Raw genomic sequence first — 57,671 nt, forward strand, 5'->3', positions numbered from 1 at the left:
AATAAACTATAATTTTGTTTTAAATACTCACCAAAGGCTCTTTGTACACAATAAAGCTTTTAGTCTTTTTGGGTGATAAGGAGCGTAAGCACACCTGCTATAATCCCCCAAAAAGCAGACCCCACTGATAGCAATGTTAAGTTAGATGCAGTTACTAAAAAAGTAACAATTGCGGCCTCCGTATATTTAGTGCTACTAAGGGCTTGCTGCAAACTATTAGCAATGGTGCCAAATAGCGCAATGCCCGCCAAAGCTAAAATAAGTGCCTGCGGTAAACTTGCTACCAAGCCAACTAATGTAGCTGCGCACAGCGCCATTAAAATATAAAATGCGCCCGCCGCTATACTCGCCCAATAACGTTTATCATGATTTTCATCCGCTTCATCACTCATACAAATAGCAGCGGTAATAGCGGCTAAATTAATAGAATAAGCTCCAAACGGGGCACTAAGCATATTTACAAAACCAGTCACATTAAGAGACGCAGATATAGGCGCTTTATATTTGTGCGCTTTTAAAACAGCAATGCCCGGTAAATTTTGCGAGGTCATGGTAACTATATAAAGTGGTAAACCTATGCTAATGCATGCTTGCAAGTGAAAAACGGGGTCAATATAAGCAAATTCGCTCATTTTCCAGTGCAGTGCGCTGGTATCAATATGGCCCATTTGCCAAGCGAGTAGTACACCTATAATAAGCACACTTAACATAGCAAAGCGGGCAAAAAAGCGTTTACCAATAAAGTACATAACAACCATTAAGCCAATCACTAAAGGCATGTCGTTCATAAAATTAAAAACATCAATACCAAAGGTAACAAGTACGCCGGCCAACATGGCGCACGCAAGCTCACTTGGAATACGGTTCATTATTTTTTCAAACCAGCCCGTCACCCCCGACAAAAAAACGAGCAATGCACTGAGCATAAACGCACCAATAGCCTCATTTAAGTTATACCCTTGGGCACTTGAAATCAGTAATGCAGCCCCCGTGGTAGACCACGCAATTAAAACAGGCACTTTGTAATAGTACGACAAACCTATTGACGTTGTGCCCATCACTAAACCAAGCATTAAAATCCAACTAGCTACTAAATCGGGCGTGCCTCCAAGGGTTATCACTACCTGATAAATCAATGCAATAGAGCTCGAAAAACCAATAATTACAGCCACAAGTCCTGCTGTAATTCGGTTAAGCAACTGATCAGACACCTTCATAAATCCCTCGTAATGCCATTTATGCAGCACACAACATACGTGCCCGATAAATGCATTGCAATTAGCGATTAGTTTACAAAGAGTGAAAAAAATTCACTTTTTATTTTTCATTGTAATTAACGTCAAAAAGTCACTTTTAACCATTGTATTTAACTAAACAAACAAGTACCCACAAACGCGCCAAAGCCCGCATAAACCCTACAAAAAACCAATACCAAAAAGAGTGAAAAACATACCAAAAATAAATATCCTTATACTTTATAAGGGATTATGGAATTTAGAATTAATTCTTTTCGGTTACATTTATTATCTTGATCTAATCCATTTAATAATATAAAACGTAACAAACAGTTAACCAAAAACACTAAAAGAGAAACAAATGAAGAGATCTGTCGTCTTACTAATTGCTATACCATTATCGGCATTTGCAGTTTATGGGCTATTTTTTTATGCAGATGAAACGGGCGAACCTATCGCGCCTGTTGCTATTGATTTTGTTCCTATTGATTTACAAAAAACGCGCAATACACATCCCCCTGCACCTATTGATATGAGTAAAGATCCAATTACCGTTAAACCTATTGTTGCCCCTAACAATAATTTACCGTTTGAAGAATTTGATGCCGTAAATCGCCTATCCGACAAAGCAAAGCAAGTGCTTATAAACGCAAAAGTTTTACCTACCGACTTGCATAACGAAGCCTACATTGAGTTTGATTTAAATTCTTTACAGGCTTTAGAAACTGGCGAAAATTTTGATTTAGCTATTCCGCAAACAGCCGAAACATTCACCGCAGAAGTGACTAATGTGGTTGAGTCTGAAAATGGCGATAAGAGCATATTTGGCAAAATAGTGGGTGTTGACGGTCGCATGCATAATACCGTTTTAACGGTAGGTAAAGATGCCGTATATGGTCAATTTACTGCGCCTTCTGGCAACTATGTATTCGAAAGTAAAGGTAAGTACGGATGGATTGCAGCAAAACGCGATTTATATAAAAGCCACATAGAGCATGATGTAACCGCACCAAAACCCAAATCAGATAAAAGCATCGATATATTTGCACCAAAAATTGATGGCTAACCAATAATCAAAATATAAAAAACAACTAAAGCTGCACTATAGGGCAACTTTAGTGTGTCTGCTTTTTATGAGCTCAACCAAGTTAAAAACAAGTTCCAACCACAACAAGAGTAAGGAAATACAATAATGAAAAAAGTAATCACAACAACCGCACTGGCTGCGGCATTATGTGCAGCAAGTGTTGCACAAGCAGAAACAATCGATATCGGTATTTTATATACCGACCAATCAGCTGCTGCAACTAGCAATATTGACACTAAAATAAATCAACTAATTGCTTTTAGTAATCAGGTATATAGCCAAAATGGCGTTGATATAACACTACGCTTAGCTGGCAAACAAAACTTAGGTGACTATGCAGTAACGCCGTCTGAGGATTGGTTAGATTCGGTTACAAATAGCAGCTACGTAGATGGTTTACGCAGCGATTGGAAAGCCGACATGATTGCCGTATTAGGTACTGGTCAAAGTGCTGGCAATGGGCTTATTTCATGCGGTTTAGCATGGGTTGGCCAAGGTACTAATGGCAATCTATACAGCTCAATGAGCAGCCGTATGTACTCAATCACTGCAATTGATTGTGGTGCAACGACATTTGTACACGAACTTGGTCATAACCAAGGTTTAGCGCATTCACGCAAACAAGGTGATACGTCTGGCGGTGTATATGTAGATGGCATGGGTCACGGCGTACAAAACGAGTTTGCAAGTATAATGGCTTACCCGCACGTTTACGGTAGCGCTACTCAGTACGATTACTTCTCTAACCCTGGCTGGAGCGTAAACGGTATTGCATTTGGTATTACAAACCAAGCGCATGCAATTCGCACAGTTACTGCTACAAAAACAAGTATTGCTAACTTTAAATAAGCTGCCCAATAAAAAAGTGGGCTAAATAGCCCACTTTATAGTTTTAACATGTTCTTCCCTGCAGAGCGCTTACGCGCTCTTTTAGATTAAACTAATGCACAACGATTTTTTGCTTAATTGCTGGCATTAATGTTTTACCATTGCCATCTACTTTGTTTAACAATTTAAGTCCCATCACTTTTGCAAGTACTGGGTAAATATCAAGGTTATTTACTTCTTTAAGGCTTACACCTTGTTTAAATGCAGGGCCTACAGCAATAAATGATGCTGCCATATCCTCGGTATATGCATAACCGTGAGTCCCTAAATAGGTTGGTTTTTTACCATTGGTAAATACCGCTGGCGCTGTAGTTTGCACCACAATATCGCCTACGCGAGTGCCTTTATTGTAATGATACGCTGCTAATTGCTCGTCAGTTAATACTGTATAACGACCGTTTGACGCATCTCGTAAACGTGCTTTGTAACCTTCAATATCAGCGTTTTTAGCATCCGGTTGGGTATAAATAAGTAAACGTGGGCCAGTATTTTTAACTAAAAAGTTTTCATCTTGAGGCAGTGTGGTTACATCAATGCTTTTATCTGGATCTATACTCGTCATACCATGATCCGACACAATAACTAAGTTTACCTCTTGCTCTAATTTACTTAAGCGAGTTTGTAATTGCCCCATTAATTCATCAAGCTGTTTAACTGCATCACGCGTTTGTGGTGCGTCTGGCCCAAATTCATGGCCCATGCTATCAACTAGCGAAAAGTAACTCGCAATAAAACGTGGGCGCTGTGCTTTTGGTAAGCTTAACCACTGAATAATTTGATCAACACGGCTTTGGTAATCGCTGTATTTAGAATAGTGATAAAAGTAATCTGGTGTCATGCCGTTAAATAATGCATCTGACTCAGGCCAAAAATAAGTAGCCGATTTAAGTCCCTGCATTTTGGCTAAATTCCAAAGCGGAATACCCTTTACCCATGTGCTATCGCCCAATGCTTTGCCCATGCTGTAACAGTCGCTTTTACGCGCTTTATCACAAAAGCTATTATCAACAATGCCATGGTTTACTGGCAGTAAGCCCGTAATAATAGAAATATGGTTAGGAAACGTTTTAGTTGGATAAACAGGTATTAGCTTTTGTGCGCGAACACCGCGCTCGGCCATTGCTTTTAAATTTGGCGCGCCGTGTTTTTCAATATAATCCCAACGCAGGCCATCAATTGATACAAGCACCACAGTTTGCTCTTTTGCAGCAAATGCGCTGTTCATTCCTAACATTAGGCAAATTGATACTGCCTTTAAAATCCACTGTTTCATTATAAACACCTATAAATGCACAACAATTACTCAAAAAATTATTTTAAAGCAAGTTGTTACTTTATGATACAAACTGATAGATTAAACCCTGTATATTAAAGACAAATGACTATGTGCTAAAAACTATGCCAGTCATCAATTGTAAAAAAGGACAAGTATAAAGATGACCATAGATTTTAGTAAAAAAATAACGCCAGCACGAATGTACCGCACAACCTCTAACTTACAGATGGCGCTAGAAAGCGACCGTGGCCGTATTATTAACAGTGCCGCTATTCGCAGGCTGCAGCAAAAAACCCAAGTGTTTCCGCTTGAGCGCAACGCAGCTGTACGCTCTCGCCTTACCCACTCGCTTGAGGTACAACAGGTTGGTCGTTTTATAGTGCAACGTATTTTTGCTAATTTAAGCTATCAACGACAAAAAGATTACGGCTTAACCGACCTAGAGCGCCCGCTAGAAAGTTTAGTAGAAATGGCCTGCTTAATGCACGACATAGGCAACCCACCGTTTGGACATTTTGGCGAAGCGGCTATTAACCACTGGTTTAATAACAACTTGGCAAGCGTAACACCCGAGCGCTGTAAAGAACCAAATACCGGTATAGGTGTTGTTTTTAAACACCTTGCACTTGATATTTGTAACTTTGAAGGCAACGCCCAAGGCATACGTATAATTCATTCTTTGCAAACGCTTAATTTAACTTACAGCCAAAGTGCTGGTATTTTAAAATACACTCGCCCTGCTGGGCTTGATGTAAAAGACATTCCGCAAAATAAAAACTATTTAATGAAAAAAGTAGGTTACTACTACAGCGAAAAAAACTTTGTTGAAGCGCTACAAAAAGAGCTCACTATTGAGCCTTACTGCCGCCATCCTGCAAGTTACATAATGGAAGCCGCCGACGACATTTCGTATTGCTTAGCCGACATAGAAGACGCCGTAGAAAAAGACATAATAAGCACTGAGTTGCTGTGCGAAAAACTTAAAAGTAGTTACAAAAAAGTATTAATAAATCTGTTAATCGACGACGCTCAACATCAAAATTTTGTAGACAAAGCCGTAGACTACGCACTAGAGCGTGCACAAGCACAACCCTATAATTTTAATAGTGAATTTTTTATATACCTGCGGGTTGCATTGCTACATCCGCTAGTAAATCACGCCGCAAAACGCTTTATCGAAAATATAGAACCTATTTACTACGGCGATTTTAACCAAGCGCTTTTAGAAGATAGAAGCCATCTACATGCAGTAACTAAAACACTAAAGCAGGTAGCGCTAGAGCATGTATTTTCAAACAAAGAAGTCGAAAAATTAGAGCTACAAGGGTATCGCATAATTAATGGTTTGCTCGATTGCTATAAACCATTACTGCGACTTAACAAGGATGACTTTAAGCGTGCACTCAATGGCGATTCACGTTTATTAATAGAGTCGCGACTTGTTAAAAAGCTCTCTAAAAAGCACTTAAACAGTTACCAACACGCAATAGATGCGATGCAAGAAGAGCCCGATCACTTTGCTGCATACGAGTTTTATTATCGTTGTAGATTAATCCAAGATTATATAAGCGGTATGACCGACCAATTTGCTTACGATGAATATCGCAGCCTTATGGTTATTGATTAGTTGTATTACTCTGGATAATTTTTAATTTTGCGCTTAAAATCAAACTATTAATATTTAAGCGCGCATAACTTCATGATATCAAAACTAATTAGATTTACCCTTTGCTTTGCCTTATTTTATAGTGCGCAAAGTGCTGCATACAACGAAGCTATGTGCATTTTAATTAAACAAGAAATGCAGCAAAATAGTAATAATAAAGCGAGTCAAAAATATCGTAAAGCTGCGCGTGATTACAAAAATAACTGTAATAAGCCAAAAGAAATTCAAGCACAACCTAAGCCCCAAATAATAGAGCCTGAGCCGACTATTATTACTCAGCCACAACCTAAAATTGTTGAACCTGCCCCTGTAATTAAACCCACTGAAAAAGCTGTTAAAGAAAGCATCAACGAGCAAACCCTTAATTTAACTAATGATCAAAAACAACAAATAAACGATCAGCTAAATACCAACAGTAACGAAATAGTAATTAATGCAGAGCCAACAAAAGCAGCACCCGAGCAAGTAGTTATAGAGCAAAAAAACGAAGCTGTGATAGAGCAAGTAAAACCGGCGACGCCAGAGCAAAGCGTTCAACCTACGCCTGAAAAGCCTGTACCTGTAAAACCAGCACCGGTGTTAACTAAACCAGCGCCTGTAATTGCGCCGCAACCTGTAGCGCAGAGCCCAAGCTCGTTACTTTTACCCACTTTAATACTTGTTATAGTGGTACTTATTGGCGCTATGATAGTCGTGCGCCTGCGCCGTGCAAAACAAAGTAAAGCGATGGCAGAACCGACTATAGCGGCTCCACCTGAAGTTAAATCAGAAAAAATTGCTACGCCAGCTAAACCTGAAATTAAAGCAACAAAGCCAGTACAAACAACAAAAGAGCCAGAGATTGAGCCTGTCGTCATTAACGAAGCAACTCAAAATAATAAAGCAGTTGAGAGCAGCGTAGCGACAAATGAAGAGTCAGTGGAACCTACTAACACAGCGCAAAATACTGATATTGAACATACAACAACGCAGATCTCAGATGAGCAAAACAACGTAGTTATTCCATCGCAAACAAGTGAAATTGAGTCTGCACAAATGGAGCCAGCAGATACTTTAGAGCAAACAAGTACCGCTACGTTTAACGAAGTAAAACAAAAACCTGAACCTAATACCGCCGAGTTTGAAGCCGCCGCTAAAACAACCTTAGAGCGCATTAAAAATGCCAGCAGCTTTAATGAGCCAGAGGTACGCGACTTTGACCCAGATGCAAAGCCAGTAAAAAAACAACGTAAGCACTATACAGCGCAAGTAACGGGGCCTGCGCCAATAGAAGCCGAACATAACACTGTAGAGCCGGTTATTACTACTCCTGAGCCAGTAACAGCGAGTGAGCCGGTTATAGATTTACACGCTCCAGAGCAAATATCTGACGCTCAATCGACTACGTATACAACCGAGCAAGACTTTAAAGAACCAGAGGTGCGTACATTTAACCCAGATGCACCATTACCTGGTGAAAAGCCGATGCCTAAAAAAGAAGACGCGATACCTGAGCAAGCACAAACAACACCGCTAGTTGATGAGCCAGTAATTGAGCCTAAAAAAGCAGACAGTAACAATCCATTTGCTAACTTATCGTTAGACTCAAGCTGGGATCCTGACTCGGCTGAAAAGCCCAAAATAGAAGAGAAAAAACGCGCCCCTAAATCACAAGCATTAATAGATGCAGAAGAACGCGCTAAAAACATGCAAACCAAATAGTAAGTTTTAAAGTAGCGCCTCATATTTGAGGCGCAGTTTTAGTAACCAAATAATTAACTGCTTTTTTACCCCATATTACTTACACTCTTATCCCATCCTAAAATGCGCCCTAGTAATTAGAAGCTTCACTCTCGCGCAAACAAGCTCTGCGCCTAGTGCAATATTCAAGCTTGAGAGTCTTTTGTAAGCCTACAACTTGTTGACGCGATGGGTGCAGAGCATACATTTAACAGGTGGTATTTTTAGACTGGAGTTTACGGCTACGTTATACGTAGCCTTAAATTAAGCTAACTTGGTCAACATGCCCTAATTAAAAGTCCTAGTTAACAGCCCTAGCGGTACGTTTATTTTTAAGCTTTAACCCGCCAATTAATAGCAGTGGCCCTATAAACATAGCAAGGCCATACACGCCACCGGTAACCGCGTATTCTGGTTTATTCAAAAAGCTAATAGCAATTAAAATAGCTAACGATGCATTTTGAATTCCAACCTCAATTGAAAGCGTCAGCGAATCAGTTAAATTTAATTTTGAACACTTAGCAATTAACCAACCAACAACCATTGAACCAATATTAAGTGCTATGCACGCCCAAAATACATCGTTAAATGAGCTAACTAATAAATCGCGCTCTTTTATTACTAGTGCGGCAATCATCATAAGCATAAAAAACAACGAGAAGCGTCTAAAAAACGGCTCTGCTTTAATGGCAAAATCACTTTTAAAGTGACGTAACCAAATGCCTATAGCAACTGGCACTAAGGTAATAAAAAATAGCCCTAATGAAGTAGTTAAAATAGAAAAAGTAGCATCGTCTGCTGGGGCAAACTGACTCATAGCAAAGCCAATAATAAACGGTGTGGTTATTATACTAATTGCGGTAGAGGCAGCGGTTAAACTTACCGAAAGCGCTAAATTAGCTTTAGCAAGCTGGCTTACTACATTTGACATAGTACCGCCGGGGCAGGCAGCTAATATCATTAAACCAATAGCGATAGGCGTTGGTAGGTTAAGTAAATAACACAGCCCTAATGCTAATAAAGGCATTGCTACAAGTTGGCCTATTAAACCCATAACAATGGCAAGCGGGCTTTTAAATAGACGAGTAAAATCGTTTGTTGTGAGCCCAAGACCCATACCAAACATAATAAGTGCAAGAGCGAGCGGAAGTATTACTTCAGTTAATATAGATGCATTCAAATTAGACAGCCTCGTTTGTTATTGTTTTTAATTGGAGTGTTAATTTTTAAGTTAACTGTATACCAATTCGCTTAATTAAGTGATCTATTTTGAGGATGGAAAAACGTGTTGATAGCTAGGCAAAAAATTCGCTATTTAGTTGTTCTAAATGAGAATTTTTTAACACAGGTAGCGACACGTTTAGCCCCGCAAAATGATTAAGTATTATTGCGGATTGGTATAACGCCCCTTTACAATAAATCCTAATGCTATAAGCATTACTTATTTAAAATAGTAGCAATGCGTTTACCCAGTTCTGGAAGTACATCTTGTTCAAACCATGGATTCTTTTTAAGCCATATATTATTACGCGGACTGGGGTGTGGAAGCACTAAATAATTTGGCCAATATTCACGCCACGATTTTACTAACTCCGTAAGTGGCATTTTTTTAGTCTCCGGTAAATGATACGCCTGCGCGTATTTACCTAATACTATTGTCAGCTCAATATTTGGTAGTGCAGCCAATAATTGCTCGCGCCATGCTGGGGCACATTCTTTTCTCGGTGGTAAATCACCCGACTTCCCCCTACCCGGGTAGCAAAAGCTCATAGGTAAAATTGCTATATTATTAGCGTCGTAAAATTCATCACGTGTTAGCCCAAGCCATTCTCGTAGGCGGTTTCCGCTTGCATCGTTAAACGGCACGCCTGTTTCGTGAACTTTTATACCCGGTGCTTGGCCTGCGATTAAAATACGTGCGTTTGGGTTAAATTGTATTACAGGTCGAGCCCCTAAAGGTAAATGAGGATCACAGATCACGCATTTACTAACTTGGTCTATTAATTGGTGACTATTCATGTTTATTTGGCCTTAAATGCTTAATTTTTATCCTAAATGGCCATTTAGGATAAATGAGTTGGTAAAAAATCGGTTTATTTTATCTAAAATGGCGATTAGTTAGTAAAATCCTGATCTTTAAGCCTAAATGTCCTACAGCCCTTATAGTACCTAGTGTTCTTTCGCCCATACCGCAAATTCGTTACCACTTGGTTCTGTAAAGTGAAACCGACAACCGCCAGGAAACTCAAAAATAGGTTTTAATATTACTCCGCCAAATGTCTCTACTTTTTTAAAGGTTGCGTGTATGTCGTCGCTATAAAAAATAAGTAATGCTGCCCCATGCTGAGTTAGTGATTTTAATGGAGCCTGAAAAATCCCACCATCTAACCCCTGCCCACTAAACGCCGTGTATTCTGGGCCGTAGTCAGTAAACTGCCAATTAAATACATGACTAAAAAAGGCCTTAGTTGCGGGTAAGTCGCATGCTGGAAACTCTACGTAATTTAGTTTTTCGTGATCGCTCATCGTTATTTCACTCTTTATTTTTACTCAGTTTATTAACCTTAAGCTTTACATGCAGCCTGTGCAATATCATTAAACAATAACAGATCAGTATTTTACTAAGTAATCTAAACTCTGGATAATAAATCTATCTCGAGCAGCTATTTTCAGCGCTAGAGAAAATAAATTTAAATATCACCATAATTCAATACGTATAAAACCTGTTAACCAAGGTTCAGGTTAAGTAAGAAGGATAATTTACTAAAAGTTAGTCGCCGTAAATGAGAATAGCTATCTTTTGTATTTGTAACATATATAATAGCGCCTTTGTTTTATCCTCAGCTTTAAATAAAGGGATTAATTAACTATGCAGGCACCTTTGCACAGTGCGCCATTCGATAAGGTTAACGTAATTGCGCTTATAGTAAAAAGCGTAAGCAGTTATCGAGTTTTGGTATTTTTACGTTTTTTTATTGCCATAATTGGTGGCTATGCCTTTACCTCTGCAAGTACTGCGTTATTAAGTTTTGTATTGCCAATAGCTAAGCAAGACGCTGTACTGTTTAGTGTTTCAATCAGCATTTTAATTTATGCCGTAGTATTTATTTATGCCTTTAGCGTTAAATCATTAAGAAAAGTTTGGATCAGTATTTTACTAAGTACAGGTGCGTTTATCGGATTGCTTGTATTACTAAAGGGTTGGGTATGAAAGACAGCTTTTTCAGATCGATGACTTGGTTACACACTTGGGTAGGGTTACTCGTTTGTTGGTTATTATATTTAATATTTTTTGCAGGAACACTTAGCTTTTTTAGAGACGAAATAACGCTGTGGAATCAACCTGCCATACATAATGTACAAGCCCAAACACAGCGTATAGAAGCGCAAAAACAACAAATAATTACAGGGTTCGATTACTTAGCTAACCATGGAGCTAACTCATCAAGCTGGCGTATTACATTACCTGAGCCGCGTATTCCTTATTTAATTTATGGTTATGCAAAGCCAAAAGAGCCAGGCCAGCGCCGCAGCCAGTTTAAAAACACACAGTTAAACCCTAATACCATGAAAGAGCTTGAGCCCTTTGTAGATACTAAAGGTGGTAACTTTTTTTATCGGCTGCACTATGATTTACATTACATGGATGCAATAACCGCACGCTGGATTGTGTGCTTTGCTAGCTTTTTTATGCTAATTGCCATTATATCGGGTGTGGTTATTCATAAGCGTATTTTTAAAGATATGTTTAGTTTTAGACGTAATAAAGGTAGCCGTACGTGGTTAGATGCCCACAATTTAAGCTCTGTGCTTGCCCTGCCTTTTCATTTAATGATTACTTACACGGGCATGATTACGCTCATATTTATGTTGTTTCCCTACCCTGCGCAAACGTCTTACGATAACGGCATGCGTGGCTTTTTTAACGATGTAACCCCTCGCAACACCATGACCGATAAAGCCCAAGGCGAATCATCAATGGTGCCGATTCAAAGCATTTTGGATCAGGTTTATACTAAGTGGCCTCATGCAGATATTACTCGCGTACAAGTTAACCAACCAAATATGGCTGCTTCAACAATTACCGTATTGGTAAGCGCAGGTAAAGCACTGCGTGACCAAGCACCACGCTTAATATTTAGTGGTGCTACAGGGCAAATGGTTGCTAAAACTGATGACGAGCTAACTAGCAGCAAAGCGCTTTACGAATCACTTAATTCAATGCATACAGGGCGTTTAGCTACGTGGTTACTGCGTTGGTTATACGTATTAGGCGGTATTGCAGGCTGTGTAATGATTGGCTCTGGCTGTATTATGTGGGCTAAGCGAATTCGCGAGCGAACTAAAAATAACGTTAAACCTTCGTTTGGTTTAAAACTAGTTGAAGGGTTAAACCTAGCCACTATTATGGGACTTCCACTGGCAACGTGTGCATTTTTTATTGCTAACAGACTACTTAGCCCAACTACCGCAGAGCGCGCCGATAAAGAAATACTCGCGTTCTTTTTAACATGGCTAGCGGTTGCTCTTTTAGCACTTATAAAGCGCGACACACTGCAATGGCGAGTTATGGCAGCTATAAATGCTGTTGCATGTTTAAGCGTACCGGTTATTAATGCACTTACAACTAACGGTAATATAGTTAGCTATTTGATGCACAAACAGTGGGCTTTATTTACTTTTGATGCACTGTTTTTGTTATTTAGTATATTATTTTTTATACAAACCGAAAAATTACGTACTGCTAAAAACAACTCAAAAATAATCAGCCCTAGTCAATCTAATAACCTTAAAAGGCAAAAACCATGATTGATTTACTTGGGTTTAGCCTATGCCTGCTCAGTTTTAACTGTTTTGCGCTGGCTAAGTATAATCATTTTAAAGATGTATTTAAAAAACGCCCTACAGAATCCCAACGTAAAAAGCTGCTATTAGCTGCTTGGATCAGTATTTTACTAAGCTTGGTGCTTTGTATAGTTACTCAAGGTGGATATGGAACATTACTATTTTGCGGGTTTATGAGCCTAAGTGTCTTAATTATAATGGTTTTTTATAATTTTTTAGTAGGCTACGTAAAGTGGTTTAGTGTTTTAAATAGCGTGTTAGTTGTACTAAGTGGGTTGTTTTTAGCGTTAAACTAGCCTTAGTTAGTAAAAACGTGATCCGTTATTTTCTCATATATTAGGCAAAAAAAATGGCAAGCTATATAGCTTGCCAACAATAGGGGATATTCAGTGTTTCCAATACTTACTGTCTCACGGCAAGTACACACAATATAACCATAATATATTTAAGTTACTTTACAGTTAGGTGACTCTTTTATTACTACTGTAAAGGGGCTTTACATTGTTTATTGCTCAACCCAAATTATTTCATCAGTAGCAAAGCCCAACTCTTTAGCTTTAGTTAAAAAGTGTTCTTTAAGCTCTTTGCTAACCGTTGGTGTACGCGATAAAAACCACAAGTAATCTTTGTTGTAACTGGTTATAAATGCATATTGATAATCGGGTTGGTCAAGTTCAAAAATCACGTAAGCGCCATAAAATGGACCAAAAAACGAGACTTTAAAATGTCCGGTGTCAGTGCCCTCAACAAACTTGGCCAAACCTTCGGCGTCATCCCATTTTTTATCATCCGTTAAATACCCTTTGTTAAGGACCTTTACTGTGCCGTCGTCGTTAATTGAATAAGTCGCGGTAACTTGCTCCATACCTTCTTCAAATGAGTGGTTGAGCCGCGCTATTTCAAACCATTTGCCTTTATATTTTTGTATATCAAAGTTTTTAACGGGTGTTATTCCCTCAGGAGGGCTGGTGCAAGCACTAAGAAAAAATAGCCCTGTAATAAGTAAACCGTATTTAATAGCCTTCATGTAAGCTCCTTTTTAAATTACATAAATAGTACGTATTATCTAAATATAGATGGATATAAAGTTTGCTAGCCGATTAAAAAATTTTGCTATAGGATCATATTAATTCTAAAGCAATAAAAATGACCATAGCATGAAAATTTGGGTAGATGCAGACGCGTGTCCTGTTGTTATAAAAGAAATACTTTTTAGAGCTGCAGAGCGTATGAAAATCGAGACTATTTTAGTGGCTAATCACGCAATGCGTATTCCGCCGTCAAAATACATAAGCCGCGTTCAAGTATCGTCGGGGTTTGATGTAGCCGACGACGAAATAGTAAAACGTATTGAAAAAGGCGATTTAGTTATTACGGGCGATATTCCGCTAGCAAGTGAAGTAATTGATAACGGCGGGCAAGCACTCAACCCGCGTGGCGAGCTTTATACCACCGAGAATATCCGCTCAATACTTAACGTGCGAGACTTTATGGATACCATGCGCTCAAGTGGCGTAGAAATGAGTGGTGGGCCGCCGCCACTTAGCCAAACCGATCGCCAAAACTTTGCAAATAACCTCGACCGTATTTTAGCGCAAAACAAGGCTAACTAACTTGAATACCCAATTAGTTGGCTTAGGTGATACGCAATTTAGCGTGGCGGTATACGTAGCAAAAGCGCCGCCAATGCCGTTTTTTGAAACACTCGAATGCCTTGAGCCGGTTATAAATGAGCAAATAAATACCATAAACCAGCACTGTGGTAATGGTTGGCGCAAAGTGTTTAACGTGTACGCAAAAGTGCTATTTGCCCTGCCAAGTGAGCATTATTCATTTGCTAAACAAGCCCCTACTTGGCAACAATATCGCGATGAGTATTTACTGCAAAACAATAGTAAAACCGCCCTGCTATTTAGCGCGCCCAACATTACTATTACGTGTGCAAATAAAGCTGCTAGCAATAAAAACCAGTTACACATAATTGCAGGGCGTACGCACGCTAAAAACTTATTACAACAAGGTAAGTTACATGCGCAGTTTGATTGGCTTGACGACGAGTTTGCAATCGATACCAGTAACAACATTATTGTGTGCCCATATTTTGATTATAGACAGTTAAGTAATATAAAAATTGCGAGATTAAGCGAACTAGTCGCGCAGCTAAAAATCACTAAATAACACATTGTAAGGAACGACCATGGCCGGAATTTTAGAGTTAAACGAATTATTAAAATCAATGCAGCCAGCGCTTAAGCAAGGCGAGTATATTTTTTGTTGCTTAGCAGGCTCACTTGCCGATTATGTTCATTTAGAGCCACTTGCCACTTATGTTGAAGAGGAAGGGCTAACCCTTATTTTAAAAGCTAAAACCGCCGATAAAGCAGGTATTACTTACGAGGGTAAATATAATTTAATCACTCTTAACGTACATTCAAGTTTAGAGGCCGTTGGGCTAACTGCTGCGGTATCTGCAAAGCTAACTGAGCATGGCATTAGCGCTAATGTGGTTGCTGCGTTTTATCACGATCATATTTTTGTACAAACAGATAAAGCACAAGCTGCAATTAAAGCACTTGGAGAGATTGGTTAGGATTGCTGGCACAGCAACGATTTGAGTGATGTTAATATTAGAGCGTCGGGTGGCGCTTCGCTTAACCGACCTACGTATAAAAACACCGAGTTTGTTCACTCGGTGTTTTTATTGGTGCTAAATAGCGGGTGCTTGTTCAGCTTGTAAAACTTAAACTACATACCCACTAAAACCTAGCGCTTTAAAATAAAGTTTAGGAATGCCAAATTTGCACTCATTTAGTAGTTCGCTAAAGCGCATTCTATCAAGCGGGTAAAACTCATTTTCTAAGTCGTGCCCTGTTTGTGTTTTACCTGTTTCGGTTAAACCCAATTGCGCGCACGTTGTAAGCTGGGCTTCGCGCTCAAATGAAGTTTCAGGGCGCATTAAATCTGCAATATAAAGGTTGGCGTCTTTTTTAAGGCTTCCTTTAATCGCTTTTAGTAACTCTTTTTTATCGCCGTTATCTTGTACAAAATGCATTACCAATAAACATAAAACGGCATCGGCTTTAACCGATAATTTATTAACAGGTCCGTTATGAATATTAACGCGGCTTGCTATGCCTTGCTCATCAAATTGCTGCTTCGCGATAGCAAGCATATCGGCTGATGTATCTTGCGCGGTAAATTGCCATGTAGGGTTTAATGCAGCCAGTGCAAGCACTTCTTTGCCTGTGCCTGCCCCTACTACTAAAATATGCGCATTATCGCTTAGCGTTGCTTTTAGCTGTGCGTTAGTGAGCTGATGTAATAATTCATAACCAGGAACTAAACTGGTTATACGGCTATCGTATTGTGTTGCTTGCTCGCCTGTAAACGTTGGCATTGTATCTCCTTGTTTTCAGTAATGTTGCTTATAAAACTTCAACTGTGGAATATCCACCTGGCTTTTTGGCTACATGCACTTGAGTGGCTACACGCTCGCTCATTTGTGTTACGTGCGATATAACGCCTACTTTTCTGCCTTGTGCTTGCAAAGAATCCAAAGCGTCCATTGCAATGCTTAGGGTTTCGCTGTCTAACGTACCAAACCCTTCGTCAATAAACAAAGAATTGATTTGTACTTTGTTTGACGAAAGCGATGCTAAACCAAGTGCAAGTGCGAGCGATACTAAAAATGACTCCCCGCCTGAGAGTGTATTAACAGAGCGTTGCTCGTCGGCCATGTCGCGATCGATAATCGCAATGTCGAGCGTTTGCGCTATGGCGGTTAATTCGTAGCGTTTGTTGAGTGTTTTTAAATGGCTGTTGGCATAGTGCAGTAATATTTTTAACGTTTGTGTTTGCGCTAAGTTACGCATGGTTTTACCCGTTGCATCACCCAAGACTTTATTAAGCAAATGCCACTGTTCAACCAGCGTTTTAAGTTTAGTTAACTCAGCCTGCTTACCTTCAAGCGCTTTTGCGTTTTGGTTGTGTTGCTCAATAGCGGTATTAGTTGCTAGTAATGAATTTTGCAGCTGTGCTTGTTGCTCGTTTAAGCTACTTAGTTGCGTACTTAAAGCCTCTGCACTTTGCGTTGGTTTATCGCTACTGTTGTGTTTTTCAAGCGTAAGTTGCTGCTGTTTTAATGCGGCGTTTGCATCTGTTAGGGCTTGAGTTAACTGCTCGTGCTGAGTTAAATGCGCTTTAATAGTCTCGCTACTAAGCGTTAGTAAAATTTTGACCTGTTCGTGCGTTGCCTTGCTATATTGCGCTTTAAAGTCAGTAAACCACTGGTTATAACGTGCCTCAAGCGTTGCTAGCTCTTGGCTGTTTTCAAGTAAGCGTTGCTCTACATTTTTAAGCGTTATGGCGTGCTCATCTCGTTGTTTTATAGCGTCGTCATATGCTTTTTGACTCGCTTGAACCTGCGATTGCAGTTGCTCTTGCGCACTTGTGAGTTTTGCTTGGTAGTCGTCTGCGCTTATTTGCTCGTTATTAAATAAAGCTAAGCGCTCACTTTGCGTAGCGTTTAATAGCGCTTTAGCTTTTACAAACTCTTCTTTGAGTGCTTTTAACGATTGCTCGTTGTTACTTATAAGCGGTGTGAGCTGCTTTATTTGCTCATTAGCTGTGTCTTGACGTTTTTGGCTTTGCTCAAGTTGCATTTGAGTTTGCTGATACTGCGTAACTTGCTCGTGCAGCTCGGTAAGTTCAAGCGTATTGGCTTGTAGTTGCTGCCAAAAATCATTGTTTTCAAATTGATTATTAAGCGTTGTACCCAGCTCGTTAATTTGCGCACTTAGCTCGCTATGCTTACTCGTTAACTGGTTTTGGTTGTGTGTAAGCTCAAGGTGTTTATTACTAAGTTGCTGTTGTGCTTGCTGCTCAGCTTTAAGTGCTGCTAGTAGCTCATTTACTTTAGTTTGCAGTGTACGTTGGCGTTTTTGCTGCTCAAAGTATTGCGCTTTTTGCTCCGTTAATTGCTTATAAGTTACTTCAAGCTCATCAGGCGTTAAGTCGTTAAGCTCTGTGCGTGCGCCTTGCATGGTATTTTTAATGTCGAGCTGTTTAGCTTTTGCTGTTTGTATTATTTGCTCAAGTTGTCCGTGTTCAGCAGTTAATACGGCATGTTGAGTTTGGTGCTTATGCAGCTCGCTTTGTGCATGGTCAAATTGCTTTTTAGCTATATTAAAAGCATTTTCAAAATCAGTAATTAAGTTATTTAATTGCTGATTTTGATTTACCGCATACGGGTGCTCAGTTGCGCCGCACACTAAACAAGGCTCATTAGGGCGAAGCTCAGTGCGTAAATGCTCTACGTTCTCGCTGGCTCTTAGGCGCGCTTGGTTAAGTGCGTACTCTTTGCCTTTAAGCGCTTGCTCGCTGGTTATTAAATGCTGATTAAGTAAAACATGGGCTTGCTGGCTTTCATTTAACTGCTGATTAAGTACTTGTTGGCGTTGAGTGCTTTGTTTTAGTTCTGCGTTAAATTGCTTATAGCGCTCGCGCTGCTCTTTTAAGTAATCAATACTTTTTAGCTGCGCGTCGCAGTGCTCTGCATTAAATTCATTAAGCTGAGTATTTAATACCTGCAAAGCAGACTGCTCACCACTAAGTGCCACCTCGCACTGCTGCACTTTATTATTTTGTGTATTTAAAAGATCGCTCTGATTTGCAAGATCGCTATTAAGAGTTTGGCTTTGCGTGAGGTTTGCGGTTAATTGCTGCTGTGCATTTAAGTAGGTATTAAAACTTTGCTGATAGTAGCTCCAGTCTTTTGCTAAAACATGCAGCTGTGCATGCTCATTAAGCCATTGCTGGCTTTTAGCTGAGTCGGTATTAGCGAGATCAAGCTCATTATTGCTTTGTTTAAGCTGCTGTTTGAACTCATCTAATTGAGATTGCTCTTTGGTTATTTGCGACTCAGTACCTTTTACAGCTTGAGTTTGCAACGCAATGCTGCTGTCGAGCTCTCGCGCTTTAGCTATAACGGGCGCTGCATTTTGTTTTTGCTCATTGGCGTTATTAAGCAGCTCGGTATGCTTAGTAAGCGTGGTATTACGCTCGTTAATTACCGCTAAATGATCAACACTTTTAAGCGATGTTATTTGCTGATCCAACGCCGTATTTTGATCGGTTAACAAATTAAAACGGCTGCGGTTATCTTTTATTTCAAGCGCTTGTTTAGCTTGTTTTGCCTGCTCGCTTTGCTCAACGATACTTTCAAGCGCTGAGCTTGCTTGTTGCTGGGTTTGCTGTGCTTGCAGTAAGTTTTGCTCAAGTACTGTAGCTTGCTGATACCAGTTAAGTGCTTTTTCGGTTTTGGATAGCTCTTTTTTAGTGTGTTCGGTTTGTGCTTTTAAATCGGTTAACTTGGTTTGTTGTAGCTCAAGTTCTTCTGGTGCTAGCAAAGTATAGCTTTGAAGGCCTGCTTTAAGCGCTTCAAGCTTTGCTACTTGCTCTTTATGACGTTCAAAAATACGCACGCCAATACGGCTAAATTTATCGGTACCTGTTAAGCACTCTAAAAGTTGCGCTCGCTCATCGCCAGTGGCTTTTAAAAACGCAGCAAACTCATGTTGTGCTAAAAGTACGGCACGGGAGAACTGCTCAAAGTTAAGCCCTATTTTACTCTCGACTTCTTTTATTGTGTGGCTTTTGTCAGCTATAAGGGTTTCGTTTGGCAGGGTTACTAAAGTGTGCTCTGCTACTTTAAGTTTGCCTGTTACTTTTTTATGGGTCCGTGCAATTGTATAGCGCGCACGATAAAGCTGTTTATCTTGTCCTAAAAAGTCGACCTCGGCGTAGCCTTCCCATGTACCTCTGCGTAGCAAGTTTCGCGCATCATTAAGCTTAATGCTGTCGCCGTTAAACTCAATTAAGTTACCTTTATCACCGCGCAGCCTCGCTGTTTTTGTATAAAGGGCTAAACAAATGGCATCTAAAAAGGTACTTTTACCAGCGCCAGTATCGCCTGTTATCGCAAACAATCCTGCATCTTTTAATGGGGCTTTAGTAAAATCTATTTCAGCGTCAACTATTGAGGCTAAATTATGAATACGAACTGCGGTTATTTTCATAGTTGTTCTTGCTCCGTTAGCTCGTTTATCACGTCACTTAAAAGTGCTTTTAGCTCATCGGGTACACTTTGCCCTGCCATGTCTTTATCGTTTGCGAATGCTTGTTCTAATAGGTTTAGTGGGTTGAGCATTTCAACTTCGCTTAAATCTTCAAATACGGTGTTGTCGTCATTTTGCGCTGATTGCTCACGTACACGTTCAATACCACAAAATTTAATATGCTTACCTTCAAGTGCTTGTTCTATTTGTTCTCTGAATGTTGTGTCGGTATCGCTTGATTTAAGCTTTACACGTAAATAAGGCGCTATTGTATTTTGTGCAGTGTCGAGCGCTTTAATTTGCTCGCATAGTTCGCTTAATGGTACACACTCCCCTTTTGGTAAAATAATTACATCGGCAGAGCGCGGAATGTAAAGGGGGTTTACAGTTGTACTAATATGTTGTTTTTCATCAATAATAAACTCAACAACATTTACTTGGTGCGTGTAGTTACGTTCTGAAAACGACATAGGGATAGGTGTGCCGCTGTAGCGAATAACATCACTTTTAGCGACTTGTTGCGCTTTGTGTAAGTGCCCAAGGGCAACGTAGTTGGCTTGTTTACCAAATACATTGGCTGAAATAGACTCTTCACCACCTATTACTAAGTTACGCTCAGAATCACTTGAGATGTCCCCGCCCTTTGCGTGTAAATGCCCCATAACTATTAATGGTGAGTTTTGCTCGTTTATATTAGTAGCTTGCTCTAGTGCAAGTTCGTAAGCTTTTGAAACGCCTTGAGCATAACTAGGGCCGCTTTCGGTTTGGCTAAGTAAACTTACATCGCTTGCACGCAAAAATGGCATAGCGACGATTACAGCGCGTTTACCATTGGTATTTATGGTAATAACAGTTTCATCGGGTGTTGCGACATCAAAGCGCCCTACTACGTGAGTATCAAACTGTGCAAGTAATGGCTGAGCTGCCAAAATACGATTTGCAGAGTCGTGGTTACCCGCAATAATCACTACGTGTAATAGTGGGCATGCTTTTTTGGCGTCTTTAATAAATTGATAAAGCTGATTTTCGGCGCTAGCACTTGGTGTTGCTGTATGATAAATATCGCCCGCAACTAAAAGTAAGTCTATTTGTTGTTCAACAAGAGTGGCTAATAACCATGTAAAAAAAGCTTGATGTTCAACACGGCGATCGTGTTCGTAAAATTGTTGGCCAAGGTGCCAATCTGAGGTGTGGAGGACTTTCATGTCGCGCTCTTAATAAAACCGTAAGAGCGCCAATATACCCAAGGCTGTTAAAGATGCAAGCCTAAGGCATGCATTACGTTAGGTTAAACTGTACCAAGCTGAAAAAACAACCGGTAATGCTAAAAGTGCCATTAATAATGGAATTTTTAACGTTTTAGTTTGTTTTGCGTGTAGCGCCTTTAATGCATTAGTTTCGTTGCACGCTGCTACTTTATCGATATAAAAATAACCCGAATCGAGATACTGCTTACAGTTATTCTCACTTGCTGGAATCGCAATTAGTTCTTGTTGTTTTTTTAGGATGTAAAAATCCATAAGCCCACCGCATTTCTTGCTAGTAATCGATATTAATTTGAGGATAAATGTGACGAATTTATTTGCCTCAAATAAAAAGGTTGGCGATTTTAAATATAAACAGCACTAAAGATCAACCTAAAATTACACTATTTGTCATTTATCGTACAAATAGCGAATATTAATGAAGTTCGGCAATATTTGAGCCAATTATTTACTCGTTTCACTGTGTTTTTGTTCAGTGGAAAGGGCTTTTAGGCCATTTTACTTGTTGCGAATTAGTAATACTTATACGTAGGATTAATGGTTTACCTGGTAATGCCAAAGCAATACTTTTTTAGCAATATATATAAAACGAATAATATTTTTTAAGTTCTGGGACTTTGTATTTAACCGATCAAAACCATTATTAAAACCCAATTTTGTAAACCCCCTTTACAGTTTTTATCTATTCGTATTTTGTTACAAAATAATTGTATTTTTCAATCTAAAAAACTAAGTGAACATCACCCTAAAAATACGGTACTTGGTCGCTAATTTATTGAAGCTAACTGGTATATTTGTCAAAGTACGCTCACAAAATTATATTAGGACTAACAATGAAAAAAATAGGTCTTACGCTAAGTGCTTTTGTATTGCCATTCGCAATATCGAGTGCAGCTATGGCGTCTTCGGTTGAGCAAACAAAAGGTTCTTTTGTTGATAAATTTCGTCAATTAGACGAAGCACTTCCTACACCCAATGTTTATCGTAGTGCCGCTGGCGAACCAGGTGAAAAATACTGGCAGCAACGTGTAAACTACGATATTGATGTGAAGCTAGATGAAAAAAAGCACCGCATCACTGGTAGTCAAAGCATTGAATATAAAAATAACTCACCACATACGCTTAAATATTTATGGTTACAGTTAGATCAAAATATTTTTAAGAGTGACTCTATTGCCGAAACAACAAAAACATTTAAAAGCACTTTAGAAAGCTTACCAGCTCAAAAGCCCGCTAAATTAAGTTTAGGTGAATTACGTCGTCAGCAATTTATGAGCGACAACGAACTGGGTTATACAATCAGTGGCGTAAAAGATGACGATGGTAAAGAGCTACGCGTAACTGTAGTTGATACCTTAATGCGCATCGATTTAAACGAGCCATTAAAACCAGGTAAAGAAGTCGAATTTAGCATGAACTTTGCCTTCAACATTGTTGAAGAAGATGCAGTGGGTGCACGTTCTGGTTACGAGCACTTTGAAGAAGACGGCAACGACATATTCTTAATTGCTCAGTGGTTTCCTCGTTTAGCCGCTTATACCGATTACGAAGCATGGACAAACAAGCCGTTTTTAGGCTCTGGTGAGTTTACGCTTGAGTTTGGTGATTACGATGTTGAGATTACTGTTCCGGCAGATCACATTGTATCGGCAACAGGTAAACTTGATAACGCGAGCAAAGTACTTACAAGTACTCAGCGCAAACGTTTAAAGCAAGCTGAAACATCTAAGCGTCCTGTGTTTATTGTTAACGCAGAAGAAGCGCTAGAAAACGAAAAAGAAGGCACTGACAAAACTAAAACGTGGCACTTTAAAGCGCAAAACGTACGTGACTTTGCTTGGGCGTCGTCTCGTAAGTTTATGTGGGATGCAAAGGGTTATCAACAAGGTGGTGACGTTCAGCCTTTAGTTATGGCAATGTCGTTCTTCCCTAAAGAAGGTGGTGACTTATGGGAGAAGTACTCAACTGAAGCTGTAGTACACACAATGGAAGTGTACTCTAAGTATTCTTTTGACTACCCATACCCAACTGCGCAATCGGTAAATGGCCCTGTTGGCGGCATGGAATACCCAATGATTACCTTTAACGGCCCGCGTACTAAGTTACAAGATGATGGTACACGTACTTATTCTCAAGCTGAAAAGCGCTTTTTACTTGGCGTAGTTATTCATGAAGTGGGTCATATTTACTTTCCAATGATTGTTAACTCAGATGAGCGCCAATGGACGTGGATGGATGAAGGCTTAAATAGCTTTTTAGATGGCGTTGCTGGTCGTGAATGGGATCCTACTATTCCTTGGGGTGTTGAGCCTCGCGATATAGTGAGCTACATGAAGTCTGAAAACCAAGTACCTGTTATGACTCAGTCAGACAGTGTATTACGCTTAGGTCCTAATGCTTATACTAAACCTGCAGCAGCCCTTAATATTTTACGTGAAGTAATTTTAGGCCGTGACTTATTCGACTTCGCATTTAAAGAGTATGCTCAGCGCTGGAAATACAAGCGCCCTACTCCAGCTGATTTTTTCCGTACAATGGAAGAAGCCTCTGGTGTTGATTTAGATTGGTTTTGGCGTGGCTGGTTTTACACCACAGACCATGTAGATATCTCTTTAGATAAAGTATATCAACTACGTTTAGACACTAAAAACCCTGATATTGATTACAGCCGTTTACGTGATATTGAAGCAGACAAACCTACTTCATTATTTGTTGAGCGTAACCGCGCACAAGGTAAAAAAACATGGGTTGAGAAAAACTCTGATGTTACCGATTTTTATGACGAAAACGACCGTTTTACTGTAACCAATAAAGAACGTAACTCGTACAATAAGTTTTTAAAAGGCTTAGAGCCGTGGGAGCGTAAAACGCTTGAGCGTGCTTTAGAAGAAGATAAAAACTATTACGTTATGGAATTTTCAAACCTTGGTGGTTTGGTAATGCCTATTTTATTAGAGCTAACATATGAAGATGGCACTAAAGAAGAGCGCTATATTCCTGCTGAAATTTGGCGTCGTAATTATAAAAACGTTCAAAAGCTGATTGTTACCGATAAAAACAAACCGCTTGTATCAGTTACTGTTGACCCAGGCTGGGAAACAGCTGACGTAGATGTTGAAAACAATAACTACCCTCGTCGTATTATTCCTTCACGTATTGAAGTGTTTAAAAAGGAAAAGAGTAAAGCTAAAGTTAGTCGCGATATCATGCAAGATATTAAAACTGAGCTTAAAACTGATGAGAAGAAAGACGAAAAGGATGACGGTGAGGAGCAGCAATAATGCGCTTTTTGCTTATTATTGTTTGCCTTTTAGTTGCTGCGCCAAGTATGGCGCATCAACTAAAGTCGTCAGTTACAACCGTGCTTTTTAATAAACGAACGCATAATGTTGAATTAATGCATCGCTTTTATTTACATGATACCGAACACGCCGTAGGAACATTGTTTAAAGGCAAAATTGATATTATTAGTAATAAAGCCGACCAACAACGTTTTGCTAAGTATGTTGAATCGCATGTTGCTCTACAAACGTTAAGTGGCGAACCTTTACCACTTAGCTTTGTAGGGGCACAAGTTGATGGTAAGTTTTTTTGGGTTTACCAAGAAGCACCAATTCCTGAAAATATTGAAGGAATTAAAATGAGTAATGGCGCACTTCGTGATTTATGGCCATCTCAGGTAAATATGGTAAACGTTGAGGGCAAAGGTAAGATTAAAACTTTAAACTTTGCTCAAGATGATACTTGGCTCGAAGCCCGCTTTGAGCAAAATTAATATTTAAAACTTCCCCAACCGACGCGCACAGCAGTTTATGTGCGCGTTTTCTTCATACGTTTAAACTGCGTTCATGTTTGATCTGTTATTTGTAAATTTACGTAAAATTTGTGAGTTCAATTTGTATATTTACCTTTTTTTGCGCATGATATATCAAGCACTTAAATTACTTTGTTATCAATAGATTGATAATGGTGCGTATTAATATTTAAATATAGTTAGTTTCATTTATCCCTTTGTATTTACCGGCCTAGGGCATAAGCAGTAGAGAATTTTATGTTTAAATTTCATTTAGTAATAACTAAATTCAGGGAATGATATGACTACTCAGGTTGAGGCTATTTTTGGAGTGATTTTTGATTTAGATGGAACATTGGTTTCATCAGAATTAGATTTTGCATTAATAAAGGCCCAAATAGGTTGCCCTTGCGAGCAAGACTTACTTGATTACATTGCTCAGTTGCCCTCACCGTATATGCGTGAAGAGGCAATGAATATAGTTCACCAACACGAATTAATAGATGCACAACATGCCAGTATATTACCTGGTGTGAGTGAAGCTATTCATGCTTTAAAGTCTAAAAATATTCCGATGGCGATTGTTACTCGCAATTTTGATAAAGCAGCGGCAATTAAATTACAAAATAATCCACTCCCTATCAGCACAGTTTTAACGCGAAGCGATGCCCCAGCAAAGCCAGATCCCAGCGCTTTAAATGCCATTGCTACACTTTGGAACATTAACGCCAGAAATTTACTTTATGTAGGCGATTACCTTTACGACATTCAAGCTGCGCACAATGCAAATATGCGCGCGTGTTTATACGCTCCAGAGTCAACGCCTGCTTATGCCGATCAGGCAGATTACGTTTTACATGACTTTGTTGAATTAGTGACATTAGTTGAGAGTTATTCTGAAAAAATAGAGTTATGTTAAATAGCGTACTATTAAATTTATTTAAGAATAAGTGCTACGTTATTTAAATTACAAAATAACGTTTGTTCCTAGCCCAATACGTTTTGAATTGGTAAAATACCGCAAAACGTAACGTATTCATTAGGGGCACAAAATGGGCAGAGCATTTGTAGTTCGTCAAAGTTCTATGATCAAAACAGCCAATGCAAAAACAAAAGTAAACTCAAAGTATGGTAAAGAGATTTACGTTGCAGCAAAAAGTGGCGATCCCGATCCCGAAGTAAATCAAACACTACGCCGTCTAATCGAAAAAGCTAAAAAAGACCAAGTACCCGCACACGTTATTGAAAAAGCAATTGAAAAAGCAGCCGGTGGCGCAGGGGAAGATTACTCTGTTGCCCGTTACGAAGGCTATGGTCCTGGTAATTGCATGGTTATAGTTGACTGTTTAACTGACAATCCGAACCGTACAATTAAAGATGTACGCTTACCGTTTACTAAAACAGACTCAAAAATTGGTACTCCTGGCTGCGTAGCACATATGTTTGATCATTATGCGGTACTTGGCTTTGCGGGTGATGACGACGAAATAGTATTAGAAGCATTAATGATGGCTGATGTTGATGTTAGCGATGTTGAAGCCGAGGACGGTAAAATATCGGTATTTGCACCACCAACAGAATATTTTAAAGCTAAAACTGCCCTTGAAGACGCATTTGAAGGCATTAACTTTGAAGTAGACGAAATTACGTTTATTCCTCAAGTTAATATTGAAATTGAAGACGAAGAAGTTATTGCTAACTTTGATAAGTTTATAAATATGCTTGAAGATTGTGACGATGTACAAAATATTTATCACAATGCCATTGTAAAAAATTAGATTTAATTAGCTAAAGCTTTAAAAAGCGTGTTTTGTGTATGCAAAACACGTTTTTTTACGTTTGAATAAATGTTAGATATTCATGTGTATTATCTATATACCTTTAAAATGCCTTAAAAGTGATGTTATTCTAATTTTAGGCGATAAAAAACCAGCTTAAAAGCTGGTTTAGCACTTAATCTGAACTTTGCTTAAGCGGTTAAAGCGTATTCGTTTTTTGTGCTTTATATTTTATACGGTAGCTATGTAGCAGTGGTTCAGTGTAACCACTAGGTTGTGTTACCCCCTCCAAAACCAGTGCAAGTGCAGCTTGAAACGCAATGCTGTTATTAAGGGTTTCTTCGTTTATTGCCATGGGTGTATACGCAGTGTCGTGCTCGTTTTGACCATCAACTACTTTGGCCATTTTAGCCATTGTTGATTTTATTTGCGCCTGTGAACACACGCCATTTAGCAACCAATTAGCCATATGCTGGCTTGAAATACGCAGTGTTGCTCTGTCTTCCATTAGCCCGATATGGTTAATGTCGGGTACTTTTGAGCAGCCAACGCCTTGATCAATCCAACGTACAACGTAACCTAAAATGCCTTGTGCGTTGTTTTCAAGCTCGCTTTGAATATCTTCTTTTGAAAGCCTTTTAGGGTCTGCCATTAGCGGCGGTGTAAGCAGGTCATTAAGGCTAGCAATAGTACGTTTAGCAATACTTTGCTGCTCAGTAAATACGTTTACATCGTGATAATGCATTGCATGAAGCGTAGCCGCAGTAGGGGAGGGCACCCATGCTGTATTAGCGCCTGATTTAGGGTGAGCTTGTTTTTGCTCCATCATTAATGCCATTTTATCTGGCATTGGCCACATGCCTTTACCTATTTGTGCTTTATGACTTAAGCCACAAGCAAGACCTATATCAACGTTGCGATCTTCATATGCGCTTATCCATGGTTGCTGCTTAATCTGTGCTTTTGGAAGCACAACACCCGCTTGCATAGAGGTATGAATTTCATCGCCTGTGCGGTCTAAAAATCCAGTATTTATAAATACAACACGCTCTTTAGCTGCATAAATACAGGCTTTTAGGTTTACAGAAGTACGGCGTTCTTCATCCATAATACCAATTTTAAGCGTGTTTTTAGGTAAGCTTAGCGCTTCCTCTACTAAGCTAAATAAAGTGTTAGTAAACGCTACCTCTTCAGGGCCATGCATTTTTGGTTTTACTATATTAATACTTTGCGCGCTGGTATTTTTAATACCTGTTTTTTTATTTAGGTCGTGCAGGGCAGCGGTGGCAGTAAACATCGCATCCATAATGCCTTCAAATACCGGTTGATTGTACACATCGGTAATAGCAGGGTTCGTCATTAAATGACCAACGTTTCTAACAAACATCATGCTACGGCCTTTTAAAGTAACGGTGCCGCCATCGAGTGCTGTGTATGTTTTATCACTTTGCAGAGTGCGCTCTACAGTTTTATCGCCTTTTTTAAACGATTCAACTAGGTTACCTTGCATCAAACCAAGCCAATTTTTATAAACTTGTACTTTATCTTCTGCATCTACCGCAGCTACAGAATCTTCACAATCCATAATGGTTGTAAGCGCGGCCTCTAACACGACATCTTTTAAGCCTGCTTTATCTGCTTGGCCAATAATGTGGTGGTGATCGATATGTAGCTCTATGTGTAAATCATTGTTTTTTAATAACACTACGGTTGGGTTTTGTGCTTCACCTTGATAGCCAATAAGCTGAGATGGGTTAGCTAATGTGGTTTGAGAGCTATCACGTAACGTAATTAAAAGTGCGCCATCTACTACTGAATAATTAGTACTTTCTATATGCGAGCCATTAGTGAGCGGCAATGCTTTATCTAAAAACTGGCGAGCGTAGGCCATTACCTTAAAACCACGAACAGGATTGTAGGTATTGCTTTTTTCGGCTCCATCGTCTTCGCTTAACACATCTGTACCGTATAAAGCGTCGTATAACGAACCCCAACGTGCGTTAGCGGCATTAAGTGCAAAGCGTGCGTTACTGACGGGCACAACCAACTGAGGACCTGCTGTAAGGGCTACTTCGGGTTCTACATTTTGGGTTTCAATTTCAAAGTTGGTAGGCTCTTTAACTAAATAGCCAATATCTTGCAAAAAGGCATGGTACTTAACGCTATCCCACGTTTTATTAGCAAGATGGTAGTCATCTATTTGCTGTTGAAGCAATTCTCGCTTTTCAAGCAGTGCCTTATTTGTAGGGGTAAGTGTTTGAACTATATGTGCAAAGCTTTGCCAAAATTGATGCTCACTTAAGTGAGTGCCTGGTAGTAATTGATTTTTAACAAAATCAGCGAGTTGTGTGTCTACGCTAAGTCCTGAATGTGTGAGAGTGTGGGACATAATTGCCTTCCTTAAACGGTCGCGATGTTGTTGTGTGCTTGTGCGTTAAGGCAACAATAACTCAAAAAGGCAATGTTGAGTGCTTTTTAGCCATTCACAAAATATATAGCCACAATAACAACTATAAATTTACTAAATCTAGAAAAGGAGCCTAATGTTGAATCAAGCGAAACGGAGCACACACTCCTAGCCACTCTCACAACATTAAAATAATTTATACCAATCTGCTTATATATGGGGTCTATTTAACGTTAAGAAAATTACGCTAGAGCTAGGCAAAAATTTTTGTATCTAGTTATTCTAAATAAAAAATTTTTAACGACGTTATAGTGCAATTTAATTCGTTAAATTGATCAAAGATTTATGCAGGTTGGTATTACACACTCGTTCGAAGGATTTTATTATGACAACATATCAACGCGAAACAGACACACTCTCTACTCTTTGCCAATCACAAGGCAGCGCATGGAAAGCTATTAACCCTGAATACGCAAGCCGTATGCGTTTACAAAACCGTTTTCGTACAGGGATTGAAATTGCGCAATACACAGCAGACGTTATGCGTGAAGATATGGCTGCATATGACGCCGACACAAGCCTGTACACCCAATCTTTAGGGTGTTGGCATGGCTTTACTGCCCAACAAATGATGATGGCTATTAAGCGCCATCAAAAAACAACTAAACGCAGCTATGTATACTTAAGTGGCTGGATGGTTGCAGCACTTCGCTCTGCATTTGGTCCGCTGCCAGATCAAAGCATGCACGAAAAAACATCGGTACCTGCATTAATTGAAGAAATTTACACATTTTTAAAGCAAGCTGATGCACGTGAACTAGACCACTTGTTTAACGACCTAGATGCAGCAAAAGCGAATGGCGGCGATGTTCAAGCTGTTATTGATAAAATAGACAACTTTGAAACTCATGTTGTGCCAATTATTGCTGATATTGACGCAGGTTTTGGTAACGAAGAAGCAACTTACTTACTGGCTAAAAAAATGATTGAAGCCGGTGCGTGTGCCATTCAAATAGAAAACCAAGTATCTGACGCCAAACAATGTGGTCACCAAGCGGGTAAAGTGACCGTTCCACACGAAGACTTTTTAGCAAAGATTAACGCAGTACGTTACGCCTTTTTAGAACTTGGTATTGATAACGGTATTATTGTGGCACGTACAGATTCATTAGGTGCAAGCCTTACTCAAAAAGTACCTGTGTCGCAAACACCAGGTGACTTAGCAAGCCAATACAATGCATTTTTAGAAACGACGCCAATTAACGGTGTTGATGACTTAAATGAAGGCGACACAGCAATGAAAATTAATGGCCAGTTATGTAAACCAACTCGCCTAGATAACGGTTTATTTCAATTCCGCGAAGGCACTGAAAAAGACCGCGTAGTACTAGATTGTATTACGAGCTTGCAGTCGGGCGCTGATTTACTGTGGATTGAAACAGAAAAACCTCATGTTAAGCAAATTGCAGAACTGGTAAATCGTGTTAAAGAACACGTGCCAAATGCAAAACTGGTATACAACAACTCGCCTTCGTTTAACTGGACGCTTAAGTTTCGTGAGCAAGTATATCAAGAGTGGGAAGAAGCAGGCCGTGACCTTAGTGCTTACCCAAGCCTTGGCGACAATAAAGGCCTTATGGCACCAGAAATGGATGCAACAGAACTTGCGCAAGCAGCCGATTTACTAGTGCAAAACTTCCAGCGCGATGGCGCACGTGAAGCAGGTATTTTCCATCACTTAATTACTCTGCCTACGTACCATACAGCTGCGTTGAGCACTGATATTTTGTCTGAAGGTTATTTTGGCGATATGGGTATGCTGGCTTATGTACGTGATGTACAACGCCAAGAAATTCGCCGTGAGCAAGCTTCTGTTAAGCACCAAGACCTAGCAGGGTCTAACATGGGCGATACACACAAAGAATACTTCTCTGGTGATAACGCGCTAAAAGCCGGTGGTGAAGATAACACCATGAACCAGTTTTAATTCCTAACTAGATAGTGTTACTCAAGGGCCAATAGGCCCTTTTTTATTGCTTTAAGTAAAGTTAGAACATTGAAGCATAATTACAGATCAGACTTTAACTAGGGCGTGTTGATCTTTGTGGATTGAAATTTATTCAATCTAGGGGCGATTAAATCGCGGCGCGAGGTTTGTAACCTAGTGGGCTAAGTAAAAACCGAGCAACAAAGAGTTTATCGCCCCTAGAAAGAACCCAAAGGGCAGCGCATGTTTGGTATTTATGCTACGTTATCGCCTATTCATGGGGAATAACCACACTACATAGGCTCCGCCTTGCCTAAAAACCAAACATACTGCTGCAAATTAACCCACCAAAGTTCAACACGCCCTTGCCAAATCATGTTGGATCACTATTTAACTACCTGAGTGAATTTACAGATCAGAGTTTAACTAACCTTTCATAAAACAGCATATTTGGGGTGATTTTGCTGTAAAAAGCGTTTACAACAACTTTAAAAGGCAGGTAAGTGACTGATTTTTGCTTTAATAGGCAAACTTAGCGAATTTATAAACCGATTTTTTACTAACTTCTCTGTGCTATAAAACAAAATTTTACTAACTGATAGGCTATAAACAGTGACTCAAACCGATTTTTTACCAACTCAAGTTACAAAAAATGCTATAAACCGAAATTTTACTAACTGAAGTTTTAGCTAAGTCCGATATTTAACTGTCACAGAAGTGTAAAGGGGGTTTACAGTTTGAATATTAAGGCGGTAAATACAAAAGCCACTTATTTGAAGTGGCTTTTATTTGAGCTATAAATTTATTACCCAGAGTTTATTTAGTGTGTTTATCAAACCACCATTGAATATAAGCTACTTTAGTCATTAAGTTTGATGGGCGAGCTGTAATACCATGCGATGCATTAGGAATGCGCACCATTGCAGTATCAACGCCTTGTAGTTTTAATGCCTGATAAAACTGCTCAGTTTCTGATATTGGTGTACGGTAGTCAGATTCGCCAGTGAGCAACATAGTAGGAGTTTTAACGTTTCCAACATAACTAATAGGCGAGCGCTTCATGTAATGCTCGATGTGATCCCACGGTTTACCCGGAAACCAGTAATCAGCAAAAAACGGGTAAAAATCGGCAGTTAGTACAAAGCTGATCCAATTAATAACAGGCTTAGCAACTACAGCCGCAGCAAAGCGATCGGTATGACCTACAATCCAAGCTGTTAGTACGCCACCGCCAGAGCCACCGGTTACAAACAATTTAGACTCGTCAATAAAGCCTTTCGCTATTAGCGCATCAACGCCAGTCATTAAGTCATCAAAATCGTTACTTGGGTAATTGTGATGAATAGTTTGTGCAAACTCTTTACCGTATGAATCACTGCCACGTGGGTTCATGTATAAAACGACATTTCCTTTGGCTGCAAACAGCTGAATTTCAGCGCTAAAGTGTGGACCGTAATTAGCTACTGGACCGCCATGTATTTCTAGTATTAGCGGATATTTTTTGCTGCGGTCAAATTCTGGTGGGTAAGCAATCCATCCCTGAATAGGTAACTCATCGTGACTTGATTTAATCCAAATTTCTTCCACTTTAGCCAAAGCTTTGTCGCCCAATGCATCTGCATTAAGGGTAGTTAAACGCTGCGCGTTACCGCGTTTAATTGTTGCTATATCAGCAGGGCGCTGAGTATCGGCAAGGGTAAAGGCTACTTCGCCATCTTCGCTTACATCAAAGTCGCCACCAGAATAAGGGCGACCAAAGGCAACACTGCCAATTTGGGTTGTTATTATTTTACGCTTGCCGCTGCGTGGTTGATAGGCGAGGGCAGTTTGACCTTTATCTGCATAGCTAAAGTATATGCCTTTTGAGTTTGCACTCCATTTTATTTGACCTACGCTACGATCAAAATCTGGCGTTAAGCTAGTTGTGTTACCTGTTTTTAAATCACGAATATAAAGCTGAGCGTTTTCGTAGTTAGTGCGTTTATCATCGTAACCTGTGTACGCTAAGTAACGACCATCGGGCGATACTTTAGGCTGCTCGTCAGGTCCGTTTCGGTCAGTAATTTTAGTTATATTTTGTGTGGCTAACTCGAGTTGATAGATTTCACTGTTTGTGGGTTTTAGCTGGTTGTTTGTGTGCCTGTTCGCAGAAAAATAAAGCGACTTACCATCGTTACTAAAACTTACATCGCCTGCGTTATCAAATTCATCATGAGTGAGTTGTTTGGCATTACCACCGTTAGCGTCTATGGAAAATAATTGGCTAAAACCTTTTTGCGTATAACCGCCACCATCTGAGCGATAATAAACATCATCGATGAATTTAGCGGGCTCTGCCCACGTTGCATCTTTTGGTTTGCCCGGTAAGCTTACTGGCGCTGAAGTAGCGCTTGGAACAAACATGCTAAATATTAGCTGACTAGAATCAGGGCTCCATGTAACCGCACGTGGGCTATTAGTCAGATTACTAATTTTTGCCATAGCACCTGTTTTAAGCCATTTAATATATATTTGGCTGCTGCCGTCGCGAGTTGATATAAACGCAAGGCGTTGACCATCAGGAGAGAGTACTGGCGAATAATCCATATGCACGCCAGAGGTTAGCGGCTGCATTTGTTTGGTTTTGTAATCAACAGACCAAATATTACCAACTTTGCGATCTGTTTTTATATCCATGCGGTTACGCACAAAATAAACAGTTTTACCGTCTTCGGTTATATCTATTTGATTGGCATATTCTAAATTAAACACGTCTTGCAGTTGTAGTGTATTTGTTTCAGCGTAGGCTAAATTGCTACAGCCTAAAATGAGGCTAAGTGTTAAAAGCTTTTTCATTTTAATCCCTGTTGTTACTTTTTTAATTTGCTAAGTAGTTATATGTTAGGGATTATTAAATTAACAGTAGGATGCGATGAAGCTCTTATTTAACTCTATGAGTTAAAGCTGTAAAGGGGGTTTACAGCTTCTCTTTGAGGTTGTGTAAAAGTTTAGTTAGCTGAGTTACAAAGGGCTTTTATATCTTTTATAAGCGCTATGCCATCAGCGTTGTCGCCATGTACGCATAAGCTATGGGCGTTGAGCGTTAGTTTTTTTCCAGTTCGTGTTGTCACGCTGCCATCGGATAAAAGCTGAGTTACTTGTTTTAGTAATGCAGCTTTATTGTGAACACTACCCTCAAGTGTTCGTGATACTAAATGCCCGTCGTCGGTGTACTGTCTATCGGCAAATGCCTCGAGTACTAGATCAACTCCTGAGCCTTTAGCTATTTGAATGTGCTTATTGGCATTTTTAGTCGCTAAGACCATTAGTTTCAAATCTATTGGGTAGCTGGCAATTGCATTTATAACGGTTTGTAATATTTGCTCATCAGCCATCATGTCGTTATAAAGTGCGCCATGCGGTTTAACATAGCTAAGTGTTAAACCTTGTACTTTTGCCATGCCCTCAATAGCGGCTATTTGATAATGCAGGCAATTTGTAAGCTCTTTTTCGCTAAGTACCATTGAGCGCCTACCAAAGCCTTGCTTATCTGGGTAGCTTGGGTGAGCACCAATTTGTACGTTATGTTGCTTGGCAAGTACAAGAGTGTTTGTCATTACGTCGGCATCACCTGCATGGAACCCACACGCAATATTAGCCATATCAATATGTGGCATAACGTCATCGTCTAGCCCCATTTTCCACACGCCAAAGCTTTCGCCTAAATCACAATTGAGTTTCATATTAGTGCGCCTTTTGCGGTTTTATTGTGACAGGTAATACGCCGTTAGCCGTTGCTTCTCCTAGTAACACTTTTGCAAGTGCGGTAAAAGCAGGACCAGATACAATATCATTTTTATCTACATCAATATTATATGCATACGATGCAAGTACAGCATTTGCATAATTGCCAAATTTAGCAATGTCGTAAGGCGCTCTTAGGCTTATAAAAACAGTGCTTTTGTTTTCTTCTTTTGCCATATTTAATAATGACTCAAATGCTTTTGGTTGCTCTGCATTATTAAGTGCAAAATTAGGATCGTCTTTTAAATCATCCATACCGCCAATTTCTACCGCACTTTGATTAGGTGTTGCATTGCCGGCTATAACTACATCAGCAGCGTGTATTTGTGCTTTTGCGAGTGCAGGGTCGAACCCTTGTAAGCTACTACAGCTATAAGTGAATTTTTGCTGGCTGATAGCTTTAATCGCTTGCTGCATTGCCATACATTTACGCGTGTCGGGCATAATAATATGAACATTACTTCCTGCTTTTAAATTAAGCGGCAAAGTACTGTTATTATTTTTAACCTGCGTTATTGCCTCAACAGCAAGCTGCGCTTCTATTTCGCGATGTGCTGCACTGCCGATTGTTTGCTTTGCATTTATGAGCGCGGTAATAGGGTCAAAATTAGTGCTTAACCTAAATTTATTTTTAAGCGTAATTATACGCATCGCTGATTGTGCTATTTCTTGCTCATCAAGTTGGTTTGATTTAACCGCTGCAACAAGCTCTTTAATAAGGTCATCGAGCTTGTTTAAATCATCCGGTGTTCTAATTTCAACGGGCATTAGGGCAATGTCAGCTCCAGCTGAAAATGTATTTATTACCGCTTGAGTTGGTGTAAAAAAGTTACTAATGCCAGCCATATCAAGCGCATCAGTTACTACAACACCTTGGTAATTAAGCTCACCACGTAAAATATCAGTAATGATTGCGCGCGACATTGTTGCCGGTTTTATCATAGTTTTGCCATTAACACTTATGAACGTTGTGCTATCGAGCGCTGGGTATTGAATATGCGCCGTCATTATCATGCCTGGGTTTTGCTTGGCGATAATGTGCTTAAACGGTGCTAGGTCTTGCTCGTAAATAACTTCTTTTGCATGGTTTACTTTAGGCAAACCTGTATGGCTATCTACGTTTGTATCGCCGTGGCCCGGGAAGTGCTTTAACGAGGTAATAACACCGTTGTTCTCAAATCCTGCAACCTGTGCGGCGCCCAATTTACTCACTAATGCTGGATTTTCACCAAACGAGCGTACGTTAATAACAGGGTTATCAGGGTTCATGTTTACATCAACCGTAGGCGCGTAATTTACATTGATACCCAGCGAGTTTAGTTCTTTAGATATAACAGTTGCTGTTTTTGTCGCAAAGCTCGTACCGTGTTTTTTGTAGGTTGCGCCAATCGACATATTACCGGTAAATGATGTAGCAACATCGCGTGGTAACCGTGCTACACGTCCGCCTTCTTGATCTATTGATATAAATAGCGGCAGCTTACTACTGGATTTACTTGCAGCTGTTTGCAATTGGCTATTAAGCGTAATGGTTTGTTCTATTGATTGGGTATTTTCAGAAAATAAAATAACTCCACCAATATCGTATTTAGCAATAGCGGTAGCAAGCTCATTAGGTAACTCGGTCATTGGAGTTCGGCATTTATTACTTGCTCCTTGCTGGCAAAAGTAGCGAAAGTCGAGTATTAACTTTTGCCCAAGTTGTTGTTCAAGAGAAAGCACGGGTTTAGCAAACGAGGATTGTAATGGCATTAAACACCCAGATAAAAAAACGATAGACGGTACAATACACTTATTTAGCAAAACACACTCCAAGGCTAAAAAGTAGATAAATGTATGCAGCTTAACTACTTTTTAAAGTAACTGCAAAATAAGGTTTTCTTTACAAAAACCATTAACGTATTGTAAAAATTGAAGATAAATTATAGTTTTGAACTTAGTGAAAAGTTATATTTTTTCTGGCTTTATTGATATTAGATAATAAATTTTTAATAGGGTGTAATTGCAGGCTTTATGCTCAATTATAGGTGCAAGTATTGAATGCCTCATACTTAGGATGGCATTCATTTTCGAAAGAATTATTAATAGCCTTAATCTTCGATTTCTTATTTTTCATTTAACGATTACAGCCTTTATTAGTACTTTAGTAAGTCGCTTTTATTCTACCTACCAAGCACAAAAGGAGCAGTTAAAAACGTACACTAAAAATAACTATGCCTGCGCTAATAAACTAGCATCAACAACTTATACTCTTTAGAATCAGCAATGCAATAACCTGCCTATTCAACTAAAAATCATCTTGAAAAGACAATATTGTGGCGCGTTTAGGTAGAGAAGAGTTTGTATTTTTTACCTAATAACAGCAAAGTGCGCGCAAACATAGCAGAGCGATTGCGTCAAGCCGTTGAGTCTATAAATACGTAAACTATTGGATTTATAATAACTCCTATTGGCATTGCAACTTGGTCTGAGCATAGTAACGAAATAGACCAAGTTTACAAATGTGCTGACAAAGTACTTTACCATGTTAATAATATGGTAGTGATAAGTGCATTGTTGCTGATTAAAAATGTGTTTCGATAGGTGAGTAATCAATTGCAACTTCTACATTGCTCACTGAGCTATAGTTGTTTAGATCTTTAGATAATCCTGCAATATCAACATCCTTTTCAACAAGTAATGTGTAATTGTGAGCTGTCGACTTAACTAACTCATAATTATTTTTTAACTCATCAGGCAAAGAATCGGTATTTAATGTAATGGTAAGAGTACCTGTTACTACACCTTTTTGCTTTAAGTTCTGATTATAAATAACGTCGCCTTTAAATAACTGCTCAGAGTTAAAAATAAGCTTATCACCAGATGAATTTATGCTTTTAGATGCTTTTTTCATAATACCTTGACTGCTTTCTTTTTTAGGGAAAATAGTGTCAGTTTTCTGGTTCTTAGATGGTTCTTTTATAATGATTTCTGCTGTTTTAGGTAGCGCCTGAGAGTTGTTAACCTCTGTTTTTTCACTGTTATTACATGCAGATAGTAATAAAGCTGCAATTATTGGCACTGAACTTGTAAAAATTATTTTTTGCATTCGTTTACCTTTGTTTACTTTTCTCTAAATTTAAAGCTATTCAGCTTCATTCAAGTATGTATATTAACAACTTAACTATGCGTTTACATAAAATAATCAATTAAAAAACATTAAGTGTTTTAATATAATAAATACAAACAGGTGGATACATGTCTCAATTTAAATTAACAACTATTGCCATGGTTGTAGCATCAACATTAGCAGCAGGTGAGCTAACCGCCGCTGAACAAACTCGATTTTATGATGTAAGTGCTACAAATGCAGTTACTCAGGGTACTTCTTTAGCTGCTGTTCAGCAGAGAACCTTAGCCGAACGCGCCACTGTATCGGGTCAAAAATCTATTTACGATGCACAAATGGGTAAAGCAACATTTTTATGGCAAGCAATAGGTCAGCGTAAGCCTGACATGGCTTTAATCGCAGCTGATAACCGTAATCAATATGCTGCTGACTTTTATATTGAAACTTTAACAGGTATTAGTAATCGTAAAACAACAGCATCTTCTGCTGTTATGGTTGATTTATCAGAGCAAAAACGTGGTTCTATTAGTGCTAAATATAAACAACAAGTAAACGGTGTAGAAGTTTTTAACCGCGAATACAACTTGTTAATGGATAAAGAGTACAACCTAGTAGCAAGCTCGGGTTATTTTGCTGATACGTCGTCATCTAAAAATAAACTTGCTGCATTAACGGGTTTTGTAAGCTCTGAGCAAAGTATAAAAAAAGCATTTAGTGAATTAGCAAATATTGATGTCTCACTTCGTAAAATTGGTAATGAAGGTGGATATGCAAAATATGAGGCTAAATCATTAGATGACTCTAAGATTGTTTTAGGTACACCACGTGCAAAAGAAGTGTTTTTTGAAGTTGCAGGCGAGCTTAAATCTGCTTACTACATTGAAGTAGAAGTAGCAGAAGTTGGCTCTTTAGAAAGTGACTACTTTAGTTATGTAGTAGATTCGAATAACAGCAAAGTATATTTTGCGAAAGATTTGAAATCTCATGCAGCTGACTTTAATTACCGTGTTTACGCTAACCAAGATGGCTACCCAATGGAAAGCCCGCACGGTGACGTAATTCCTGCAGATGGCCCAGGGCAAGTAGACGAGACTGAGATTTTAGACGCGCCAATGGTATCTCTATCTTACTACAGTAAACTAAGCACAATGGACCCATGGTTAGCTGATGATGCAACGACAACATCAGGTAATAACGTATTTGCTTACGCAGATGTGGTTGCACCTCAAGACTTTAGTGAAGGTGACTTTACTGCTGAAACAACAGCAGACTTCACATTTGACTACCCTTATAAAGTAGATGAAGTTGCAAATAGCTACGCAAACCGTAAAGCGGCTATTGTTAACTTGTTTTATATGAATAACTTTTTACATGATTTTTTCTATGATCATGGTTTTGATGAAACGTCAAATGTAGCTCAAGTATCTAACTTTGGTCGTGGCGGCGTAGAAGGTGACCCGATTGAAGCACAGGCTCAAGATAACTCAGGTCGTAATAACGCAAATATGTCTACGCCAGCTGATGGTGCTAGCCCACGTATGCAAATGTACTTGTACAACAGTAAAGATGCCGTTGTTGGTGTAGATTTTGGTATTACTGTAACTTCACATGACTCTTTAGGCCTTTTAGCTTCAACAAAAGAATCTGGCTTTGGTAAATACCAATTCAGTGATGTGGCTGCAGAAGTTGTTCGTTTAGATGATGGAAATACAGTAGATTCAACAAGCGTGAATGATGGTTGTGAGCCTGCTATAAATGCAGCTGAACTAGCGGGTAAAATTGCAATTGTAGACCGTGGCTCATGCTCATTTACAATTAAAGTAAAAAATGCACAAGATGCAGGTGCAATAGCAACTATCGTTGTTAATAATGACCCAGATACGGCAGAACCGGCACCAATGGGCGGTGAAGACGATACTGTAACTATTCCAAATATGGGTTTAAATTACGCTGATGGTCATGCAATGTATGACCTAATTGATGCTCGTGAAGTTGTTACTGTAAACATGTTTACCAAAGCAACATTAAAAGATGGTACGTTTGATAATGGTATTATTGCTCATGAATGGGGTCACTACATTAGTAACCGCTTAGTCGGTAATTCATCAGGCCTTATTAACTTCCAAGGCCGCGCAATGGGCGAAGGCTGGGGCGATTTCCACTCATTAATGTTTATCGCTAAAGAAAGCGATATAAATATCACAGGTAACGATAAGTTCCAAAAAGCATATGGTAGCGGCACATTTGTAGAAGACTTCTACTTCGGTATTCGTCGTCTTCCTTATTCAACTGATACAGATGTAAATGCATTATCGTTCCGACATATTACTGAAAATGCTGGTGCTGATATTGGTATTTCACCAACAAGCGTGGCTTCTCCTCATGCTGCCGGCGAAATTTGGGCAACTGTATTATGGGAAAACTACGTAACGCTTATTAACGAGCATGGCTTTAATGAAGCACAAACTCGAATGGCAGATTACTTAGTTGCAGGTTACAAATTAACACCTATAGCACCAACCTACACTGAAGCACGTGATGCTATTTTAGCTGCTGCCTATGCAGTAGACCCTGCTGATTACAAGTTAATGGTAGGCGCATTTGCTAAACGTGGTATGGGTCTTGGCGCAGTATCGCCAGATCGTTTCAGTGAAGACCTTACTGGTGTAGTTGAATCAGATAAAACACAGCTTTCTAGCTATGCTTTTGCAAGTGCTGACTTAAACAACATGTACAATGGTACAGAGCTTGGTTTTTGTACTAACGACAATATTTTAGATAAAGGCGAAACGAGTACGGTTAGCGTAACAATTACTAACCGTGGTAGTGAAGTACTTAGTGGTACAACAGCACAACTGACAGTTATAAGCGATCATGATGTAACATTTGAAAATGATGGCCTACTTACTTTTGGTGAAGTTCAACCGTACGAAGCAATAACAAGTAACGATATTAAAGTTACTTTGAACGAAGCGGGTACAGCTGAAACACTAGAAATTGAAGTCACATTCCCTGAAATTGAAACGGATGATGATATCGTTGAAGCGCTTGATCAAACACTTACGTTTGAAGTAAATATGGGCTTTAAATCAGAAACGCCTGTTGGAGCTGTAGTTTCAGATGATATGGAAGTAGCAAGTTCATCACTATTAGATTTAAAAGAAAACGTAATGTTTGGTGGTGATTTAGCTGCTGGCACTCAAGTAATGGATAATAGTAGTAATATTGCATTCTTTGAACAAGGTGGCTTTGGGCTAGGCACACAAGCAATGCGCCTTGTAAATAATGGCTTCCAATCGGATGTAGCAGTAGAGAGCAAGTCATTCGAAGTCGGTTACTCTGGCGACTTTGAAATTTCATTCTGGCATTTCTATAGTATCGAGGAAAACTGGGATGGTGGTGTTGTAGAAGTTAGTGTTAATGGTGGTGACTGGGTTGATGCTACTGAAATTGGCGGCACATTTGATGTTGGCTATGACGCTGTTCTAATCGAAAACGATTCTCAAGAGCTTCAAGAACGTGAAACATACACAGGTAATAACGTACAAGATAGTGGCGCGTATGGTAATTATGAAACTATCAACTTTGGTGATGCTCTAAACGGCAACTTAGTAAAAGTACGTTTTAGAATTTCATCAGATGGCGCAGTAAGTGATTTAGGTTGGTGGATTGATAACCTAACTATGTCTAACGTTTTATCTCCTGTATTTTCAGAACTTGTAGCGGGTGATTCACTAGCATGTGATAACGCAGCTCCACTTGTTTTAGTCGAAAGTGCATCAGCGGAAATTACTGAATCTGCTACAGGAACAATTACAGCAACAGCGTCAGATCGCAATGGTCAAACACTAACTTATGCTTGGACTCAGGTTAGCGGTAGTGATGCTACGCTCACTGGTACTGATACAGCAACTTTGAGCTTCACACCTGCAGCTATTACTGCAGATGAAGAGCTTGTTTTTGAAGTTGCCGTAAGTGATGGTGTAACAACTGTGACTCAACAAAGTACTATAATGGTAAAAAATGAAGCGGTAGCAACAGTGCCTGTAACAGAAGCAAAATCTAGCGGTGGTGGTAGTTTTGGCTTTATAGCTTTATTACTTACTCCATTAGTATGGTTTAATAGACGTCGTAAAAACGTTAGTAAATAAGTTTAAATAACATCCCGTCGTCTCTAAACACATGACGGCTTTAATGAAAGGCCAGTAGCTTTTGCTTCTGGCCTTTTTTATAAATTTAGTGTGATGTTTTTAGTCCTGACCTCATATTAACTTTTTCATGGCCATACACTTTGACTTATCTATTAGTCATATTGCCTTTTTATACGACATCAACAACTTATATCTTAAAGCTTAATAAACAACCTCGGTGCGTTCACTTAGTTGGCTAGAGTTTTACTGATTAAAGGATAAAAAATGGCAATGCTGGAATATATTATTTATCACGCCATACCCTAACGCATAGTCGCTAAATTGAACAAACCAACTTAATTAAAAACACTTAAACGGGTATAATGCTTAACTTCGTATAATACGCGCTGAATTTTAGTGCTTTGGAATGCAGCTTTGCTATATAAATTACTACCCGCTTTAAATTTAAGATTTCTTATATTGCTACTCGCATTCTCTGCAGCACTGAGCACATTGGTAGGGAGTTTTTATTCTACCTATCAGGTTCAAAAAGAGCAGTTAACATCATATACGCTAAAAAGTAATTTAGCCTATGCACAAAAATTAGCCTCCGCAACTGATAACTTTTTAAAGTCTGCGCTTCAGCAGCTTGAATACTCAGCTAAAATTATTGAGCAATCACCAAATAACTCCAAATTATTAGACGATGAAGCCATTCGTTTAAATCATCAAACGGATAGCTTTAACTCTGTTGTGATTAATTTACATGGTGTAGTTGCAGCGACGTCGCCTCACTTTGAAAGTTTAATAGGCCAACAAATACAGTCTCCAGGAGCAATAGAAGCACTAAAAGAGAAACGCCCATTAATTAGTGAGCCTTATTTATCGGCAGCTGATAATTTAATTGTTTTTATTTCGCACCCGCTATTTGATTCTGAAGATAAGTATTTAGGTTATATTGGGGGCTCTCTTTATTTAAAAGAGAAAAATATTTTAAATGAGCTTTTAGAACAACATTACTACAAAGGTGGTTCGTACCTTTATGTTGTTAGCTCAAATAAACGCATTTTATATCACCCAGAACCTGCCAGAATCGGCAACGTTATTGCTAACAATGCTGTGATTGACGCTGTTATAGATGGCGAAATAGGCACTTCAACGGTTATTAATAGCTTAAATAAGCCGATGCTCGCAGGCTACGCACCCATTACTTTATCTAAATGGGGAATAGTGGCGCAAAGACCATTAGAATCAACGCTCTCTTCGCTAGATACATTAACTATTGAAGTCATTGAACAAACAATACCTATGGCATTAGTCACATTTATTTTTATTGGTTTATTTGCACATTTTATAGCAAGGCCGCTAAAGCGATTAGCCGATAACGCAAATACACTCGATGATCCAAAAAGCTTAGAAAAACTTAAAAGCGTGAAGTCGTGGTATTTTGAAAGTCAAAAACTGAAGTTAGCGATGTTAAGAGAGGTTACTTTATTACAAGCACAAATAGGTGTGCTACGCCATGACTCACAAACAGATCCCTTAACAGATACGCACAACAGAAGAAGCTTAAACGGCCTACTTAACCAGCTTATGCTAAAGCAAACCCCATTCGCTATATTAGAAATTGATATCGACTTTTTTAAACGTGTTAACGATACTTTTGGACATGATAAAGGCGACGAAACTTTAGTTTCGCTAACAAATATAATTAAAAAACTATCAAGAAGAGACGACATAGTATCAAGAATCGGCGGTGAAGAATTTGTTCTTGTGCTACCAAATGAAAACAGCCAAAGTGCCTATAAAATAGCAGAGCGTTTACGTAAAACAGTAGAATCGACAGAAATAAACACCATAGGAACAATCACTATTTCTATAGGTATTGCAACCTGGCCTGAGCATAGTACTGATATTGCCCAAGTATATAAATGTGCCGATAAGGCGCTATACCATGCTAAAGAGCATGGTCGTAACCGATGCGTAGTGGCCGATATTAGCTAACCACAGCTTAACTAAGTAATACTCTGTATTACCTTAAATTGATAAATACTTTACACAGAGTGCATGAGTTTATTGAGCCAGCCATCTGCTTTTGATGGCTTGTAAATCATTGCTATGCCTTTGCTATAGTGACTGTTAACCCCCTTTACAGTTAGTTTAGTAAACCCTAAATCGTCAATAACAAAATTTGGTAAATACGCTAATCCCAAAGCAGTTTTACTACCAAACTAACTTTTTAAAACCCGTTATATGTTGAAAAATCACGACTAATAAAACACAAAAATGCATTTTCATTAGTAAAACTAACGCAGCAACAAGGCTTGGTAATTCATAAAATACAAAGTAAACCAAGCTATGCCTCGTTAAGCTTAGTGCCGCTTACTAGGGGGAAGTATAACGAGTGCGACAGCCCAATAAATACAACACTTGCAAGTAAGCTAACGGCATGTTTTAAAAACGCCCACAGCTATTTAGAAACCCAAGACTTTGCGATTAATAATTTATAAATAACGGCGATTTTAGCTTTAAAAGTGCTGTTTATATAAAGTGTTAATTGGCATTAAGTATGTAGAAGTGTACCTGAGTATACTCACCATTAAGTAATTTGACTTGAGTAAATATGTGGCAATAAACGCTGCATACCCATGCAGCGTTTATTGCCATTTGTTTAGCCCTAATTAAAACTGATAGCTTACCCTTGCTGAAAAGTTACGCCCAGGTTGGGTGTATTGGCTAAAATCAGCACTTTGCGATTGACCTGCAATCAACTCAAAAGGTACATATTCTTTATCGAGCAAGTTAAGTACACCTACATTTAGCTGCCACGCTTGCCATTCGTAGTTTGCGTATAAATCAACAACGCCGTAGCCATGCCCTTGCGTAGTTTTATCATCGTTTGCATCAAGTACTACATCCGATTGCGATTTAGCTAAACGCAACGCAGCGGTCCAGTTAATATTACCCAGCTCTGTACTTAACAATATTGAGCCATTTAACGGGCTAATACTGGTAAGTGGCTGATCGGTTTCTTTGTTTTCACCATCAACGTAGGCCACGTTTGCCTCAAGTAGTATATTTTCAGCGACATACATGGCAATTCCGGCTTCTACACCGCTTATTTGTGTTTCGCTAATATTTTGATATTGATACAAAGTTTTGTTTACGCCAGGAATGTACGTTGGCTCAACACCCACCACTGCGGTTTCTATAAAATCATCGAATGCTGCATAAAAAGCACTTAAGTTTACGCTAATATCGCTGCTTGCGTACCTAAGCCCAAGCTCAAATGAGTCGCTGCTTTCTGGGTCTAAATCGGCGTTTGGTAATATTTGATAAAACGGCTCAACACCGTGGCTTTGATAGGCTTGGTCGTGTGGTGGTATTTTAAAGCCTCGTACGTATTGCCCGTACAACGATAAGTTATCATCCACTTGGTATATAACACCTAGCTTAGGCGAAAAAGCAGATTCGGTAATATCATCAAGCTGCGCATCGGCATATAGCTCATCACTTTTAGCTTCTAGGGTGTAGTAATCATATCGCACGCCTGCAATAACCGACCATGCGCTGTTTTTAAACGAAATACTGTCTTGCACATAAGCGCCAATTAAAGAGGTGTCAGCCCCCGGAAACGCTTTTTGTTTTTGGTCTGTAAAATCAACCATGCCATCGGCTAAAACACGTGTTTTTAAACGTGGGCGGGTGGTATCGTATAAATCGATATCAACTCCGTATACCACTTCGTGATCGGTGGTTTCTCCTTTAAGCCCTTTATTAAATACTGCTTTTAAACCTAAAATATTTTGCTCAAAACGATAGTCGTTATAATCGGTGTAGGTGCTTGCGCCACTAATTGCATCGCTTTGTTGCTCGTAACTACTATAAGACACTTGCCCGTACCATTTATCAAACGCAGCTGTAGCTACTTCTGAATGATAATCTAGCGCCAGTGACCAACTAGTGTCGTCTTCCTCGGTTTCTTGAACCGTGGGGGTTATTACTTGCTCAATTGTTTGATTAAAATAATCAAGGGTGTATTTAAGTGTGCGTTTTTCATCAAGCTGTTGTTCAAATTTAACTAATAAAGCGTCCGACTTTGCATCATAACCGGGTAAGTTTTCGTCGTAATTTTGTACTTCTTCGCTGTCGCGATGGCTATAAACTGCGCTTACTGCAAAGTCGCCTAAGTCTTTTGCACCGGTAATATCAGCAGCAATTTGGTTACTTTGACCTTGATACCCCAGTGCCATTTTTACATAGCTGCTGTTATCTTTTAGATAATCGCTTGGATCTTTAGTGGTTATAACCACAATGCCACCGAGTGCGTCAGAGCCATATAAAGACGATGCAGCACCTTTGGCTACTTCTACTTGTTTTACGCCTGCTACATCAAAGTAATTGCGGCCAACTAAATAGCCCCCTCCGCCTGCATAACCATCGTTGGTGCGTCGGCCATCTTTTATAAATACAACACGGTTACCACCAACACCACGTACAGTAAGTGTTTGCGCGCCTGCACCACTGCCTGTGGTTGCAATGCTTGAATCGTATTTAAACATGGTTTGTAAATCTACAGCTAGCTGGCGCTCTATATCTTGCTCGGTAATAACCGTTACTGAGCCAGTTACATCTTTAAGCTTTTGCTCAAACCGCGAGCCACTCACAACAATATGATCGTCAATTATGTTTTCGGCAAATGCAGTGCCCGATCCGAGTAATAAGGTTGCTATAGCAGTAAATTTAAATGTAGAGGGGTTCACTTTAACTCCAAATGATAATAGTTATTATTTATGGCGAGGATGTTACAACTAAGTCAAATTAAGATCAATTAATTATGATAATCATTTTCATTTAGATTTAACTAGTTATAATAGCCGAAAAATAAAAGCCGGAGTTTGTAATGAAATACCTATTTATATTGTTTGCTTTAGTCGCTCAACCTGCACTTGCACAGGAGCGCGTTATTAGTGCTGGCGGCACCCTTACAGAAATAATTTATGCACTGGGCAAACAAAGTACCCTTGTAGCGGTTGATCAATCGAGCATGTACCCGCAGCAAGCTACGCAATTACCACAAGTGGGTTATTACCGCGATTTAGCGGCAGAAGGCGTACTTTCAATGCGCCCAACCACCTTATTAGCGCTTGAAGGCGCAGGGCGAAGCCAAGCACTTAAACAAATTAAGGCAACAGGGGTTAAGCTAATTCATTATAAAAAGCCCACCTCAGTTAATGAGCTACTTGATCTAATTAAACGCCTTGGTACCGATTTAGACGCCAAGCAAAAAGCGCAATCACTTATTACGCACATTACAAACTCATTACCTGAAAAAGCAAAACAACAAACGCACAGTGCACTATTTTTACTCTCAGCTAATGAGCGCGGGCTTGTTGCCGCAGGGCAAGAAACCGTCCCTAATTTATTATTTAGCTATGCGGGCATTACTAATATAGGCGCTACACATTCAGGCTTTAAAGTAATTAATACCGAAGTACTTGCTGTAAATCAGCCTGACTTTTTAGTTGCGCCAAAGCATGTTGTACAAAGCATTGGCGGCAAGCAGGCTTTTTGTAAGCAACCTACACTACGCTTATTAAAAGCGGCGCAAAGCTGTAACTTACTTGTTATGGATAGCCTGCTTTCGCTTGGCATGTCGCCACGTATTACCACAGCAATTAATGAGCTTAACGAGTATAAAACCCGCTTATGAACACCCTAACATTGAGCCGCTTTGTGCCTATAACACTTAGCCAAACTCATAAATGGATGCTATTAGCCTCTATTTGTATTTTTGCTTTGGCGCTACTAAGCATTGGGTACGGCCCTGCAGGATGGGATTGGCGTTTAGCTATTGCTTGGCTTGCGCCCGAGTACTTTAATCAGTTTGATGCACTGCAAATAAATGTCGTAATGCAAATACGTTTGCCGCGTTTTGTGCTTGCTGTATTAGTAGGGTTGGTACTTGCCCAAACAGGGGCGGCAACCCAAGCGCTTTGCCGTAACCCGCTGGCAGACCCATCTATTATTGGCATTAGTGCAGGTGCGGCAATGGTTGCAGTGGCGTTTATTGCACTTAGCGCGCAGTTTAATTTTAACGCTCAGTTGTATTTACCTTATGCGTCGTTTTTAGGGGCGCTTGGTGTTACCTCGCTGGTATATTTTATTGCCAAGCAGCAGGGGCAAATTAATATCACCACACTTATATTGGTAGGAGTCGCTATTAACGCGTTAGCATTCGCTGTTATTGGGCTACTGAGTTTTTTTGCCGACGATAGCGCACTACGATTAATAAATTATTGGACCATGGGCTCATTAGGCGGAGCAAGCTGGAGCACGATTATTCAAGCTGCGCCGTTACTGTTTATAAGCCTAATTGGCCTGTGGCGGTTAAAAAACCCCATGAACTTACTCCTTATTGGCGAGTCACAAGCTCAGTACCTAGGAGTAGACACTAATAAGCTTAAATTGTATGTCATTATACTCGTTGCATTAGGGGTAGGTGCGGTTGTAGCGCTTACCGGTTTAATAGGGTTTGTTGGCTTGGTAGTCCCGCATATTGCCCGCTTAATGGTGGGGCCGCATTTACGTAATATGCTGCCGCTTTGTATGCTAATTGGCGTAGTGGTATTGCTACTTTCTGACTGGCTAGCACGCATTGTGATCATGCCATCAGAGCTACCCATTGGCATTATTACTGCGTTATTGGGTGCGCCATTGTTTATTTATTTAATAGTGAAAAATAAGCGAGGTTGGTCATGATCACGTTTAACAACCTAAGCGTTGGCTTTGATAATCACAGCGTTTTAAACGCTATTGATGGCAGCGCTAAACAAGGGCAACTTGTAGCACTACTTGGTGAAAATGGCGCAGGTAAATCTACCTTGCTGCATACCTTAGCAGGTATGCACTCCTTTACAGGCAGTGTACTTTTTAATGCTAAGCCGCTGGCTGCTCACGCTAAAAAAAGCCTAGCCACACAGCGCGCAGTTATGATGCAAGCTAACCACGTAGGGTTTGATTTTAATGTATTTGAGCTTATTGCAATGGGCCGCTACCCGTATGTAGAGTCATTAAAAATGCAAAGCGAAAAAGTACATAAATACGCCGCTATTATGGATTTAAACCAGTATTTAACTCGCCACGTAAGTGCGCTTTCGGGCGGAGAGCAACAACGAGTGCATATGGCGCGTACTTTAGCGCAGCTCGATGCCTTTACACAATCGGCCGAGCCAAAACTAATGCTGCTCGACGAGCCTACATCAGCACTTGATATGCGCCACCAACATGCTTTGCTCAGCTGCGTTAAAGCGTTTGTAGAGCAGGGTAACAGCGCCATTATTGCAATACACGATCTAAATTTAGCCAGCCTGTATGCAACCGATGCTATTTTACTGCACAACAAAAAAGTGTTGCAAAGTGGGCCTATAAACACCGTATTAACAGAACAAAACTTACAACAAATGTACGCCATGAAACTGCACGTAAACCTTCATCCTTATAACGATGCACCCATGGTTTTTTCTCAACGTCAGGAGTTTTTATGAGAGAGCAAGCATTAAACGATGCACGCACCTTGGTTTACAAAACCAATGCGGGTGTCATGTCGACTATTTCTAATAATTTACGCGGCTACCCGTTTGGCTCAGTAACCCCCTATATGTGCGACGAACAAGGCCGTGTTTACTTTTTTATTAGCGATATAGCCCAGCACACTAAAAATCTAAAGCACGACTCACGTATGAGCCTTACCGTATTTGACGCCGCCGACAGTGGCGATCAAAACGAGCACGGCCGCGTAACGCTCGTAGGTGATGGCTCTGTTGTGCCAAGTGAGCAAGCACACACTTTACTTGATAACTATATTGCCCTATACCCCGAAGCCGCTAGCTATCGCAATGCGCACGACTTTCAATTATGGCAATTAGACGTAATTCGTGTGCGTTACATTGGCGGTTTTGGCAAAATATTTTGGCTTGAGCAAAACGAATGGCAATACGAGGCAAAAAACTGGGATGAAAACCAGCAGCAAAGCATGATAAGTCACATGAACGATGACCATCAAGATGCTATGTCGCTCATATTAATGCAGCACTACAGCGTAGCTGATAACACCCCAATAATGAGCGGCCTATTACCCACTGGTTTTTATATACAAAGCCAAAAGCGTAATTACTTTATTAACTTTAATACCCAGTGCAACAGCCCGTTAGAGGTTCGTAAAGCGCTGGTTGCGCTAACCAATCAAGCCCGAAATAACTAAACTAAATACATGACGACATAGTTAACCTGAGCCCTGGTTAAGAGATTCACTAACTATGTCGTTATTTTATAAGCAAGCTGTTTGCTCGCCTCGTTTGGCTAACGCTTTAAAAGCGGCTTGCTGATGTTCTTTTTGTACATAACGGGGTGGCAAAGGGTTAACTTGCAACTGATATCCTGTTTGGTTAGATTGCACACTTGTAACCGGCGATATCCACACAACCTTAAGCTCTGGCGCTAAACGCTTAATAACACGCGCTATTCCTTCGCCATTTTTCACATGAAAATCGCCCGCTATATGCATTACTTGCGCATCTTTATGATTATTTAAATAGTTAACGATAGACTCCCCCATGGTTTCATCCCATGTAACTTGCGCAGCATAATAATTCTCGTTTTGACTCGGCGAGCCGTGGTGCATTGAGGTCATAAAACGTTGCTTGTAATCACTGGGAGACGTATCAATAGCGGCTGCAATATAGCTCTGCTGTGTTTCATCAAGTTTATTTAGGTAACTTATGCCTTGCCTGCCAATACAGGTGACTATATTTTTAGGGGCATTTGCAGCTATTACATCGCTATTGTTCGTTTTTGCCAGCTCTACCAGCGCACGGTAATCACTTTTGTAATTTGGCCACGCTTGGGTGTTATCAATTAAGTATTGCTCACCAATTTCACCTTTAACATACTGGTTTAAAATAGGCTGATCCGCGCGGCTAAATTGTTCAAGCGAAAGGGCAGTGCGTTTATTACTTTTGCTTAATTGCTCAAATAACTCAGTCTGAAATAAATGCACGCCCGGATGTGTATGCAATTCACCTACTAAAACCACATCGGCATTTAATAGCTTGGGCTCTAATAATACAGAGCTAACAGGCTTTGCTTGTGCATTATAAAGTGCTGAGTAATATAACGATGAGCTTTTATCAGGCGGCAAAGTTGTTGTGCTACAACCACTCAAACCCGTAACTAACGCCAGAGTTAACATAGACTTTTTCATACACACCTTTAAAACACTTTAATGCAAATAATTATCAATATCATATACTTGTAATACCTATTAAGCCAGCCAAACTGCTGCTTACTTACATAATCAAGGAAATGAGCGAAACGCGCATTTATATGCCTTAACTTTGCTTGTAAATATTAAATAGCTTTTGATAGCAATGCCTTAGGTAATTTGTTAAAACTGTAGAAAAATGAGCGTAGCATCGGCAGAAGTATACTCGATTCGCGTATTATAAAATTGTTAGACAAATACATTTGGAGTATAAATTGGAAATTACATTACCAATTACGGTGATTTTTGCGATTTCACTTTTTATCATTAAAGAGAGCTTAGAGTTAGTCCGAAAGTCTAGAGCAAAAAAAAGAAAGCTACTTGCTTTCAAAGCTGTATTGAAAGAAGAATTAGAACTTAATTTATGGACGTGGAAAAAGTTTAAATCTTCACTGAACAGAATCCGAGAGGCTGGGCAAGGTGGTCATTACAATTATTCTATATCACCTGCAGGAACAGAGAGGTTCGAGGTAGTTGATGCCGAAGGATATGGAACTGGACAAATGTTCCCTAAAGTTGAAATTGAACTGCATTCTAAATTACTAATAGATGTTGCAGAGTTAGATGCAAAGATGTATAAAAAATTGATTGCAAGTTATAAAGGACTTTCTGAATTGCATCATTTGAGGAATAGAATAGTCGACTTTATTCATGAAAACCAAGAGACAGTTTGTGATATTGATAATTTTACTGGGTCTACTTTACAAGATCTTTCTCCTATTTATACTGAGTTGGATGCATTGTATCAATATTGTACGGGTAAAAAACTGACTGAACATCGCATGAGATAATTACCTAACAAGCTTTAAACGAAATAAAAACTGTTGGTTACGTTCCACTTTGCTTCACAATTATAGTCAACTATTTTTATTCGCTTAAGCAGGCGTTGAGACTGTAGAATTACTCTTTTTAAGAAAAACAGCCTGTTTTATGGGTTCCAAATGCTTTAAAAACGATCAAAGTTAATTACAGGAACTCGTTTTTTTAATTGAATTTGGCTGTCAGAGTTATTCTACAGTCTCGTTATAAATCACAAGGAGTGCGGTGTTGAATTCCGAGTTATCTGAAATTTCAGACCATATGTTTGAGTTGGGGACAAGTGCATTAGCCCATGCTAATTGGCATGCGAATTATATGAGCTTTGAAAATCATATGTGGCCAGAGCTTTCTGTGCTTCAAGCAGCTCATGCCGCAGAAATATTGATTAAAGCGAGGATAGCAGAAGAACATCCATTGCTAATTTTTGATCAAGTTCCAAAGTCTACTCAAGTTGATGATTCTAAATTAGGATTAAAACATCTTTTTGAAAAAGCTAAAACTATACAATATTCTGAATTACCTGAAAGGCTATGGGCAGCAACTGGTATAAAACTAAAGAATATTGATGCTTATAAGAAGTTTGGCTATTTAAGAAATAGCATTCAACATTTTGCTAGTCCATCGGATGTTGGTTGCAGTGAAGAAACAAGAAAATTTATTTATCAAGTCATTGATCCATTCATTCATGATTGTTGGGGTATAACAGCCGTTGATTACAACGAAGATCATGAACCGTATATTTATTTAATGGCTAACTTGATAACTAATGGTGTTGAGTTTTTAGTTTCAAATGCAGCTGCTAATAACTTGCAATATACAGAATTAAACTGGCCTAATGAAAACTACAAGCAGCTTATGCTTAAAAGGTTCAAACAGGCAGGTGCGGATGTAAGTGATTTATAACAAGCGCCTTATGTCTGCCCAACAGGTTAGGCTAGGACAATTATTCGCTGCAACTTCGTTGCAAAACACTCATAATCGCCTCATAGACGAGCGTTAGCAATCACTGAGATGATTATTAATTTAAATATAGAAGGTCATCGGCTTTGATAGCGCTTATAAAAGAACTCCAACCACAGCTTAAATACCTGTCGACATTAAACTTCTTATCCCTAAGCGTTGGAACTGGTGTGATATGGCAAAAAAAGTCGGCTTAGCTGAGGAGTATTTCCTTACAACTATTATTATTCCTTAAAATTAGCGACCTACTTATGATGAGTTAACTACTAATTTTAATAACCGCTAACATATCGTCGTCATCCTCATCGAGGCCAACTTCTTCAAACCCAAAACTTGAATAAAAGTCTTTAGCAACAGGGTTTAGCGGGTTGTAACAAATCTCGATTTGTTTAAGCTTAGAAGTTGTTTTAATCTCTTCAATTGCCATAGTTAGTGCTTTGCGCCCAATGCCTTTATTTTGATGAGTTTGATCCACCATAAAGCGCCAAATAGAAACCTTTGCAGAGGTTTCTTGTACCCACATAAAAAAGCCTACTGGCACACCATTTAGGTAAATAGCTTTACAGGTATACCCGCTATTGTAGTGCGCCTCAACTAACGACCACATATTACACGCTACGTATTCTTCTTGTGTTTTAGCAACCTCTAAATCGCATATGGCTTCGTAATTATCGGCGGTGATATCTTCCAATGACAGTTTCATGTTTTTCCTTCAGTACAACTTTGTGTAATTAGTAAGCTATCAGTGTATGTACCTATAATCAAATAAATGAAGAGATTGATTTTTATACCCCCTTAAATTAGCCTAAATAATGTTCTACACGGCTATCTAAAACAAAAAGGCCGCAGTAATAAATACTGCGGTCTTTGTTTTCCCATACCCTAATTTGTTACTCTGTTGTTATCACTAAATGCTAGTGTTACTATTATTGAAACGGATTTTTATAATAGCAAATGGAATTTAATTTATGAGTATTCAATTAGCAAACTACGAAATTAATATAAGATCATTTCATCCTGAAAAAGATTTTGGCTGGTCAGGGCTAATGTTTGAAGGGGATAATCGAGGGTTTTCGCTTAAACCTAGCGGTATTAAACCTACAACCTCAAGGATTTGGCATCGTCTACAGCTATCTACAAAAAATGGTAAAATTAATTCTGTTGATACAATATCAGATCCATCCAAAGCACCTTGGGAAGATAAAAAAAGAATATATTCTGGTAATTTAGCACCAAAAGGACGTGTTACCCTCAAAGACAAACCTCCAACTAATAGTATTTTTCAGTATCGGTTAAACGGCCAATACGGAGGAGTTAATCACGCGATGCCTGGCTCTCCAGAGATGCAAGAAAGATTAGATTTTTCATACGTGCCAACTTTAAATGTTAAATATAAAATTATAATAGACATTGATACTGTAAACGGTCACATGGATATAGTTACTTATATTACGGGCGATGCTTTCCCCAATTGTGAAGCATTTATTGTGGGTCCAGGTGGACAAGCAATCTCACTGGGTATCCATGTTCGAAAAGGTGCGCCACCACTAAGCTTATCTCTTAACGCTGATTACCCAATGATTGCAAGCGCACTGCGTTTACCGCTTAATAACAATGGTAGTTTTAAAGGAACTGTCGGCGATGAACTATTTAGACAGGCAAATAAATATCCTAAATTAGCTTTTCATCAAATAGCCGATTGGAATTACCGATTTACTTCTATTCCAGCGAATAGTGGCCATTGTATGCTACTAGAAAAAGCGAGTTTAGAATATTGCTTTAATGGCTCCCCCAAGTAAAGGCGACTCTATGAAACCCATCTTTAAAGCCCACTTTTTAAAAATATTGTTTATTGGTTCAATGGTAACGTGGCTATCAGGCTGTACTGAGATAAATAAAAGTGAGCCTGCAATTTACTTAATACCTGAAGGGTATGTTGGCTCTTTGTACATAATATTTAACGCCCCAAATGGAGAGCCACCAAAATACGAGGGAAACTCTCGTGTATATAAAATACCGCCATCAGGTGTACTCGTATCACAGATGGATGCAAACGAGGGCTGGATTGAATCTAGCCAAATACAGTACTTTTACGTAAGTGATACAGGTAAAAGAACGCCTATAAGCGAAGACTCTTCATTAGAAGATAACGATTCGCCAGGCAAAAGAACTGTTTATGTAGGTGGGCTAGGACAGTCAGGTCCAATATATGGCTGCACTGTGATAAATCAAAACTTTACGGTGGGCACGGACGCAGAGCAGACTGACAGAAGGAATCTGTACAATATATACGATGCTATCAAGCTAAAAAATATAGACGAAAAACTTTTTTATAATATTTGTCAACATTGAATAGCTTCAATAATATCGCAGCTATACGGAGCTAACCATCTTCCACGATAGTAATATTAAATTTGATTTAAAAATCATATTGTTACTTCATTCTATGAAAAAGTATGCGCTAATCACTAAAGTTATTCGAATAAACAAAAAGGCCGCAGTAATAAATACTGCGGTCTTTGTTTTTAGCTAAATGCTTTAAGCTAAGTGCTACCTAGTAAGCGCCTGCGCTGTAGATAAGCTCGTAGCTGTGGCTGTAAATCTCAAGGATGTTACCAAACGGGTCTTCCATGTAGATCATGCGGTACGGCTTTTCACCCGGGTAGTAATAACGAGGGGCTTCCATACGTTTTTTACCGCCAGCTTCTACAATACGCTCAGCTAAACCTTCTACATCAGGGTCTTGAACACAAAAATGAAAGATGCCTGTTTTCCAGTATTCAAAATTGTCTTTTGGGTTTTCTTGGTTTTTAAATTCGAAAATTTCGACACCAATACGATCCCCTGTAGATAGGTGCGCTATTTTGAATTTTTCCCACTTTTCGCCAAATACTTCTGTGCACATTTCGCCAATTGGGCTTTTGTCTTCGGTAATTAAAGTGGGTTCCATTATGGTGTACCAACCCATAACCTTAGTGTAAAACTCGACTGCTTTTTCAACGTCGGGAACCGAAATACCAATGTGCGAAAAACTACGTGGATATGTATGACTCATAATACTTCCTCTTTAACTTGTGACTTATCTTGTGACTAGTTGATGGAGTTAGTTTACGAATCGACCAACATTAAGTAAAATTATCATTAATCATCATTTTGAGTACGTTTTGTAATGATAAATCCAACATGGTTAAATACGTTTTGTACTTTGGTTGAGGTAAATCATTTTACCCAAACAGCTGAGCGCCTTTATATGACCCAATCTGGTGTAAGTCAGCACATTAAAAAGCTAGAGCAACAAGTTAACTGCGCTTTGCTTGAGCGCCATGGTAAGCAGTTTTCTCTTACTCCTCAGGGCCAAAACTTATATCAGCAGGGCAGCCTGCTTCTTAAAGATTGGCAGTTTTTAGAACAACAATTAAAAGATGATTCGCCGTACAGCGGAGCGGTAAAGATTCAATCTCCGGGCAGTTGTGGTTTAAAGTTTTATAATCAATTATTAGCACTGCAATCTGAGCATAAAGAGCTGATTATTGATTACCGCTTTGCGCCCAATGTAAGTGTTGAACAAGCTGTAGCAAACCACAGTGCCGACATCGGGTTTTTAACTCAAGCTCCAACATTTAGCGAACTAACCAGCCATAAAATAAGCCAAGAGCCACTACTACTTGTAACGCCTGCAGGTATAAACATGCCTAATTGGCAAACCCTGTGTGAGCTAGGGTTTATTGCTCATCCCGATGCAAGCCATCATGCGCAGCTACTACTAAGCGAAAACTACAGTGAGTTTGAGCATATTGACCAAATAAGACGTACGGGATTTTCTAACCAAATTAGTTTAATACTAGAACCTGTAAGCTTAGGACTGGGTTTTACGGTATTACCTGCTCATGCTGTTGGCGCATTCAATAAGCCCGCGCTTATTAAAACGCATCATTTAGAATGTCCGGTTAGTGAATCTATTTATGTGTGCCATCATCGAAATAGGCCGTTGGCAAAACGTATGAATACAGTAATTGAGCTAATAAAGGCGGGAGTAAATAGTTAAAACGTAAACCCCCTTTACACCCACGGCACTTAATACCATAAGCAAAAGGGGGAATAGAAAATTAGTTAACGCTTTCTAATTTTGCTTTTAAATCGAGTAAATCGGTTGCAATAGTATTTGGCTGTATTTCCCACGGATCGAAGATTGAGTCTTTAGATCGTTGAATCCACGCCGCGCGCATGCCGTGCGATATGGCACCGGTTACATCAAACGGGTTACTTGATACAAGCCACGTGTTTGCGCCTGTTGAATTGGTTTCGCGTAAAAAGTGGCTATAAACCCCAGGGTTTGGTTTAAAGGTTTTAACGTCGTCGGCACTTACTACCCCTTCAAAAAGCTCACTAATGCCAGCGGTTTCTAATAAGGTATGAACTGCGTCGGCAGCGCCGTTTGAAAATGCAAACAAACGGTAATCCTTCGCTTTTAATTGCTCAAGGCCTGC

At 39.4% G+C, this 57,671-nt stretch carries 47 protein-coding genes (1 of these 47 cut by a window edge); 27 read left to right on the plus strand and 20 right to left on the minus strand.

The genetic code is table 11. The features are described 5' to 3' along the window. Positions 1-59: 59 nt before the first annotated feature. Positions 60-1,217: a benzoate/H(+) symporter BenE family transporter gene (locus tag I6E72_RS08215; protein ID WP_197111809.1), complete on the minus strand. Its 1,158-nt coding sequence runs from the start codon at positions 1,215-1,217 to the stop codon at positions 60-62. 379 nt (positions 1,218-1,596) lie between these two features. Here I6E72_RS08215 and I6E72_RS08220 point away from each other — a divergent pair, with 379 nt between their 5' ends. Both I6E72_RS08220 and I6E72_RS08225 read left to right on the plus strand, forming a co-directional pair. Beyond that, entirely contained in the window at positions 1,597-2,301 is a 705-nt protein-coding gene (locus I6E72_RS08220; RefSeq protein ID WP_197111811.1) for a hypothetical protein, read from the plus strand. 126 nt (positions 2,302-2,427) lie between these two features. Then, positions 2,428-3,171, plus strand: coding sequence for a zinc-dependent metalloprotease family protein (locus I6E72_RS08225; RefSeq protein ID WP_007583576.1), 744 nt, complete (start codon positions 2,428-2,430; stop codon positions 3,169-3,171). A gap of 91 nt (positions 3,172-3,262) precedes the next feature. On the opposite strand, the gene I6E72_RS08230 is transcribed toward I6E72_RS08225, so the two are convergent. Beyond that, complete coding sequence (locus tag I6E72_RS08230) at positions 3,263-4,483, minus strand: alkaline phosphatase family protein (RefSeq protein WP_197111813.1); 1,221 nt, start codon at positions 4,481-4,483, stop codon at positions 3,263-3,265. Positions 4,484-4,646: 163 nt separating this feature from the next. Between I6E72_RS08230 and dgt the strand changes: the two genes are divergently transcribed. Both dgt and I6E72_RS08240 read left to right on the plus strand, forming a co-directional pair. Continuing rightward, positions 4,647-6,113, plus strand: coding sequence for a dGTPase (dgt, locus tag I6E72_RS08235; protein WP_197111815.1), 1,467 nt, complete (start codon positions 4,647-4,649; stop codon positions 6,111-6,113). Between the two features lie 72 nt (positions 6,114-6,185). After that, on the plus strand, positions 6,186-7,853 hold the full coding sequence (locus tag I6E72_RS08240) for a cell surface protein (RefSeq protein WP_197111817.1): 1,668 nt from the start codon (positions 6,186-6,188) through the stop codon (positions 7,851-7,853). A 319-nt stretch (positions 7,854-8,172) separates the two neighbouring features. Here the strand turns inward: I6E72_RS08240 and I6E72_RS08245 are convergent, their stop codons facing one another. The 3 genes from I6E72_RS08245 to I6E72_RS08255 form a co-directional block, all read right to left on the minus strand. Continuing rightward, positions 8,173-9,051, minus strand: coding sequence for a bile acid:sodium symporter family protein (locus I6E72_RS08245; protein WP_024591551.1), 879 nt, complete (start codon positions 9,049-9,051; stop codon positions 8,173-8,175). Between the two features lie 257 nt (positions 9,052-9,308). Beyond that, entirely contained in the window at positions 9,309-9,890 is a 582-nt protein-coding gene (locus I6E72_RS08250) for a uracil-DNA glycosylase family protein (protein ID WP_197111819.1), read from the minus strand. Between the two features lie 150 nt (positions 9,891-10,040). After that, a complete protein-coding gene (locus tag I6E72_RS08255; protein WP_007583589.1) occupies positions 10,041-10,397 on the minus strand; it encodes a VOC family protein in 357 nt (118 codons plus the stop codon). 343 nt (positions 10,398-10,740) lie between these two features. Between I6E72_RS08255 and I6E72_RS08260 the strand changes: the two genes are divergently transcribed. Genes I6E72_RS08260 through I6E72_RS08270 form a run of 3 tightly spaced genes read left to right on the plus strand, consistent with a single transcriptional unit; the run spans position 10,741 to position 13,012 of the window. After that, positions 10,741-11,082, plus strand: coding sequence for a hypothetical protein (locus I6E72_RS08260; protein ID WP_007583591.1), 342 nt, complete (start codon positions 10,741-10,743; stop codon positions 11,080-11,082). After that, positions 11,079-12,680 carry a PepSY-associated TM helix domain-containing protein gene (locus tag I6E72_RS08265; protein ID WP_197111820.1) on the plus strand — a complete coding sequence of 534 codons (1,602 nt, stop codon included), beginning with the start codon at positions 11,079-11,081 and terminating at the stop codon, positions 12,678-12,680. The genes I6E72_RS08260 and I6E72_RS08265 overlap by 4 nt, the downstream gene beginning before the upstream one ends. Next, positions 12,677-13,012 (plus strand): DUF3325 domain-containing protein, encoded by a 336-nt coding sequence (locus tag I6E72_RS08270; RefSeq protein WP_007583595.1) that lies wholly within the window; start codon positions 12,677-12,679, stop codon positions 13,010-13,012. Before I6E72_RS08265 ends, I6E72_RS08270 begins: the two co-directional genes overlap by 4 nt. Before the next feature lie 209 nt (positions 13,013-13,221). Here the strand turns inward: I6E72_RS08270 and I6E72_RS08275 are convergent, their stop codons facing one another. Then, positions 13,222-13,743, minus strand: coding sequence for a lipocalin family protein (locus I6E72_RS08275; RefSeq protein ID WP_007376693.1), 522 nt, complete (start codon positions 13,741-13,743; stop codon positions 13,222-13,224). 130 nt (positions 13,744-13,873) lie between these two features. On the opposite strand from I6E72_RS08275, the gene I6E72_RS08280 reads away from it, so the two are divergent. The 3 genes from I6E72_RS08280 to I6E72_RS08290 are packed head-to-tail and all read left to right on the plus strand — an operon-like array spanning position 13,874 to position 15,306. Then, positions 13,874-14,329 carry a YaiI/YqxD family protein gene (locus I6E72_RS08280; RefSeq protein WP_007376692.1) on the plus strand — a complete coding sequence of 152 codons (456 nt, stop codon included), beginning with the start codon at positions 13,874-13,876 and terminating at the stop codon, positions 14,327-14,329. A gap of 1 nt (position 14,330) precedes the next feature. Further along, a complete protein-coding gene (locus I6E72_RS08285) occupies positions 14,331-14,894 on the plus strand; it encodes a DUF6942 family protein (protein WP_197111823.1) in 564 nt (187 codons plus the stop codon). Positions 14,895-14,913: 19 nt separating this feature from the next. After that, a complete protein-coding gene (locus I6E72_RS08290; protein ID WP_197111825.1) occupies positions 14,914-15,306 on the plus strand; it encodes an ACT domain-containing protein in 393 nt (130 codons plus the stop codon). A 150-nt stretch (positions 15,307-15,456) separates the two neighbouring features. Here I6E72_RS08290 and I6E72_RS08295 read toward each other — a convergent pair whose 3' ends face one another. The 4 genes from I6E72_RS08295 to I6E72_RS08310 form a co-directional block, all read right to left on the minus strand. Further along, positions 15,457-16,113 (minus strand): class I SAM-dependent methyltransferase, encoded by a 657-nt coding sequence (locus tag I6E72_RS08295; RefSeq protein WP_197111827.1) that lies wholly within the window; start codon positions 16,111-16,113, stop codon positions 15,457-15,459. 28 nt (positions 16,114-16,141) lie between these two features. Next, positions 16,142-19,792, minus strand: a complete 3,651-nt coding sequence (locus I6E72_RS08300; RefSeq protein ID WP_197111829.1) for an AAA family ATPase — start codon at positions 19,790-19,792, stop codon at positions 16,142-16,144. Beyond that, positions 19,789-21,036: an exonuclease SbcCD subunit D C-terminal domain-containing protein gene (locus tag I6E72_RS08305; RefSeq protein ID WP_197111831.1), complete on the minus strand. Its 1,248-nt coding sequence runs from the start codon at positions 21,034-21,036 to the stop codon at positions 19,789-19,791. Before I6E72_RS08305 ends, I6E72_RS08300 begins: the two co-directional genes overlap by 4 nt. Positions 21,037-21,114: 78 nt before the next feature. Beyond that, complete coding sequence (locus I6E72_RS08310) at positions 21,115-21,351, minus strand: hypothetical protein (RefSeq protein ID WP_002959190.1); 237 nt, start codon at positions 21,349-21,351, stop codon at positions 21,115-21,117. A gap of 578 nt (positions 21,352-21,929) precedes the next feature. On the opposite strand from I6E72_RS08310, the gene I6E72_RS08315 reads away from it, so the two are divergent. The 4 genes from I6E72_RS08315 to I6E72_RS08330 all read left to right on the plus strand — a co-directional run bounded on the left by I6E72_RS08315 (position 21,930) and on the right by I6E72_RS08330 (position 26,667). After that, positions 21,930-24,377: a M1 family metallopeptidase gene (locus tag I6E72_RS08315; RefSeq protein ID WP_024592705.1), complete on the plus strand. Its 2,448-nt coding sequence runs from the start codon at positions 21,930-21,932 to the stop codon at positions 24,375-24,377. Then, positions 24,377-24,871 carry a DUF6702 family protein gene (locus tag I6E72_RS08320; protein WP_024609288.1) on the plus strand — a complete coding sequence of 165 codons (495 nt, stop codon included), beginning with the start codon at positions 24,377-24,379 and terminating at the stop codon, positions 24,869-24,871. Before I6E72_RS08315 ends, I6E72_RS08320 begins: the two co-directional genes overlap by 1 nt. Positions 24,872-25,190: 319 nt before the next feature. After that, complete coding sequence (locus I6E72_RS08325) at positions 25,191-25,808, plus strand: HAD family hydrolase (RefSeq protein WP_007583617.1); 618 nt, start codon at positions 25,191-25,193, stop codon at positions 25,806-25,808. 133 nt (positions 25,809-25,941) lie between these two features. After that, a complete protein-coding gene (locus I6E72_RS08330) occupies positions 25,942-26,667 on the plus strand; it encodes a YebC/PmpR family DNA-binding transcriptional regulator (protein ID WP_007583619.1) in 726 nt (241 codons plus the stop codon). A 199-nt stretch (positions 26,668-26,866) separates the two neighbouring features. On the opposite strand, the gene I6E72_RS08335 is transcribed toward I6E72_RS08330, so the two are convergent. Further along, a complete protein-coding gene (locus I6E72_RS08335) occupies positions 26,867-29,056 on the minus strand; it encodes a malate synthase G (protein WP_197111833.1) in 2,190 nt (729 codons plus the stop codon). Between the two features lie 403 nt (positions 29,057-29,459). Here I6E72_RS08335 and I6E72_RS08340 point away from each other — a divergent pair, with 403 nt between their 5' ends. Next, complete coding sequence (locus I6E72_RS08340) at positions 29,460-31,061, plus strand: isocitrate lyase (protein ID WP_007583624.1); 1,602 nt, start codon at positions 29,460-29,462, stop codon at positions 31,059-31,061. A gap of 816 nt (positions 31,062-31,877) precedes the next feature. Here I6E72_RS08340 and I6E72_RS08345 read toward each other — a convergent pair. The 4 genes from I6E72_RS08345 to I6E72_RS08360 form a co-directional block, all read right to left on the minus strand. Beyond that, positions 31,878-33,896, minus strand: coding sequence for a S9 family peptidase (locus I6E72_RS08345; protein WP_197111835.1), 2,019 nt, complete (start codon positions 33,894-33,896; stop codon positions 31,878-31,880). Positions 33,897-34,048: 152 nt separating this feature from the next. After that, a complete protein-coding gene (locus tag I6E72_RS08350; protein WP_197111837.1) occupies positions 34,049-34,783 on the minus strand; it encodes a 5-oxoprolinase subunit PxpA in 735 nt (244 codons plus the stop codon). A 1-nt stretch (position 34,784) separates the two neighbouring features. Next, the gene (locus tag I6E72_RS08355) at positions 34,785-36,596 is read right to left on the minus strand and encodes a glycoside hydrolase family 3 protein (RefSeq protein WP_197111839.1); all 1,812 of its coding nucleotides are present in this window, start codon (positions 36,594-36,596) and stop codon (positions 34,785-34,787) included. 811 nt (positions 36,597-37,407) lie between these two features. Beyond that, positions 37,408-37,932, minus strand: a complete 525-nt coding sequence (locus I6E72_RS08360) for a hypothetical protein (RefSeq protein WP_007583632.1) — start codon at positions 37,930-37,932, stop codon at positions 37,408-37,410. 149 nt (positions 37,933-38,081) lie between these two features. Between I6E72_RS08360 and I6E72_RS08365 the strand changes: the two genes are divergently transcribed. From I6E72_RS08365 to I6E72_RS08375, 3 genes are all read left to right on the plus strand, one after another. After that, positions 38,082-42,104 (plus strand): rhombosortase-dependent M36 family metallopeptidase, encoded by a 4,023-nt coding sequence (locus I6E72_RS08365; protein WP_197111840.1) that lies wholly within the window; start codon positions 38,082-38,084, stop codon positions 42,102-42,104. A gap of 459 nt (positions 42,105-42,563) precedes the next feature. Then, positions 42,564-44,087 (plus strand): sensor domain-containing diguanylate cyclase, encoded by a 1,524-nt coding sequence (locus I6E72_RS08370; protein WP_197111842.1) that lies wholly within the window; start codon positions 42,564-42,566, stop codon positions 44,085-44,087. Positions 44,088-44,407: 320 nt separating this feature from the next. After that, on the plus strand, positions 44,408-44,593 hold the full coding sequence (locus I6E72_RS08375) for a hypothetical protein (protein ID WP_197111844.1): 186 nt from the start codon (positions 44,408-44,410) through the stop codon (positions 44,591-44,593). A gap of 171 nt (positions 44,594-44,764) precedes the next feature. Here the strand turns inward: I6E72_RS08375 and I6E72_RS08380 are convergent, their stop codons facing one another. Continuing rightward, positions 44,765-46,846, minus strand: coding sequence for a TonB-dependent hemoglobin/transferrin/lactoferrin family receptor (locus tag I6E72_RS08380; protein ID WP_197111847.1), 2,082 nt, complete (start codon positions 46,844-46,846; stop codon positions 44,765-44,767). A 140-nt stretch (positions 46,847-46,986) separates the two neighbouring features. On the opposite strand from I6E72_RS08380, the gene I6E72_RS08385 reads away from it, so the two are divergent. From I6E72_RS08385 to I6E72_RS08400, 4 genes are read left to right on the plus strand one after another with little or no spacing between them, the layout of a single operon-like run. After that, positions 46,987-47,796 (plus strand): heme/hemin ABC transporter substrate-binding protein, encoded by an 810-nt coding sequence (locus I6E72_RS08385; protein ID WP_197111848.1) that lies wholly within the window; start codon positions 46,987-46,989, stop codon positions 47,794-47,796. After that, positions 47,793-48,845, plus strand: a complete 1,053-nt coding sequence (locus I6E72_RS08390; RefSeq protein WP_169044030.1) for a FecCD family ABC transporter permease — start codon at positions 47,793-47,795, stop codon at positions 48,843-48,845. Before I6E72_RS08385 ends, I6E72_RS08390 begins: the two co-directional genes overlap by 4 nt. Next, on the plus strand, positions 48,842-49,630 hold the full coding sequence (locus I6E72_RS08395) for an ATP-binding cassette domain-containing protein (RefSeq protein ID WP_197111850.1): 789 nt from the start codon (positions 48,842-48,844) through the stop codon (positions 49,628-49,630). Before I6E72_RS08390 ends, I6E72_RS08395 begins: the two co-directional genes overlap by 4 nt. Next, positions 49,627-50,346 carry a HugZ family pyridoxamine 5'-phosphate oxidase gene (locus I6E72_RS08400; RefSeq protein ID WP_197111853.1) on the plus strand — a complete coding sequence of 240 codons (720 nt, stop codon included), beginning with the start codon at positions 49,627-49,629 and terminating at the stop codon, positions 50,344-50,346. Before I6E72_RS08395 ends, I6E72_RS08400 begins: the two co-directional genes overlap by 4 nt. Positions 50,347-50,412: 66 nt before the next feature. On the opposite strand, the gene I6E72_RS08405 is transcribed toward I6E72_RS08400, so the two are convergent. Next, entirely contained in the window at positions 50,413-51,345 is a 933-nt protein-coding gene (locus I6E72_RS08405) for a ChaN family lipoprotein (protein WP_197111855.1), read from the minus strand. A 275-nt stretch (positions 51,346-51,620) separates the two neighbouring features. Between I6E72_RS08405 and I6E72_RS08410 the strand changes: the two genes are divergently transcribed. After that, complete coding sequence (locus I6E72_RS08410; RefSeq protein WP_076924884.1) at positions 51,621-52,196, plus strand: hypothetical protein; 576 nt, start codon at positions 51,621-51,623, stop codon at positions 52,194-52,196. A 256-nt stretch (positions 52,197-52,452) separates the two neighbouring features. Next, positions 52,453-53,127, plus strand: a complete 675-nt coding sequence (locus tag I6E72_RS08415) for a hypothetical protein (protein WP_197111856.1) — start codon at positions 52,453-52,455, stop codon at positions 53,125-53,127. Positions 53,128-53,443: 316 nt separating this feature from the next. Here the strand turns inward: I6E72_RS08415 and I6E72_RS08420 are convergent, their stop codons facing one another. Then, positions 53,444-53,887 carry a GNAT family N-acetyltransferase gene (locus I6E72_RS08420; protein WP_182694851.1) on the minus strand — a complete coding sequence of 148 codons (444 nt, stop codon included), beginning with the start codon at positions 53,885-53,887 and terminating at the stop codon, positions 53,444-53,446. Positions 53,888-54,152: 265 nt separating this feature from the next. Here I6E72_RS08420 and I6E72_RS08425 point away from each other — a divergent pair, with 265 nt between their 5' ends. Both I6E72_RS08425 and I6E72_RS08430 read left to right on the plus strand, forming a co-directional pair. After that, complete coding sequence (locus I6E72_RS08425) at positions 54,153-54,983, plus strand: hypothetical protein (protein WP_076924882.1); 831 nt, start codon at positions 54,153-54,155, stop codon at positions 54,981-54,983. Positions 54,984-54,993: 10 nt separating this feature from the next. Beyond that, a complete protein-coding gene (locus I6E72_RS08430; protein WP_076924881.1) occupies positions 54,994-55,536 on the plus strand; it encodes a DUF6843 domain-containing protein in 543 nt (180 codons plus the stop codon). Between the two features lie 202 nt (positions 55,537-55,738). Here the strand turns inward: I6E72_RS08430 and I6E72_RS08435 are convergent, their stop codons facing one another. After that, positions 55,739-56,239: a lactoylglutathione lyase family protein gene (locus I6E72_RS08435; protein WP_002959229.1), complete on the minus strand. Its 501-nt coding sequence runs from the start codon at positions 56,237-56,239 to the stop codon at positions 55,739-55,741. A gap of 114 nt (positions 56,240-56,353) precedes the next feature. Between I6E72_RS08435 and I6E72_RS08440 the strand changes: the two genes are divergently transcribed. Next, positions 56,354-57,229, plus strand: a complete 876-nt coding sequence (locus I6E72_RS08440; RefSeq protein ID WP_010552899.1) for a LysR family transcriptional regulator — start codon at positions 56,354-56,356, stop codon at positions 57,227-57,229. Between the two features lie 61 nt (positions 57,230-57,290). Here I6E72_RS08440 and I6E72_RS08445 read toward each other — a convergent pair whose 3' ends face one another. After that, positions 57,291-57,671, minus strand: partial view of a haloacid dehalogenase type II gene (locus I6E72_RS08445; protein WP_024591580.1) — the 3' portion only. Its footprint extends 297 nt past the window's final position; the window shows 381 of its 678 coding nt (coding positions 298-678); the start codon falls outside the window, past its right edge — the gene reads right to left on this strand; its stop codon occupies positions 57,291-57,293.

Origin of the sequence: Pseudoalteromonas sp. NSLLW24, assembly GCF_015864725.1 — a bacterium.
In the GTDB taxonomy this organism is placed as follows: domain Bacteria; phylum Pseudomonadota; class Gammaproteobacteria; order Enterobacterales; family Alteromonadaceae; genus Pseudoalteromonas; species Pseudoalteromonas arctica.

What these genes read in the sequence shown, in the direction of transcription:
- I6E72_RS08215 (WP_197111809.1), bottom strand. Translation starts at nt 1,217, where the DNA reads ATGAAGGTGTCTGATCAGTTGCTTAACCGAATTACAGCAGGACTTGTG.
- I6E72_RS08220 (WP_197111811.1), top strand. Translation starts at nt 1,597, where the DNA reads ATGAAGAGATCTGTCGTCTTACTAATTGCTATACCATTATCGGCATTT.
- I6E72_RS08225 (WP_007583576.1), top strand. Translation starts at nt 2,428, where the DNA reads ATGAAAAAAGTAATCACAACAACCGCACTGGCTGCGGCATTATGTGCA.
- I6E72_RS08230 (WP_197111813.1), bottom strand. Translation starts at nt 4,483, where the DNA reads ATGAAACAGTGGATTTTAAAGGCAGTATCAATTTGCCTAATGTTAGGA.
- dgt (WP_197111815.1), top strand. Translation starts at nt 4,647, where the DNA reads ATGACCATAGATTTTAGTAAAAAAATAACGCCAGCACGAATGTACCGC.
- I6E72_RS08240 (WP_197111817.1), top strand. Translation starts at nt 6,186, where the DNA reads ATGATATCAAAACTAATTAGATTTACCCTTTGCTTTGCCTTATTTTAT.
- I6E72_RS08250 (WP_197111819.1), bottom strand. Translation starts at nt 9,890, where the DNA reads ATGAATAGTCACCAATTAATAGACCAAGTTAGTAAATGCGTGATCTGT.
- I6E72_RS08255 (WP_007583589.1), bottom strand. Translation starts at nt 10,397, where the DNA reads ATGAGCGATCACGAAAAACTAAATTACGTAGAGTTTCCAGCATGCGAC.
- I6E72_RS08260 (WP_007583591.1), top strand. Translation starts at nt 10,741, where the DNA reads ATGCAGGCACCTTTGCACAGTGCGCCATTCGATAAGGTTAACGTAATT.
- I6E72_RS08265 (WP_197111820.1), top strand. Translation starts at nt 11,079, where the DNA reads ATGAAAGACAGCTTTTTCAGATCGATGACTTGGTTACACACTTGGGTA.
- I6E72_RS08270 (WP_007583595.1), top strand. Translation starts at nt 12,677, where the DNA reads ATGATTGATTTACTTGGGTTTAGCCTATGCCTGCTCAGTTTTAACTGT.
- I6E72_RS08275 (WP_007376693.1), bottom strand. Translation starts at nt 13,743, where the DNA reads ATGAAGGCTATTAAATACGGTTTACTTATTACAGGGCTATTTTTTCTT.
- I6E72_RS08280 (WP_007376692.1), top strand. Translation starts at nt 13,874, where the DNA reads ATGAAAATTTGGGTAGATGCAGACGCGTGTCCTGTTGTTATAAAAGAA.
- I6E72_RS08290 (WP_197111825.1), top strand. Translation starts at nt 14,914, where the DNA reads ATGGCCGGAATTTTAGAGTTAAACGAATTATTAAAATCAATGCAGCCA.
- I6E72_RS08295 (WP_197111827.1), bottom strand. Translation starts at nt 16,113, where the DNA reads ATGCCAACGTTTACAGGCGAGCAAGCAACACAATACGATAGCCGTATA.
- I6E72_RS08300 (WP_197111829.1), bottom strand. Translation starts at nt 19,792, where the DNA reads ATGAAAATAACCGCAGTTCGTATTCATAATTTAGCCTCAATAGTTGAC.
- I6E72_RS08305 (WP_197111831.1), bottom strand. Translation starts at nt 21,036, where the DNA reads ATGAAAGTCCTCCACACCTCAGATTGGCACCTTGGCCAACAATTTTAC.
- I6E72_RS08310 (WP_002959190.1), bottom strand. Translation starts at nt 21,351, where the DNA reads ATGGATTTTTACATCCTAAAAAAACAACAAGAACTAATTGCGATTCCA.
- I6E72_RS08315 (WP_024592705.1), top strand. Translation starts at nt 21,930, where the DNA reads ATGAAAAAAATAGGTCTTACGCTAAGTGCTTTTGTATTGCCATTCGCA.
- I6E72_RS08320 (WP_024609288.1), top strand. Translation starts at nt 24,377, where the DNA reads ATGCGCTTTTTGCTTATTATTGTTTGCCTTTTAGTTGCTGCGCCAAGT.
- I6E72_RS08325 (WP_007583617.1), top strand. Translation starts at nt 25,191, where the DNA reads ATGACTACTCAGGTTGAGGCTATTTTTGGAGTGATTTTTGATTTAGAT.
- I6E72_RS08330 (WP_007583619.1), top strand. Translation starts at nt 25,942, where the DNA reads ATGGGCAGAGCATTTGTAGTTCGTCAAAGTTCTATGATCAAAACAGCC.
- I6E72_RS08335 (WP_197111833.1), bottom strand. Translation starts at nt 29,056, where the DNA reads ATGTCCCACACTCTCACACATTCAGGACTTAGCGTAGACACACAACTC.
- I6E72_RS08340 (WP_007583624.1), top strand. Translation starts at nt 29,460, where the DNA reads ATGACAACATATCAACGCGAAACAGACACACTCTCTACTCTTTGCCAA.
- I6E72_RS08345 (WP_197111835.1), bottom strand. Translation starts at nt 33,896, where the DNA reads ATGAAAAAGCTTTTAACACTTAGCCTCATTTTAGGCTGTAGCAATTTA.
- I6E72_RS08350 (WP_197111837.1), bottom strand. Translation starts at nt 34,783, where the DNA reads ATGAAACTCAATTGTGATTTAGGCGAAAGCTTTGGCGTGTGGAAAATG.
- I6E72_RS08355 (WP_197111839.1), bottom strand. Translation starts at nt 36,596, where the DNA reads ATGCCATTACAATCCTCGTTTGCTAAACCCGTGCTTTCTCTTGAACAA.
- I6E72_RS08360 (WP_007583632.1), bottom strand. Translation starts at nt 37,932, where the DNA reads ATGCAAAAAATAATTTTTACAAGTTCAGTGCCAATAATTGCAGCTTTA.
- I6E72_RS08365 (WP_197111840.1), top strand. Translation starts at nt 38,082, where the DNA reads ATGTCTCAATTTAAATTAACAACTATTGCCATGGTTGTAGCATCAACA.
- I6E72_RS08385 (WP_197111848.1), top strand. Translation starts at nt 46,987, where the DNA reads ATGAAATACCTATTTATATTGTTTGCTTTAGTCGCTCAACCTGCACTT.
- I6E72_RS08390 (WP_169044030.1), top strand. Translation starts at nt 47,793, where the DNA reads ATGAACACCCTAACATTGAGCCGCTTTGTGCCTATAACACTTAGCCAA.
- I6E72_RS08395 (WP_197111850.1), top strand. Translation starts at nt 48,842, where the DNA reads ATGATCACGTTTAACAACCTAAGCGTTGGCTTTGATAATCACAGCGTT.
- I6E72_RS08400 (WP_197111853.1), top strand. Translation starts at nt 49,627, where the DNA reads ATGAGAGAGCAAGCATTAAACGATGCACGCACCTTGGTTTACAAAACC.
- I6E72_RS08405 (WP_197111855.1), bottom strand. Translation starts at nt 51,345, where the DNA reads ATGAAAAAGTCTATGTTAACTCTGGCGTTAGTTACGGGTTTGAGTGGT.
- I6E72_RS08420 (WP_182694851.1), bottom strand. Translation starts at nt 53,887, where the DNA reads ATGAAACTGTCATTGGAAGATATCACCGCCGATAATTACGAAGCCATA.
- I6E72_RS08425 (WP_076924882.1), top strand. Translation starts at nt 54,153, where the DNA reads ATGAGTATTCAATTAGCAAACTACGAAATTAATATAAGATCATTTCAT.
- I6E72_RS08430 (WP_076924881.1), top strand. Translation starts at nt 54,994, where the DNA reads ATGAAACCCATCTTTAAAGCCCACTTTTTAAAAATATTGTTTATTGGT.
- I6E72_RS08435 (WP_002959229.1), bottom strand. Translation starts at nt 56,239, where the DNA reads ATGAGTCATACATATCCACGTAGTTTTTCGCACATTGGTATTTCGGTT.
- I6E72_RS08440 (WP_010552899.1), top strand. Translation starts at nt 56,354, where the DNA reads ATGATAAATCCAACATGGTTAAATACGTTTTGTACTTTGGTTGAGGTA.